47 protein-coding genes (2 of these 47 cut by a window edge) are annotated in these 57,671 nt (G+C 34.4%); 34 read left to right on the top strand and 13 right to left on the bottom strand.

The window, feature by feature from the left end; genetic code table 11:
* Together XJ32_RS04895 and XJ32_RS04890 are read right to left on the bottom strand one after the other, a co-directional pair.
* Positions 1 to 1,261: the 5' portion of an FAD-dependent oxidoreductase gene (locus tag XJ32_RS04895; RefSeq protein WP_077388535.1), read on the bottom strand. Its footprint begins 86 nt before the window's first position; 1,261 of the gene's 1,347 nt are visible here — the first part of the coding sequence; the start codon lies at positions 1,259 to 1,261; its stop codon lies beyond the left edge, outside the window.
* A gap of 3 nt (positions 1,262 to 1,264) precedes the next feature.
* Positions 1,265 to 2,056, bottom strand: a complete 792-nt coding sequence (locus tag XJ32_RS04890) for a metal ABC transporter ATP-binding protein (RefSeq protein ID WP_077388534.1) — start codon at positions 2,054 to 2,056, stop codon at positions 1,265 to 1,267.
* 288 nt (positions 2,057 to 2,344) lie between these two features.
* Here XJ32_RS04890 and eno point away from each other — a divergent pair, with 288 nt between their 5' ends.
* The 6 genes from eno (at position 2,345) to XJ32_RS04860 (ending at position 8,290) form a co-directional block, all read left to right on the top strand.
* Positions 2,345 to 3,619, top strand: a complete 1,275-nt coding sequence (eno, locus tag XJ32_RS04885; RefSeq protein WP_004086212.1) for a phosphopyruvate hydratase — start codon at positions 2,345 to 2,347, stop codon at positions 3,617 to 3,619.
* 157 nt (positions 3,620 to 3,776) lie between these two features.
* Positions 3,777 to 3,914: a 50S ribosomal protein L34 gene (rpmH, locus tag XJ32_RS04880; protein WP_004086213.1), complete on the top strand. Its 138-nt coding sequence runs from the start codon at positions 3,777 to 3,779 to the stop codon at positions 3,912 to 3,914.
* A gap of 667 nt (positions 3,915 to 4,581) precedes the next feature.
* A complete protein-coding gene (locus XJ32_RS04875) occupies positions 4,582 to 5,382 on the top strand; it encodes a hypothetical protein (protein ID WP_077388533.1) in 801 nt (266 codons plus the stop codon).
* Positions 5,366 to 6,286, top strand: coding sequence for a hypothetical protein (locus tag XJ32_RS04870; RefSeq protein ID WP_005216718.1), 921 nt, complete (start codon positions 5,366 to 5,368; stop codon positions 6,284 to 6,286). The genes XJ32_RS04875 and XJ32_RS04870 overlap by 17 nt, the downstream gene beginning before the upstream one ends.
* Positions 6,276 to 7,253, top strand: coding sequence for an outer membrane beta-barrel protein (locus XJ32_RS04865; protein ID WP_077388532.1), 978 nt, complete (start codon positions 6,276 to 6,278; stop codon positions 7,251 to 7,253). Before XJ32_RS04870 ends, XJ32_RS04865 begins: the two co-directional genes overlap by 11 nt.
* Positions 7,241 to 8,290, top strand: coding sequence for an outer membrane beta-barrel protein (locus XJ32_RS04860; RefSeq protein WP_077388531.1), 1,050 nt, complete (start codon positions 7,241 to 7,243; stop codon positions 8,288 to 8,290). Before XJ32_RS04865 ends, XJ32_RS04860 begins: the two co-directional genes overlap by 13 nt.
* Before the next feature lie 73 nt (positions 8,291 to 8,363).
* Here the strand turns inward: XJ32_RS04860 and XJ32_RS04855 are convergent, their stop codons facing one another.
* The 4 genes from XJ32_RS04855 to XJ32_RS04840 form a co-directional block, all read right to left on the bottom strand.
* Positions 8,364 to 9,407, bottom strand: a complete 1,044-nt coding sequence (locus XJ32_RS04855) for a YihY/virulence factor BrkB family protein (protein ID WP_254422493.1) — start codon at positions 9,405 to 9,407, stop codon at positions 8,364 to 8,366.
* A gap of 10 nt (positions 9,408 to 9,417) precedes the next feature.
* The gene (locus tag XJ32_RS04850; RefSeq protein WP_254422492.1) at positions 9,418 to 9,711 is read right to left on the bottom strand and encodes a toxin-antitoxin system YwqK family antitoxin; all 294 of its coding nucleotides are present in this window, start codon (positions 9,709 to 9,711) and stop codon (positions 9,418 to 9,420) included.
* A gap of 284 nt (positions 9,712 to 9,995) precedes the next feature.
* Positions 9,996 to 10,439, bottom strand: a complete 444-nt coding sequence (locus XJ32_RS04845) for a hypothetical protein (protein ID WP_004086225.1) — start codon at positions 10,437 to 10,439, stop codon at positions 9,996 to 9,998.
* Positions 10,440 to 10,762: 323 nt separating this feature from the next.
* Entirely contained in the window at positions 10,763 to 12,511 is a 1,749-nt protein-coding gene (locus XJ32_RS04840; protein ID WP_077388529.1) for an ABC transporter ATP-binding protein, read from the bottom strand.
* A 198-nt stretch (positions 12,512 to 12,709) separates the two neighbouring features.
* Between XJ32_RS04840 and XJ32_RS04835 the strand changes: the two genes are divergently transcribed.
* The 7 genes from XJ32_RS04835 to XJ32_RS12215 all read left to right on the top strand — a co-directional run bounded on the left by XJ32_RS04835 (position 12,710) and on the right by XJ32_RS12215 (position 18,829).
* A complete protein-coding gene (locus XJ32_RS04835; protein WP_020995441.1) occupies positions 12,710 to 12,907 on the top strand; it encodes a carbamoyltransferase N-terminal domain-containing protein in 198 nt (65 codons plus the stop codon).
* 97 nt (positions 12,908 to 13,004) lie between these two features.
* Positions 13,005 to 15,434, top strand: coding sequence for a carbamoyltransferase family protein (locus XJ32_RS04830; protein ID WP_254422491.1), 2,430 nt, complete (start codon positions 13,005 to 13,007; stop codon positions 15,432 to 15,434).
* 16 nt (positions 15,435 to 15,450) lie between these two features.
* A complete protein-coding gene (locus XJ32_RS04825; RefSeq protein ID WP_077388527.1) occupies positions 15,451 to 16,596 on the top strand; it encodes an SGNH/GDSL hydrolase family protein in 1,146 nt (381 codons plus the stop codon).
* Positions 16,590 to 16,793: a hypothetical protein gene (locus XJ32_RS04820; protein ID WP_077388526.1), complete on the top strand. Its 204-nt coding sequence runs from the start codon at positions 16,590 to 16,592 to the stop codon at positions 16,791 to 16,793. Before XJ32_RS04825 ends, XJ32_RS04820 begins: the two co-directional genes overlap by 7 nt.
* A gap of 14 nt (positions 16,794 to 16,807) precedes the next feature.
* Positions 16,808 to 17,185 carry a hypothetical protein gene (locus tag XJ32_RS04815; RefSeq protein ID WP_077388525.1) on the top strand — a complete coding sequence of 126 codons (378 nt, stop codon included), beginning with the start codon at positions 16,808 to 16,810 and terminating at the stop codon, positions 17,183 to 17,185.
* A 17-nt stretch (positions 17,186 to 17,202) separates the two neighbouring features.
* Positions 17,203 to 18,621, top strand: coding sequence for an SGNH/GDSL hydrolase family protein (locus XJ32_RS04810; RefSeq protein WP_077388524.1), 1,419 nt, complete (start codon positions 17,203 to 17,205; stop codon positions 18,619 to 18,621).
* A gap of 58 nt (positions 18,622 to 18,679) precedes the next feature.
* A complete protein-coding gene (locus XJ32_RS12215) occupies positions 18,680 to 18,829 on the top strand; it encodes a DUF5989 family protein (RefSeq protein ID WP_004086238.1) in 150 nt (49 codons plus the stop codon).
* Between the two features lie 135 nt (positions 18,830 to 18,964).
* Here XJ32_RS12215 and XJ32_RS04805 read toward each other — a convergent pair whose 3' ends face one another.
* Positions 18,965 to 20,251 (bottom strand): adenosylmethionine--8-amino-7-oxononanoate transaminase, encoded by a 1,287-nt coding sequence (locus tag XJ32_RS04805; protein ID WP_077388523.1) that lies wholly within the window; start codon positions 20,249 to 20,251, stop codon positions 18,965 to 18,967.
* A gap of 86 nt (positions 20,252 to 20,337) precedes the next feature.
* Between XJ32_RS04805 and XJ32_RS04800 the strand changes: the two genes are divergently transcribed.
* From XJ32_RS04800 to XJ32_RS04735, 16 genes are all read left to right on the top strand, one after another.
* The gene (locus XJ32_RS04800) at positions 20,338 to 21,495 is read left to right on the top strand and encodes an aminotransferase class I/II-fold pyridoxal phosphate-dependent enzyme (protein WP_077388522.1); all 1,158 of its coding nucleotides are present in this window, start codon (positions 20,338 to 20,340) and stop codon (positions 21,493 to 21,495) included.
* Positions 21,496 to 21,749: 254 nt separating this feature from the next.
* Entirely contained in the window at positions 21,750 to 24,722 is a 2,973-nt protein-coding gene (locus tag XJ32_RS04795) for a hypothetical protein (RefSeq protein ID WP_077388521.1), read from the top strand.
* 1,395 nt (positions 24,723 to 26,117) lie between these two features.
* The gene (dnaA, locus tag XJ32_RS04790) at positions 26,118 to 27,440 is read left to right on the top strand and encodes a chromosomal replication initiator protein DnaA (RefSeq protein WP_077388520.1); all 1,323 of its coding nucleotides are present in this window, start codon (positions 26,118 to 26,120) and stop codon (positions 27,438 to 27,440) included.
* A 208-nt stretch (positions 27,441 to 27,648) separates the two neighbouring features.
* On the top strand, positions 27,649 to 28,767 hold the full coding sequence (gene dnaN, locus XJ32_RS04785; RefSeq protein ID WP_004086338.1) for a DNA polymerase III subunit beta: 1,119 nt from the start codon (positions 27,649 to 27,651) through the stop codon (positions 28,765 to 28,767).
* Between the two features lie 32 nt (positions 28,768 to 28,799).
* A complete protein-coding gene (gyrB, locus tag XJ32_RS04780) occupies positions 28,800 to 31,127 on the top strand; it encodes a DNA topoisomerase (ATP-hydrolyzing) subunit B (RefSeq protein WP_077388519.1) in 2,328 nt (775 codons plus the stop codon).
* A gap of 162 nt (positions 31,128 to 31,289) precedes the next feature.
* Positions 31,290 to 31,823: a type II secretion system protein gene (locus XJ32_RS04775; protein ID WP_077390138.1), complete on the top strand. Its 534-nt coding sequence runs from the start codon at positions 31,290 to 31,292 to the stop codon at positions 31,821 to 31,823.
* A 4-nt stretch (positions 31,824 to 31,827) separates the two neighbouring features.
* Positions 31,828 to 32,223 carry a hypothetical protein gene (locus XJ32_RS04770; RefSeq protein ID WP_077388518.1) on the top strand — a complete coding sequence of 132 codons (396 nt, stop codon included), beginning with the start codon at positions 31,828 to 31,830 and terminating at the stop codon, positions 32,221 to 32,223.
* Between the two features lie 13 nt (positions 32,224 to 32,236).
* Entirely contained in the window at positions 32,237 to 33,160 is a 924-nt protein-coding gene (locus tag XJ32_RS04765; RefSeq protein WP_077388517.1) for a type IV pilus twitching motility protein PilT, read from the top strand.
* Between the two features lie 45 nt (positions 33,161 to 33,205).
* The gene (locus XJ32_RS12765) at positions 33,206 to 33,934 is read left to right on the top strand and encodes a glycosyltransferase family 10 domain-containing protein (protein WP_254422490.1); all 729 of its coding nucleotides are present in this window, start codon (positions 33,206 to 33,208) and stop codon (positions 33,932 to 33,934) included.
* 13 nt (positions 33,935 to 33,947) lie between these two features.
* Positions 33,948 to 34,382: a hypothetical protein gene (locus XJ32_RS12760; RefSeq protein ID WP_254422489.1), complete on the top strand. Its 435-nt coding sequence runs from the start codon at positions 33,948 to 33,950 to the stop codon at positions 34,380 to 34,382.
* A gap of 244 nt (positions 34,383 to 34,626) precedes the next feature.
* Positions 34,627 to 35,679, top strand: a complete 1,053-nt coding sequence (locus tag XJ32_RS04755) for a DUF8341 domain-containing protein (protein ID WP_254422488.1) — start codon at positions 34,627 to 34,629, stop codon at positions 35,677 to 35,679.
* Positions 35,680 to 35,687: 8 nt separating this feature from the next.
* The gene (locus XJ32_RS04750; protein WP_004086246.1) at positions 35,688 to 36,224 is read left to right on the top strand and encodes a hypothetical protein; all 537 of its coding nucleotides are present in this window, start codon (positions 35,688 to 35,690) and stop codon (positions 36,222 to 36,224) included.
* 9 nt (positions 36,225 to 36,233) lie between these two features.
* On the top strand, positions 36,234 to 36,782 hold the full coding sequence (locus XJ32_RS04745; protein WP_005216698.1) for a hypothetical protein: 549 nt from the start codon (positions 36,234 to 36,236) through the stop codon (positions 36,780 to 36,782).
* Between the two features lie 18 nt (positions 36,783 to 36,800).
* Positions 36,801 to 39,581 (top strand): valine--tRNA ligase, encoded by a 2,781-nt coding sequence (locus XJ32_RS04740; protein WP_077388515.1) that lies wholly within the window; start codon positions 36,801 to 36,803, stop codon positions 39,579 to 39,581.
* Positions 39,556 to 39,678 carry a hypothetical protein gene (locus XJ32_RS13185; RefSeq protein WP_267892958.1) on the top strand — a complete coding sequence of 41 codons (123 nt, stop codon included), beginning with the start codon at positions 39,556 to 39,558 and terminating at the stop codon, positions 39,676 to 39,678. The genes XJ32_RS04740 and XJ32_RS13185 overlap by 26 nt, the downstream gene beginning before the upstream one ends.
* A gap of 190 nt (positions 39,679 to 39,868) precedes the next feature.
* On the top strand, positions 39,869 to 40,846 hold the full coding sequence (locus XJ32_RS04735; RefSeq protein WP_077388514.1) for a toxin-antitoxin system YwqK family antitoxin: 978 nt from the start codon (positions 39,869 to 39,871) through the stop codon (positions 40,844 to 40,846).
* A 291-nt stretch (positions 40,847 to 41,137) separates the two neighbouring features.
* Here XJ32_RS04735 and ribA read toward each other — a convergent pair whose 3' ends face one another.
* A complete protein-coding gene (ribA, locus tag XJ32_RS04730) occupies positions 41,138 to 41,719 on the bottom strand; it encodes a GTP cyclohydrolase II (protein WP_077388513.1) in 582 nt (193 codons plus the stop codon).
* A 463-nt stretch (positions 41,720 to 42,182) separates the two neighbouring features.
* Here ribA and XJ32_RS04725 point away from each other — a divergent pair, with 463 nt between their 5' ends.
* The 5 genes from XJ32_RS04725 (at position 42,183) to XJ32_RS04710 (ending at position 51,333) form a co-directional block, all read left to right on the top strand.
* Positions 42,183 to 44,213, top strand: a complete 2,031-nt coding sequence (locus XJ32_RS04725; RefSeq protein WP_254422487.1) for an FUSC family protein — start codon at positions 42,183 to 42,185, stop codon at positions 44,211 to 44,213.
* A gap of 405 nt (positions 44,214 to 44,618) precedes the next feature.
* On the top strand, positions 44,619 to 45,932 hold the full coding sequence (locus tag XJ32_RS04720; RefSeq protein WP_077388511.1) for a radical SAM/SPASM domain-containing protein: 1,314 nt from the start codon (positions 44,619 to 44,621) through the stop codon (positions 45,930 to 45,932).
* 212 nt (positions 45,933 to 46,144) lie between these two features.
* On the top strand, positions 46,145 to 47,695 hold the full coding sequence (locus XJ32_RS04715) for a flagellin A (RefSeq protein WP_077388510.1): 1,551 nt from the start codon (positions 46,145 to 46,147) through the stop codon (positions 47,693 to 47,695).
* Positions 47,696 to 48,290: 595 nt separating this feature from the next.
* Entirely contained in the window at positions 48,291 to 48,413 is a 123-nt protein-coding gene (locus XJ32_RS13180; protein ID WP_302475949.1) for a hypothetical protein, read from the top strand.
* 49 nt (positions 48,414 to 48,462) lie between these two features.
* Positions 48,463 to 51,333 (top strand): hypothetical protein, encoded by a 2,871-nt coding sequence (locus XJ32_RS04710; RefSeq protein WP_077388509.1) that lies wholly within the window; start codon positions 48,463 to 48,465, stop codon positions 51,331 to 51,333.
* Between the two features lie 1,677 nt (positions 51,334 to 53,010).
* Here XJ32_RS04710 and dnaK read toward each other — a convergent pair.
* From dnaK to gltS, 5 genes are all read right to left on the bottom strand, one after another.
* On the bottom strand, positions 53,011 to 54,915 hold the full coding sequence (gene dnaK / locus XJ32_RS04705) for a molecular chaperone DnaK (RefSeq protein ID WP_077388508.1): 1,905 nt from the start codon (positions 54,913 to 54,915) through the stop codon (positions 53,011 to 53,013).
* Positions 54,916 to 55,011: 96 nt separating this feature from the next.
* Complete coding sequence (locus tag XJ32_RS12425) at positions 55,012 to 55,332, bottom strand: hypothetical protein (protein WP_174566015.1); 321 nt, start codon at positions 55,330 to 55,332, stop codon at positions 55,012 to 55,014.
* 22 nt (positions 55,333 to 55,354) lie between these two features.
* Positions 55,355 to 55,909: a nucleotide exchange factor GrpE gene (gene grpE, locus XJ32_RS04695; protein ID WP_004084537.1), complete on the bottom strand. Its 555-nt coding sequence runs from the start codon at positions 55,907 to 55,909 to the stop codon at positions 55,355 to 55,357.
* Between the two features lie 66 nt (positions 55,910 to 55,975).
* Entirely contained in the window at positions 55,976 to 56,797 is an 822-nt protein-coding gene (locus XJ32_RS04690) for a heat-inducible transcription repressor (RefSeq protein ID WP_077388507.1), read from the bottom strand.
* Positions 56,798 to 57,200: 403 nt separating this feature from the next.
* Positions 57,201 to 57,671: the 3' portion of a sodium/glutamate symporter gene (gene gltS, locus XJ32_RS04685; RefSeq protein WP_051355090.1), read on the bottom strand. It continues 702 nt past the right edge of the window; only the last 471 of its 1,173 coding nucleotides appear in the window; the start codon falls outside the window, past its right edge; its stop codon occupies positions 57,201 to 57,203.

Below are 57,671 nucleotides of genomic sequence, written 5' to 3'. Positions count from 1 at the left end.
CTATCATTGCATTTTGCAAACATGAGGTCGCACCCGGTGAAGGTGTCATATTGAAAGTCATGCCTTTTCCTGTGCGTATCTTCTTTTCACCTAACTCAAGTTTTTTAGCTGTCCTATCAACGACTTGTGGTCGCACTTCACCATAGCCTTTCGCAAATGTAATGTCTTCTAGTTTCAGTGAAGGGATAATCTTTTGTGCGTCTTTTATGAAAAGCCTTTTGCCAAAGAAAGGCAGATGGAAGAAAATATTACGCAAGATATAATTCCTAATTTCAGAATCACTCAATAAATCATAAGTAACTTTAATCACATCTAGGTGTAGATCAAGCTTTAATAAATCTGGGCTAAGGACATCAAAGAAATGTTTGCTATTCTCAAGTCGCAGTGTAGCAAGTGCGGTTGGTCCAAGTCTTGTTTTACCCTCCACGAATACATCAGGGTCACCATGCAATGCTGCAAATGGAAGCTTAGGATTTTGCACACCATACACTTTTCCCTTTAAAAGATTTGGTGCGAAATAAAACTCACCGCCAACAGGCAAACAACCAAGATCTAAACCATAACCAGCCCTTTGAGCAAGAGGCAATGAATATGAACCAGCATCAACAAGCACAAATTTCGCATAAATCTCTCTGCCATCTGCACCAACAACAGCATAACCTGTATTCTTTGCTTCAATCCTATTGACACGAAAGCCTAAAAATACTTCATTTTGTGGATTTTTGTCTTTTGCTTTTTGTATGAAATACTCACTCAAAGCCTCATAATTTACTGCACACCAATCAGAATCAAAACCAGAACCAACTACATTTTCAGGTCTATCCCCACCACTTTTCCCTTCTATAACTTTTGGCTCCATAACCTTAATATCTTCTTTTGTATAAAATTTTAACCCGGGAAAAATATGTTGAAAATCTTCATGTCTTTTCGTCATAACTTCACATTCATGATCACCCACACCTATTGCCATTTTTTGCATATTATAAATGACTTTGTTTTGCAGGTTTTCTTTCAAACAAAAATTGCGAACTTTTTGTGCGGATAACTTTACTTTTCTGGCTTTTTCAGCACTATAATTTGTTTCTATAGAACCATCATGTATTGTTTGTGAATTTGCCTTATGGCTTGAGCTTATTTGTGCTAGTTTTGTTTCTTTTTCTATGATTGCGATTTTCTTTATATCGCTATATTCTGTTAATGTGTAAAAAGTGCAACAACCACTCACTCCACCGCCAATAATGACGACATCAAACTCATTCATTACCTATCTCCCTTCGCTACAATTCTTTGCAAAATCTTGAAAAATATCTATTTCACAAATATGACCATCTTTATTCAGCGTAATGTGTGGTGTTTCATGGCTATGAATTGCCCTATTAATATGCAAAATTCTTGTCGCATACTCTAAAGTTATGGGTATATCGTGACTGATCGTAATTATAGTATGAAATTCGTTAATTGTTTTTAATATTTTATATATCTCAAGTTGCGTTTGTGTGTCTATATTTGATGTTGGTTCATCTAAAATTAACAGCTTTGGATTGCCGATTAATGCACGGGCTATAAACACTCTTTGTCTTTGTCCGCCGCTTAGATCACTGACTTTTTTATATGCAAGATTCTCAATACCTAGTTTGCTTAGAATCTCAAAAGTCCGCATTCTTTGTTTCTTATTTACTCTATATCCAAATATTCTTGTTTCTAATATACCCATTTCTACTATTTCTATTACCATTATGGGAAAATTTATATTGATTTGTGTGTTTTGTGGCACATAACCTATATCTTTTTTATTTGCAAAAAGATCTCTATTTGGATAGTGAATCTCGCCTGTAAAATCTGGTAAAAGTCCAAGTAAAATTTTTATAAAAGTTGTTTTTCCGCCACCATTTGGACCTATGATTCCTAGAAATTCTTTGTGTAAAATCTCGAAATTTACAGATTCAAAAATTTTTTCCCCATTGTAACTAAAAGAAACATTTTTACCTATAATAATAGGTGGTTTATCTATTGTATGCGAATCGTTCTCATCTTTTTGCATATATGTTTGTTTCATATTCTCCCCTTAGTCAAGATTCTACATTGCATATAATTTTTATATTTATAATTTAAGTAAAAATTCTATCATTTTATATTGCAAAAAGAAAAGATATTAAGTCGAATCATACCACATAAATACTTCTACGAAACATGTTTGTTGCTATAACAATAAGGCTAAAATAAAAATCTAGCATTGTAGTTTTAACACATATAAAAAATGCAGAATCTCAAATGAAAACATAAAAACCACATTCAATATGTTAAAATAAGCGACATTAAAGTTTCATAGGTTTAAAGGATATAAATGGCAATTATTAAAGAACTTGATGCGTTTGAAGTGCTAGATAGTCGTGGTAATCCCACAATTTGCGTTAAGGCGGTTTTGAGTGATGGCAGTGTAGGTAGTGCGATTGTCCCAAGTGGAGCTAGCACAGGAAAAAAGGAAGCATTAGAACTTAGAGATAAGGATAATATGCGTTTCTTAGGCAAAGGCGTGCTACAAGCATGTGCGAATGTAACAGAAAAGATAGCACGAGATATTGTAGGCATGGAAGCATATAGGCAAACAAGCATTGATTATATGCTAAAAAATATCGATAATACACAAAACTACTCAAAGCTTGGGGCAAATGCTACACTTGGCGTTTCTATGGCGATAGCAAGGGCTAGTGCAAATTCACAAAAGATTCCGCTTTTTAGATACCTTGGCGGTATTAATGCGACTACACTGCCCGCCCCTATGTTAAACATTATTAATGGTGGAAGTCATGCTGATAACAATGTGGATTTTCAAGAATATATGATTATGCCGCTTGGATTTGATTGCTTTAAACGGGCGCTGCGTGCAAGTGTGGAAGTGTATCATACGCTAAAACAGATTCTAAACGATAAGGGTTTAAGCACGGGTGTGGGTGATGAGGGCGGCTTTGCACCGAATCTAAAAAATAATGAAGAGCCTATTAACTATATCATTCAAGCTATTGAAAAGGCTGGATATAAAGCAGGGGAAGATATAAGCATAGCCCTTGATATTGCAAGCAGTGAGTTTTATGAGAATGGAATCTATAATTTAAAAGGTGAGAATAAAAAGCTAGATTCTAAAGGCTTGGTTGCTTACTATGAAGAGCTAGTAAAAAAATATCCCATTGTATCCATAGAAGATGGATTAAGTGAAGATGACTGGAATGGTTGGGAGTATTTGACAGAGCGACTTGGTAAAAAAATCCAGCTTGTAGGCGATGATTTATTTGTAACAAACACGGCGATATTACAAGATGGTATTAATAAAAACATTGCAAATGCAATCCTTATAAAACCAAATCAAATCGGCACAATCACACAAACAATGGAAGCCATAAGACTAGCTCAAAAAAGTGGATACAAAACCATTATCAGCCATAGAAGTGGCGAGAGTGAAGACTCTTTTATAGCGGATTTAAGCATTGCCGTTAATGCGGGAGAAATAAAGACAGGTGCTCCTGCAAGAGGTGAGAGAAATGCGAAATACAATCGCCTTTTAGAATTACGACATGGACATAAATTTTTAAGTTATGATGCAAAAAGTTTGTTTGCAAAGTGATTTTGCAATGAGATTACTTTTTGAAAAAGTGTTTTGTATGGGCAATAAGCCTAATAAATAGGCTGGATTCTAAAAGCTTTAAATCTTGCAAAAATAACAAAAGTATGCTATTATTGCAGGCTTTGTTTATTAAAATTCTATAAAAAGGTAGCAGATAATGAAACGAACATATCAACCACATAATACACCGAGAAAAAGAACTCATGGTTTTCGCACAAGAATGAAAACAAAGAATGGGCGAAGAGTGATTAATGCAAGACGAGCTAAAGGCAGAAAACGACTAAGTGTCGCGTAATCTTGCTTTTAGCCGTGTGATGATCGCTCTATAATAATGTGTAATTTATTGTATATTTGACATTTTGTGTGTATTGCAATAAATGTGATATTTGAGAATATATCATATTGATTCCTAAGTGTTGCTGTATCTCTTTGGGTGTTTATATCCCAATATCTTGCTCCGTAGCATATCCCTAAAATGTGTATTTTAACAATATAGCTTCGCGTGATTTATATTATTTAAGATTCCATGTATTGCGATATAGCCCATTAGTTGATTGTTGGACTAGGACTTCATGCAATTGACATAAAACAAGTGATATAGATTTTAAGATTTTTATTCATATTGTGCTGGGTTGGGGGTCTTATTCAATCTTTTCAATACATTGTAGCATTATGGAAAGTTTGAGTATGGAATCTTGTTTAAGTGGATTATAAATAATATTTGCTTAGGCATTTTTTCTTGCTATTACACATTTTTTTGCTAAAATTAGCATTTTAGTTTGTTGTGGGTGCTGTGGGGGCTTTATGCAAATTTATACTTCTTTATCATTTTTGTTTTTTTATATTCTATACGCTTTTAAAAACGATATTTCTAAAAAATCTTTGAAATATCACTCATTTTTATTGCACAAATTCATTTTTCCTACAACATATCATAATCACATAAAAAATAAGGCTATATTGTGAGAGAAAATATTACAAAGCATACTTATATTATTAATCTTTGCTATTTTACAAAATATATTTGGAGATATATTTGTCTGTGCTTTCTCATGTCTTTTTGTCTGTATGCGGTAGAAAATAATACAGATAAAGAGATAGAATCTCAAACAAATAAAGCCAATCCATACAATATAGATTATCCTAATCTAGATTCTAAATACTATCCATACATTCGCTCTCGCAATAAGTTTTATGATAAAGATATAGCAAAGATTATAGAAAATGTGGATAGGGCTGAAGCTAAAAATGCCTTTTTTGTCGGTGCAGCTTATGGCTTTAATATTAATGTAGCATTGCCCTTTTTTGTTGATGCGGGTATAATAGGCACACAAAATACAAAGTCAGCTGCCCCTAACTTTAGTCTATTTGGATTCCGCGTTGGGTATCAAAAATATACAGGCAAAATGTTGCCTATCAATCATTTTGGGTATCAAATCTATATTGATTTTTGCGTGAGTCTTGGAAAAAGCGGATTATTTTTTACCGGGATTAATGCGGATATGCTGTGGGATTTTTTGGAATTGCATGGTTTTATTGGGAGTATGAATCTTGGTGTTGGGCTTGGCTCAAGCAAGATTACAGGACTTGCCATAAGCCCTTATGGTGATAAATATGAGGCAGCATATAGACTAAATCTTGGTATAAGTGTGCGTTATCCACAACTTCACCATAAAGCTGGAATCTACTTTGGAAGCACTCAAGGGACAGAGAGAGGCTTTTTGGGCTATACAATGATGATTGGATATGATTATGTTTTTTAGAATCTTTTTATCTCTTTTTCTATTATCTAGCCTTATATACGCAGATGATATAAAGGAAAGTGAAGTAGCACAAGATAAGCATGCAGAAGATTCTATGCGGCTAGATGAAGATCATACAGATATGTTTGATGAAGTCGAAGACAAACACAATGAAAGAATAAAGCAATCTATCGACAGAATGCAGCATGTAAAAGATTCTATAAGAGAGGTGTATGAAAGAGAGAAAATATATACTCTAGAGCCACAAAACTATTCCATTGAAGATTTACAAATTGGTATTAGCGATGCACAAAATAAAGCAGAAAGAGAACAAGCTAGAAAGAAATTAGAATCTAGTGAATATAAAACTCAACTATTTTTTGGTGTGCAACTTGGCACTACAATAGCTGCGGTAGCAGACAATATAAATGTTTTGCCGACCTTAAATCTAAAGGTTGGATTCCAAAACTTTCTTGGCATATCAAGTAAGCAGGTTGGGCTTAAAATCTACCTTGATACACTTGTAGCAAGCAATATTTTATCATCGCTAAAAAACGATCCTTACGCAGATTTTATAGCTAGCACATTTAGTGCGACAAATGTTAATGCAGAAGTTATGTATGAGATTCCCATTTCTAAAGATATGAAGTTTGGGGTTGGAACTGGTTTTGGTGTGGGCTATATGGCTTATAGTGACAAGTATTGGGATAAACTGAATGGCTTTGCTTCAAATGTTGCCCTTCTTACCTACATTTCATTTTATGAGAAACATAAGCTTGAGTTAAGCTTTAAAACCTTTATTTATCATTATGGGAGCTATGTTACCAGAAAGCTTGAGGGCGTAGCACAGAATCCTGTTGATATATTCTCAAGCGATTTTGCAAAGCCTATGAATCTAAGTTTAGGATGGGTATATGTATTTTAAAAAATATATACATGCTATAAAAAAAGCTATTCATTTGCTTATGTTTTTGACATTTGCTGCTTGCATGTATGCAAAAGAAACAGATACAACAAAAAGGGAGCAAAAAAAAGAAGATAGCTTTATCCCTAATGTGCTTTTACAAGATACGACAAATATACTTGATTCTTCACTGCCCCTGCCCTATTTTTCATTACCTTACACTAAAACGCATAATTATCTAAAAAGAGAGAGTAGCAAGAAAGATTCTCTATTTGATGATGCGATGAAGCCTATAAAACCAAAGATTACAACCTATGACTATTCACAACTAAAAAATATGGATACGACACAAGATGAGTATTTTATCGATTTTAAGATTCATGAGCTTGAGAAAGAAGCCTATATGCTAAGATCTCAAATCATCGAGAAAGAAAAGAAAAAGCGAAATTGGCTTATAGATTCTAAAGCGAGTGGATATTATGCGGGCATTGGTGTAATGCTAGGCTTTATACATAATAAAAACGCTTTGGGTATAGATGCAAGCAGGGCTAGTGCTGGTGGGATTCTAAAGCTTGGCTATTTGCGTTATCTCTATAATCATTTGGGCTTAAAAGCAGAGCTATTTAATATTTATGGAAATCACACGCACAATAATGAACTTTTGCTTTATAATTACTATGGATTTAGACTTGCCGTATTGCATGATATTCCTGTATTTTTTAAAGAGCATTATTTTGGCTTTTTTGCGGGATTTGGTGTTGGGGGATATATCTTTTCAAAAAAACATCAAAGCATAGAAACTTATAACCATTTGACAAACGCACATAATATGAGTTTGAATCTAAACATAGGTGTGAGCTGGACTTATGCAAAACACCATAGAGTAGAGATTGAGCATATTTTTATAGCCCCACTTACAACACTCTCAAATGGCACAACAGAGACTTTTGAACCTAGCTATATAGTGAGTTACTCATGGGTATTCTAAAAACTTTATCTTGCATTCTAGTATTTATGTGCTTTATTCCATATCTTTATGGGATAGATTCTAGCGAAACAAATGTAAAAAAACGCATTCATGTCAATGACGATAAACGAAGTAATTATAAAGTTAATAATTTTACTACCATAAATCTTAACTCAACAAAAAAAGTCAAAAAAGAAGAACCAAAAAAAGAGATACAAAAACCTACTAAAAGCTATGAAGAAAAGTTGCGTTATTTACAATCCTTGCGTTATGAAGTAATGAGTTTAAAAGAGCAAATTGGCGATGATTTTCAAGTCAGTGTGCCTTATGGGCATTATGTAGATGACAAAACAAGCGCACAACGATTTAACGCCCTAACACAAAGCTATAATGACGCCTTGAAAAAAAGCGGTTTATTTGCTGGTGTAAGCATGGGGGTTTTAGATATTTATACAAGCGGCTATATTGATAACAATCTTGTGATAACTCGTATTACACCGCTTGTATATGGTGGTAGTGGTGGCTATCAAAAGTTTTTCAATCATTATGTAGGCACAAGGCTTTATGGCGGACTTTTTACTTCATTTTTCAATGATATTTATACCTATGATATAAAAAATGGCACAACTGCACCTGTGAAAAATCCCTATGGTGGTGATGGGAATTTACAAAGTTTTTATATGTTAGCCTTTATGAGTGCTGATGTGCTGTTTGAGTTTCCATTTGACAAAACATTTAAAAACTATATTGGTGGATTCATGGGGCTAAATATCGGTGTTATGTATTATCGCCCTTATGCTTCACACCCACAAAAAGGCGATTATTACCCTGCAAAATATATATGGAATTATAACTTGCAAGTAGATTATTCCTTTAATCTTGGCATGAGTCTCACTTTTAATAATATACATAGAGTAGAAGTAGGGCTTGGCATACCTTTCTCATATCTCTCACTACCGGGCTTTGCAGAAAGTGCTGATGTGCTTGAGAGAATACCTTCAAACTTTTGGCGTAGTGCGGTCTTTTTAGCAAACTACCGCATGTTGATAAAGTTTTAGATTCTATATCTAAACTTGTTTAAAGTATAGGTAATAAATGTATCTTATTTTTAATCTTTTGCTACTTTGGAATCTAGCTTTCACTACATGGATATTTTGTATCGAGCCATTTACAAAACTGCATAGAAAAAAGCACAACAAGCCATGATACATAAATCCATAAAAATGCAAACATAATAATTGAGACTGAGCCATAGATATTGCTATAAAACTTATTATAACTCATGTAGTAAAAAAATATGATTTTTAAACCATACCACACAATTGCACCAAGCAAACTCGCTAGTATCAACACAAAAAATCGCAATGGCTTATTCGCTGCTACACGAAAAAGCATAGCAAATGCAATCCAAGTAGCAAGCATAGGTATAAAAGAATAATATTTTGTAATCACAGCATCAGAGTATATATCCACAATCACTGCGTTAAAGTAAATCGAAGTAGCAAGAAACATGGGTATAAGCGTAACTAAAAGCCAGTATATGATAAAAGAGTCAAAATAACCGCGTTTTTTTGCCTCAAAAATGCGTGCAGCAACATCATCAAAATTCCTAAAGAATATAAAAGAGCTAATAAGCGAGATGAGAAAGCCTACAAAGCCCATCTCTTTGCCATTTGATAAAAAATTATCTAGGATTTTTGCAAACTCATGGGCATTATCAGGCAAAATATTATCAAGGATAGATTGTTTTAGAATCTGTAATTGATCTTGAAAGCTTGGAAAAAGTGAAAAAAGAGAAAAAAACATTAAAAAAGCAGGAATAATAGAAAAAATGCTATAAAAACTTAAAGAAGCCGCATAATGAAAGATTCTATCATTATCGGTTACAGCATGCCAACAATATGAGATTTTTTCACTGATAAAATAGCGATGCTTGGTTATGTTTGCATAAAAATGTTGTAGTTTTTGCAAATAGCCATCTTGTTGTGTTTTATTGTTTTGTGTTTCATGTGTGAGATTATTTTTTTGCGTTTGTTCTGTTAAAGTTTCGCTATTTGGATTGTATGCTTGAGAGATTAACTCGTTTTGTGATGTGCTTTCTTCTGCTATCGTATTAGCAGAAGTATCTAAAGATTCTGTGTATTTTGTTGTGGTATGAATCTTTGTATCTTGCACACATAAACCTTTAATTAAGATATTTTTGGGCTGTTAGCTTGCCATAATAATACTGCAATGCTTGTATCTTTTTTCCTTCAGTTATCACATATAGCCAGTTATGCAATACTCCCTTTTTAAAAGTCGTCTTTAAAGCTGTATTATCCCTTGCATACTGCGTAAAATCTCCATGCAACACCCCGTCTTTGTAGAAACCTGTGAAATGTGGGCTACCATTTGGATAAAAATGACTGAATCTTCCATGCAATTTGTCATCTTTATAATGAACTTCCCATGCAAGTATGCCACTTGGATAATAACCCACAAATTTGCCATGCCTTAATATTCCTTTGCATGAACCTTGCATAACAATACCATCAATAATAGTTTTACATGAAGTCATTTTAGTATGTGCATAAAACAATGAAAATGCAAACACTAAAACAACATACTTGAAAACATTCATTCCCAACAAGAAAATACCCTAAAAAATGTGAAAAAAAAGAAATAAGAGTGAGACTATAATAAGAGTTTATTGCCACAAAAGGCAGACTAAGCGAAAATCCAGCATGAAGCCAAATTTTCACAATAGTCCAAATATGGCTAAAGTTATTTTACTTTAAGCACCGCATTGATTTTTTTCAATTTATCTTCTTCAAGTAGATAGCGTAAATTGCGTTCATCTTGTTTGCTTTTTCTAAACTCTTCTTCTTTTTTAGTGATTCTATGAAGAATTTCAGTAGCTTTAGAAACATTTCTATTTGCTTGTGCTTCTTCTAAGTCTAAACGCAAGTTTTTAACATCAAATTCCACCGCATCTCTGTATTGTTTGAACTTCTCTGTTTGTGCTTTAACTGCCTTGAGAGTATCAAACTCAATTTGTGCAATTTCTCTTTTTTGTTTTAAGTTTGCAGTCGCATAAAGCTCTTTTACAACGCCTTTAGGTGCAACAGAAGCACCGATAACATGCTCATGGTGAGCCATATTAGGACATGCGAAAAGCAACCCGCTTGTTGCTATAGAAACAAACATCAACTTCTTAAGAACCATCATAACTTCTCCTTTGGCATAGAAAAAATAAAAATTATGAATGGCATTATAACGAAATATAATGAGTTTTAAACATAATTTTTGTAAAAAATAGATATTTTGGTTTATTGTTAGTTATCAAATCTATTGAAATACCTTGCTACATGATATTCAATATCTTTGCAAAATCAACATATAATGCTTATAACGGCAATAATACCAGCATTCATTTATAGTAAGACTAGATTCTACATGTCAAGCCAAGAATAATCAAAACTATATGCTTAAAGCAACTTGACTAAACGCATATAGTTTTACAATAACTCTCTCATTCACGCAATAAACGCCTACGCAAGATCCTCATCTTTTACTCGTCCCTTCTTTCTCTCTTCTTGATATTCTTGCTGTGTCCAAATGTTTAGAATCTTGCCCTCACTCATTTGCACGACTCTTTGAGCTAACTCAATGGTGCTTGGTCTGTGTGCTACAACGATTAAAATTTTATCTTTTTGCAATGTAGCAAGTGCATCTTTAATAGATTCTTCTGTTTCTTCGTCAAGGGCGCTTGTGGCTTCATCAAGTATTAAAATATCTGGATTCTTATAAATTGCCCTTGCGATAGCTATTCTCTGTCTCTGACCACCGCTTAAATTTGTCCCAAACTCATCAAGGATAGTTTCTATACCATCATCAAGTTGTGATACAAACTCATACGCCTGTGCTTTTTTTAGCGCATCAATCACTTTTTCTTCATCGATTTCCATGCCATAGGCAACATTACTAGCAATACTTCCATGGAATATAAAAATTCTTTGTGTTACAATAGATATATTTTTACGCAAACTCTCTTGTGAAAGATCTTTTAAATCATAATTATTAATGAGAATCTTGCCCTCATTTGGCTCATAAAGTCGCAGTAAAAGACTCATTAAAGAGCTTTTTCCGCTACCACTTTTGCCAACAATAGCCGTTGTTGTATTTCTCTTAAACTCTAAAGAGAGATTATTGATCGCAGTAAAATCATCATATTTCAGCGTAATGTTTTGTGCCTCAATGGATTCTATAGGGGCTTTTAGAATCTCTTTGCCATCAATAATTTTTGACTCCCTATCAATAATGTCTGATAATCTCTCATTTGCCACAAGAGCTGGTTGCACCCCTGCAAAGCTTCCGTTTAATCCCTTTAATGGCTTATAGAGTAAAAACATAGCCGCCATAAGTGAGAAAAACTGCCCAGCACTCATATTATCCCGCAATACTTCTAGCCCACCTATGATAATGACAATCGCCATGCCTATTGAGCCAAAAAGCTCCATAAGCGGTGAAGTGAGTAGTCCTACTCTTGTTGATTTCCGTCCTAAACGAAACATCTCATTACTATAATCTTTATATTGTTTAAACTCTAGTTTTTCCCCATTACTTGCCTTAATAATCTCTATATTATTAATAATCTCAAATACCCTTGAATTCATATTAACACTTGTTTGAAAGCTTTGATTCGCAAGAGATCTTAGCTTTTTTGCAATGAAACGAATGGGGATAATAGATAAAGGCATAATCATTAATGCAAGCAAGGCTAAAAACGAGCCATTATATACAATAACCGCACTATATGCAATAATCGTTAATATCGTGCTTAAAAAATTCATAAGATAACCCGTAGCAAAATACGACACCACAGAAATATCACTAATACGCGCTAGAATCTCACCGCTACGCATACGATTAAAGAAATCAAGCTCAAACCCCAAAACTCGCTTCATTACCTTTTGTCTTACTAGATTTTCAACATTAGCGTTAATATAGGAGAGATAATAGCCCTGCATATAAATCCCAAGCCCTTTAATAAAAAATATTGTAATAAGAACCAAAGGCATGATATAAAGCATTGCTTCATTTTTATCTTTAAACACATCATCAATTAAAGGTTGTATCACATACGCACTGCCACCAGATCCAAGCGCAGCAAGCACCATGCCAACAAGCACCATAAAATACTGCCATTTGTGCCGCTTTACATAGGGTCCAAATCGTTTATAAACAAGTTTAAAATCTTTGCGTAAATTAAGGGATTGTGTTTGCTTATCATCAGTCATTTTTTTACTTCCTTAATAATTCTGTTTAACAAAAAAAATAAAGCAAGATTCTAACATATTTGAATAAACTATGACAAAAGGTAAAAGCGTGTAATGTTATACAGAAACAAATAATAAGCCTTAATAATTTTATGCTAGAATACGCCGATTAGAATCTCAAATCTACCACATATTAGATATTAGCAAAAAAGGATAGCAATGATAATTTTAGGTATTTCAGCCTTTTACCACGATAGTGCCATAGCCCTATTAGAAGATGATAGAATCCTTTTTGCCTTGCAAGAAGAGCGATTATCTCGCATTAAAGCTGATAGCACATTTCCTAAACTATCCATTGAAGCGGCATTAAACTATATAAATAACAACTGCCACGATTATATGGGGGGGGGGGGGTGAATACCCTAAAAACACTCCACAAGATTTAACCAACTTAGAATCTACTTTTGAAAATAACGCTCAAGCCCAAGACGATTCTAAGAATTGCGGTGGGGCTTTGCGTGTTTTGGGGCAATTTGGGGATAGGAGTTACCTAAAGGGTAATGACTCCAGCGATTTTTCGCAACTCCCGCAAATACCCCGCAAAGCCCAATCCACCAACCCAAAGCCAACACCCCTAACACTAGATTCTATCGACTCCTTTGTCTTTTACGACAAACCCTTCCTAACCTTTGAACGCCTGCTTGAGACCTACTTTGCCACCGCGCCAAAGGGCTTTCTAAGCTTTGTAAAGGCGATTCCTGTATGGCTTTCAACAAAGCTTTTCTTAAAAGAAACCATCGCACGAGAGCTAGAATCTTTGTATAAAAAATTCTATCCGCAAAAAAGTAAGCAAGAGATTAAAGCATTTAAACAAAAAGTGCTAAATAATCTCTACTTTAGTGAGCATCATTTAAGCCATTGTAGTTCCGCATTTTTCCCAAGTCCTTTTAGAGATGCTGGGATTCTAACCCTTGATGGCATAGGTGAATGGGCGACTACGACTATTGCTAAGGGGGTGGATAATCATATTGAGATTTTACAAGAGCTGCATTTCCCACATTCTCTAGGGCTTTTGTATTCTGCTTTTACTTATTATCTAGGCTTTAAGGTTAATTCTGGTGAATATAAAGTGATGGGCTTAGCCCCTTATGGAGAGCCAAAATTTGTAGATATTATCAAAACGCATTTAATTGATATGAAGCATGATGGGAGCTTTTCACTCAATATGAAGTATTTCTCTTACACCTATGGGCTAAGAATGACAAATGCCAAGTTTGACAGCCTTTTTCACGCACAAAGAAGCCCAGAATCTAAGCTAGAACAAATCCATATGGATATAGCTGCAAGCCTGCAAGTTGTAACTGAAGAGATAATGATAGCCCTAGCTCGCACCACAGCTAGACTTAGTGGCAGTAGGAATCTTGTTTTAAGTGGTGGTGTCGCGCTAAACTGCGTGGGTAATGGCAAGATTTATCAAAAGCTTATCAAAGAAGAAAGGCTACTCGATCATATTTGGATACAGCCGGCAAGTGGAGATGCGGGAAGTGCGGTGGGGTGTGGGCTAGGGTATTACTATATGGAACGCAAACAGCCTAGAAATGTGGATTCAGCTTTGGGTAATCATTTGCAAAATCCTTCCGCCCCGCTTCCCTGTGATGCACACCCTAGTGCGTCTCATTCGCAAGGCGAAACGATTTCACAAAGCAATACCGCAAATCTTAGAATCCGCGAAGAATACAAGCAAACTGAGTGTGAAAATGCCACCGCCCAGAATCTAAACACGCAAGACAAGGATTCTAGAATTGACAAAAACGCAGAAATTTCAACAAGCAGCAATTTTACAAACGACACTAGGCGGCAGGATTTTTGTGATAAAAATGGGGCTTTGCAAGGCGAAGCAAGGGAGTTACCTAAAGCGGTAATGACCGAAACTGAGCCGAAGCAATCGCCATTTTTAGCCAAAAAGCCAACGCCAAAGATAAGCCCAAGCAATTCTAAGATTTTGGAACTAGAATCGGGGTTTTCAAACGCCACAAATATAAAAGGGTCGCAGGCGGAAGGATTTGCCGATGATTTTGTGGGTTGCGCGCGGCGAGCGGTGGGCGAAGGGATTTACCTAAGCGGTAATGAGCAAGCCCACCGCGCAGACTCCCGCAAAAGCGCGGCAAAGCCAACGCCTTTGCTAAAAGATTCTATGCAAGGAAGCTATTTAGGATTGTCTTACTCCAACGACGAAGTCCAAGCCACGCTAGATTTCCTAAACGCAGTCTATGAAAAGCATCATTTTGACACGATTAAAACACTTACTGCAAAAGCCCTAACACAAGGCAAAGTTGTGGGCTGGCATCAAGGGCGGTGTGAGTTTGGACCTAGGGCGTTGGGGGCTAGATCCATTCTAGGCGATCCACGCAATACCACAATGCAAAAGACAATGAATCTAAAGATTAAATACAGAGAATCTTTCCGCCCATTTGCCCCAAGTGTGCTGGACTTTGCCATAAATGAGTGGTTTGAGTGCGACTACATTAGCCCATATATGCTGCTTGTAGCCCCTGTGAAAAGGGAGAAATGCTACCCACTCACACAAGAGCAAAAAGAGCTTTTTGGCATAGATAAGCTTAATATCGTTCGAAGCGAGATTCCAAGTGTTACGCATATTGACTATTCTGCCAGAATCCAAAGCGTGCATAAGGATACAAATCCGCGTTATTACGCTTTAATAGAAGAGTTTTATAAACTTAGTGGTGTGCCTGTGCTAGTGAATACTAGCTTTAATGTGCGGGGCGAGCCTATGGTGTGTAGCCCTTATGATTCTTATGCGTGTTTTATGGGGACGGAGATGGATATGCTAGTGGTTGAAGATTTTATTCTTTATAAAGAAAATCAGCCACAAGAGCATATCGCAAAGTTTAGGGATATTAAAGATAAGTATGAGCTTGATTAAACAATAAGGGATGTATATGAGAAAAGAAATATTGTATAAAATCACACAAGGCAAAATTGGCGTTTTATTGTTTTCTGTATTGTGGATTTTAATAAGTTTGCTTTTATTAAAGATTGATCGCATATCTAAAATGCGTTTTGATTTTAGCATTATGTCATTTGTATGGATTAGCGCCCTCTTATTATTGTTATGTGTATATTATGCAAGGCAGACAAAGATACAAGGCTTGAAGTTGGCATTATCTTATTTTAGTATTTTGCCTATTTGTGTAATCATTGGTGAGGTATATGGATTCTATAAATTGCAGAATAAAGACAATAAAGATAAAGATTGTGTTTTAGAATCTAATGGCATTTATGCAACTGCTTACTATGAGCCTAATACAACAACAGGATATAGGGCAAAACCAAATATAGTAGCTACTGCACAAATGCTAAATAAAAAAGATAACTCTATAATCTATGATATTTCCTATGATATCAATGAGTTTGGTTGGCGTAAAACAAAAAGTTCAAATAATAACAGCAAACAATGCTTTCTCTTTTTTGGCGATAGCTTTACCATAGGCGAGGGGTTAAATGATAATGAAAGTTTGCCATTTTATTTTGGACAACAAGTCGATATGAAAATTTATAACTTTGGATTCCATGGATATGGACCTCATCAAGCCTTAGCTTTGCTTTTAAGCGGTGAGGTTAAAAGGACAATTAAAGATTGTGATGAAGTAATAGCACTTTATGAGAGTTTGCCACGGCATATTTCTAGGGCTAATGGATTCTCACCATGGGAAGTTGGCACAAAAGCCCCGAGATTTAAAATCAATGGCGAAAAACTAGAATGGCTAAATACTACAACTAATAAGAAATCAAAATTTGCAAGATCAATAGAACATCGCCTAGAACAAAGCTATCTATATAAATTCTTACAATCACGCGATACATACAAATACGATGAGAAATACAATAATCTCTATTTTGCCATAATGTTAGAAATGCAAAAAGAGCTAAAAACACAACTTAACGCACCGCTTTATGTTTTACTATGGGATTCTAATAATTTAAGTGATGAACTAGAAGTTAAAGAATCTAATGCTATTACACAATGGTTAGATACAGCGTTTAACAATAGCAACATGGCTACAATGGGGGGGGGTATATGCTAGTAAGTGATATTTTGCAAGATTATAAAATAGCCAGAGAGAATTATTCCATTAATAAGTGTGAGCAACACCCAAACGCTATTGCAAATAAGGAATTGGCAAAATTTTTAGCACTAAATCTAAAAGATAGCATAATACAAACAAATAGAATAAAAGCGGTAAAAACAACAGATTCCAAAACAGAAAAAATCCAAAAGTAAAAAAAAGGGAAATGATGACAAACAATAGTGACTTACGCGTATTTTTAGGCATTTGGGCGGGGATTTTTGCGGTATTTCTACTCTCTGGAATCTTATTGCACGACATTTATAGAATCTGGGCGATCATTGGGCTAGGTGTCGCTTTAGCCTTGCAAGTCTATCCCAAAGTTAGCACACCACTTTATATCGCACAAGTGAAGCTTGGGAGTGTGATTGGCTGGTGCATTTCTCGTGCAACTTTGGTGGTGCTGTATTTTTGCGTATTTGTGCCTTTGGGGCTAGTCTTTCGCATAATAGGACGCAATGTTTTAGGAGCAAGACTTGACAAAGAAAAGGATAGTTATCTTATCTCTCGTCAAAAGCAACCTGTAAGTATGAAAAATCAATTTTAAAAATCAAAGGAGATTCTGTGTTAAAAAATAAATGGATAAAGTCTATTGTATGGGTTATCGGGCTTATTATACTGGTGATGATTCTACTAAAGCTAGATCGTTTATGTTTGCGTTATTTTGGTTTTAGTATGCCTTATGCGTGGATTGGCGGTGCTTTTGCGATTATTTTACTTATTTGTGCGAAAAGAGCTACATCTCAAGGCTTAAAACTCGCTTTTATTTATATAGCGATTGTGCCTATATGTGTTGTGATAAGTGAAGGGGTTTTTTATTATAAGATACAAAATAAAAAAGATATACTCATACAGCCGCATAAGATTCTAGGCTATGCCCTTGCCCCAGCAGTTTCTGAAAAAGGTAAATTGATTGTAGATGACAAAGTGATTTATGATATTGTCTATACGCATAATGAAAATGCTTTGCGACTCACACCGAATAATAATACCAACTCACGCACTTGCTTGAATATCTATGGTGGCTCATTTGTCTATGGTTCTGGTGTTGGAGATTCTGAAACTATAACCGCATATTTACAAAACAATCTACCACAATATAATGTCAAAAATTTTGGTATAGGTGCAGCTGGAGCACATCAAATGTTAGCAAGATTAGAGTTTGATTTAGATTCTAAAGAATTAGGGCAATGTGATGAAAATATCTTTATTTATGAGGCTATACCGCACCATATTTACAGAGCAAAAGGCGTATTTAAAGGACCAAAATATGAAAATATTAATGGTGAAATTATTTATCAAGGCACATTTAGCGATGAAGAACAGGCGGTATTTTGGCGAAAAGATGATGACACAGAAAAAAATAAAATAATAGAAAACAAACCGCGACAATCTTTTATACAGCGTATGGCAAGCACACTCAAAAAGACAAAGGACCAACTTGCAGAATCTTATACAAGAGAATATTTCTTTCCGCTTATTAAACCCGGTTCCAAGTCAAAAGATTTACTACAAAACGAAGTTTATGAAAAAGGGTTTGCCTCCAATTTGGATAGAGTGAAGCTAAATATCTCACAAGACCACATATATTTTGACATTATACGAAAAATCAACAAGATATTAAAAGAAAAATATAACGCAAAACTTTATGTGATTTATTGGGATTATGATATGCACGCACAATTTTTAGACAAATACGATAAAGTCATACAAACTACACTTAAAAACGATGGTATCCCATTTTACACGATAAGTGAAATTATCGGTGATGATTATAAAGAGGATTTAGAACGCGTAAAAAATGGCGATTTTGAACATTTTAAATACAGAATCTCGCGTTGGGATACGCACCCAAATGCCCTAGCAAATGAAAAAATCGCAGAGTTTATTGCCACACAAATTAAAAACGGCACAATAAAACCAAGTAGATTACACAATCCCAATACTACACATGACGATCCAAACAAAAAGGGGCAAGAATGACAAACAACATATTTTTACACCGCAAGGTTACCCAACTAACACATAATAAGGAGCAAATATGAATATCATTAAAGAATTATGGGCTTTTTTAAAGGAACGAAAAAAGTTTTGGCTTTTCCCTGTGATTATTATCATGCTATTTTTAGGCGTATTAATTGTATTGGCAAAAGGCTCTGCTGTCGCACCTTTTATCTATACTATATTTTAAGTATTATAGTATCTTAATTTGTGTGATTTTAAGTCTTAATTACAGGGGTTTTATGTATAGACACTAAATGTTTGTATCTTAAAATCTACAAATCACCCCAAAGATTACTGCCATCATTTAAGAGATTCTAAGCCTTTACAACAGCTCAACAATCTCTCTCAAGCATTTCACAACATAACTTATAGAATCTTGCGTGATAACATAAGGGGGCATAAAGTAGATTGTATTCCCAAGTGGGCGAAGTAGTAAGCCCCTTTTTAAGCCCTCTTCAAAGATAAATATATTTGGTCGCTCTTTATCTGTAATAACATCAAAGGCTATAACCATACCGCATATTCGCATATTGACTACTTTAGAAGAATCTTTTAGAATCTCAAATTCCTTTTTCATAAATAGACTTAATTGCTTATTTTTCTCAATGATATTTTCCTGCTGAAAGATATCAAGCACCGCATTTGCCGCCGCACATGCAAGTGTGTTACCTGTATAGCTATGTGAGTGTAAAAACGCCTTATATGTGCTATATGGCGCATAAAAAACATCATATATAGAATCTGAAGTAATCACAACTGAAAGTGGCATATATCCACCGCTAATCCCCTTTGATAAGCATAGATAATCTGGCACAACACCACATTGCTCTAGTGCAAACATGCTTCCTGTGCGACCAAAGCCAACGGCTATTTCATCAAAAATGATTTGGATTCCATGCTTCCTGCATAAAGCTATCGAATCTTTAATATAATCTTTATTATACATATGCATATTACCTGCACACTGAATTAAAGGCTCTAGGATAAACGCACAGATTCTATCGCCATACTCTTTTAGAATCTTTTCTAGCGATTCTAGTGCATGAGAGTAATCGCCAAATTGCGTTTCTGGGACTTCTGTGCGTAAAGATTCTAATAAAAGCGGGGCATAAGTCTCTTTATACAAAGCTACATCACCAACGCTTAAAGTCCCTATTGTCTCGCCATGGTATGAGTTTGTGAGTGAGAGAAAAAGATTGCGATTAATATTAAGATTACGAAAATAATGAAAACTCATTTTCAATGCTACTTCAATAGCAGATGATCCATTATCCGCATAAAAGCATTTATTAAGTGGTTGTGGTAACATATCACAAAGCCGCTTAGATAGATTGATAATAGGCTCGTGGCTAAATCCAGCTAGAATTACATGCTCTAAATTATCAAGCTGCTCTTTTATCGCTGCATTAATATAGTCATTACAATGTCCAAAGAGATTCACCCACCAGCTACTCACACAATCAATATAGCTTTTATCATTAAAGTCATACAGATAGATTCCCTTTGCCCTTTTTATAGGGATAATGGGTAATTTCTCATGGTCTTTCATCTGCGTGCATGGATGCCAAATATGTGCTAAATCAAGCATGGCTAAATTATCATTTTGCATGAAATACCTTTATATAAAATCATCTCTTTATAGTAAAATAGTAACTAAAAATCGCATTTTTTGCAATGCCAATAAAAAGGAAAAGAATGCAGGCTACAAAAATACTACAAGCCCTAAAAGATGATAACAATCTACGCACACTGCAAGATATACAGCACGATGGCATATATATCATAAAAGATAATAAGAGAATGCTAAATCTCTCTAGCAATGATTATTTAGGTATTGCTACTGATAGGGAGTTGAGAGAGGAATTTTTTGATACGATAGATAAAGAAAGCTTACTTTTAGGTAGCACTTCATCGCGTAGTCTAAGTGGAAATTATAGAATCTTTACACAATTAGAAGATTACATCGCCTCACAATTCCGTAATAAGTCATGCCTACTCTTTAATAGCGGCTATCATCTTAATATCTCTTGTATGCAAGCCCTAAGCGAGTTTAGTAATGTATTGTTTGTCGTGGATAAATTCGTGCATGCAAGCATTATCGATGGCTTAAGGCTTGGTGGAAAACGCTTTATGCGATACGCTCATAATGATATGCAATCTCTTGCAAGTATCTTAGAAAAAACACATGATCAATATGAAAGCATTATTATTGTGAGTGAGGGGCTTTTTAGCATGGATGGCGACTTAGCACAGCTAGATTCTCTCTGTGCGTTTAAACAGCAATATAGTAATGTCATGCTCTATCTTGATGAAGCCCATAGCGTTGGGGTATTTGGTGAAAATGGACTGGGTTTAGCTAGTCTAGGCTATGAAAATTCTATTGATTTTTTAGTCTATACTTTTGGTAAGGCGATTGGGTCTTTTGGGGCGTGTATGATTTGCTCACCTCATCTCAAAGACTTTTTTATTAATAAAGCAAGGGGCTTTATCTACTCAACCGCCATCGCACCTATAAATGTAGCATGGAATCTTTTTGTATTTCAAAAGCTTAAATCCATGCAAAATAGAAGAAAACATCTATTAAATCTAAGTGAGCTATTACGCAAAGAGTGTGCGAAATATAATATAAGCTTAATGGGTGAAGCACAGATTCTATCACTCATAGCCCATACAAATGAAAACGCCCTTTTACTTGCCGATAAACTTAGTCATAAAGGCTTTTTTGCCCCAGCGATTAAAACCCCAAGTGTCCCACCAAACACAGCACGACTTAGAATCTCTCTCACAAGCAACATGCAAGAAGAAATGATGATAGAGCTTGTCTCTACATTAAATGCTAATAGAATTATCTAACACATAGGTTATAAATTATTATCATTTTAAGATTTAATCCCTTGTCATATTACTTTTTTTGTCATACTAAGCGAAAACAAAACATCTTTAATTGCCATATTAAGCGAAGCGAAATATCCCCTACAAACTCTAAGATTAATAAACAAAAAAAGCAAAAATCCATAAAACAGCCACATTTACAAAAAAAAAACAAAAATTCAACTTTTTTATGCTAGAATTTGCATTTCATTTACTTTATATTTTAAGGAGATAGTATGTCAATACTACAACACGACATAATGGCACAGGCACAAGGCAATACAAAGACAAAAGCAAAGGCAAGCACACTAGCTAAGGCAAATACACTAGCTAAAGTGAGTATAGTAGCAGCCCTTACACTATGGGGGGGGGGGGTAACTAACCCTCTTTTTGCTAAAGAAGTAAATAGCGATATTGGCTCTGATGCCCTTAAAAATAATCATAATGAAGCAGAATTAACATTTGGACAAAACGCCAAATTCACAGCGGAACAGACACTAGGCAGCAACACAACAACCATTATAAACAATGCAGATAAAATCGGTGGGGTTTCTGGGGATAAAAAACTCACCATTAACGCAGACAATAAAAATCCAACAATCACAATCACAAATAAAGTGGGCGGAAGCAACTCATGGAATGCAGAGATTGACGCCCAAGCGTATGAGGGTGAGCTTGTCATCGAGAATGGCACAGCTGAAGCAGCAGCAAAATGGAGTAAAAAAGTAACAGGGGCAAGTGCAAAGGGAGATAATAAAAAACTCACAATAAACAACGCCCATGCAGAATCTGAATGGAGTGGTGCGATAGAAGCTAAGCAGTCAATCACTACAATCGATAATAAAGGTAAAATCACGGGTGCAATCACTGGTGCTGAAGGGGCTGTTACAGTCAATAATAGCGGCACAATAGAAACAGGGGCTATAACAGGTGCTGCTGGTGGCTTGACTATCAAAAATGAAGAAAATGGCACTATCAAATCAGCTACAACAACCACAGGACAATTTAACCTTACAAATAATGGCAAGATTGAAGGAACTATCACAGCAAGTGGCGTAACAGAAATTATGAATAATGGCACAATATCTGGTGCTATCACTATGAATGGCACAAATAAATCTACACTTACCAACTTTGGCACAATCAGTGCTGAAGTAAAATTAAGCGGCGGTAAAGACACAGCAAATGCTTCAAAACTCGTAAATAATCATGGCGGTGAAATCACAAAAATCACTTTCAATGACGATCATGGTGTGATAGAAAATCAAGGTATAATAGGCGATCAAAAGACTGCAACCAATGTAGCCATAGGGCAAACAGCATCTAAAGCAGGACATACGATAAGAAACCTTACAGGCGGACAAATCGTCTCTAAAATCGAGATGAAAACAGCAGCCGCAGATGGTAAAATCAATAGCATAGACAATCAGGGCGTAATCTCTGGTGCTATTGAGTTTGGTGAAGGACAAGATAAAGACGCAAAAGGTGGCGGTATCACAAATAGCGGGACAATTAGCGGCACAACGCTACTACAAGGTAAAAACATAAACCTTACAAACTCTGGTAGTATCACTGGTGAGATTACACTAAAAGGTGGCACAGCAACTGCAAATGAGCATTTAACAATCACAAATAGCGGTAGCATAGATAAAATCACACTGAATGAGACAAATAGCGTAGCACATATAAGCAATAGCGGTAGCATTGGTTCGCTAAACTTTGCACAAGCTGGCACAGCAGTGCTTGGCAAAAACTTTGCTGTAACGCTTGAAGATAAAGCAAGCTATGATACAAATGGTGCGATAAAGATTGATGGCAACACAAATGCTACAATCAAGCTTGAGGGTGTAAGCAATGCAAGAGCAGCAGGGGATAAAGCCTTTATCGTAAATATAGGACAAGGCTTTCAAGTAGGTGAAGCCTATGATTTGAAAAACTTTATTAAAGCAAATGCTATTCAAAACGCACAAGGCGGAAACATCAAAGATACTCTAGCCCAAAGCCTTGAGGGTAGAATAGATACTACACAAAATATCTATGATATTAACTTCAGTAATGGTGCTATGACTATCAGCGTTGAAGCAAACAAATCAATAGGCGCATTAGGTGCTATCCAATCTATTGCTAATATGAACTCTCAAATGACACGCGCACAAAGCATTATTGATGGTGTGTTTGATGCAGTAGCTACAGGTGAGATAGGAAATCTTTCTTATCCAAGAGAGGGTGCTATATCTGCACAATACACAGGTGCAAGTAAAAAATCTAAGCTAGAAGAATTAGCAGAAGCAGTAGAATCTGAAAAAGATCCTAAAGCAAAAGAAGAAAAACTAGCATTATTACTCGCTGAAAAAGAGAGAGCAAATAAATCATGGATAGGTTTTGCTACTCCATACTTCTCTACATCAAGCATTGCTGCTACAGGCTTTGCTGCTACAAATGGAAGTGCTATGGGCTTTGTAGGTGGTGCTGCAAAAGCTCTTGATAATGGTGTATTATTTGGAGCACACATTGGTGTAGAAAGTCAAAATGCAGGTAAAGTTGGTGCTGAAATGCAATCACTAGGCAGCAGCTTTATGGCAGGTGTGCATACTAAAATGCCTTTAGGACAAGTAAATAAAGCAAGTCTAAGTCTAGTGCCATTTGTAAAACTTCAAGCTAATGCTATGTTAGCTGCAAATAGCTATCGCTTAACACCTTTAATGGATACTACAAGAGAAGCTACAGGACTTGTAAGTGGCTTTAGTGCAAGTGCATTGTTTGGTTTAGATATGCCTACAAACTTTGGCTTTATTACACCAGAAATAGGTCTAATGCAACAAGCAGTGATTATGCCAGAACTTACATTTAATAGCTTTAATACAGCAGCTAATAATCAAACAATAAAAGGCACAACAGCAACACCTATGTATCTATTAGCACAAATTAGATATACAAAAGCTATTAAACTAGAGAAAATATCATTATTCCCAACTATTAAAGCAGGTATCCGCTATGCAATGGCAGGTAATAGCTTTGTAAGCTCTATAAATGTGCAAAATGGACTTTTCTATGCTACAAATAACATTGATAGCTTTGTAGGTGTGCTAGAAGCAGGACTAGGAGCTAAACTAGGACAAAATACAGCTATTAACCTATCTTATGGTGGTGAGTTTGGTGCGCAAGTAAAAACTCATAACATTAATGTAAGAGTTGGTTGGCAATTTTAATCTCTTATAGTTTAATATAAGGGTTTGATTGGCAATTTTAATCTCTTATAGCATTGATATAAGAGATTATTTTATGTCATGTGCTAGACTTGCAAAGAAGCTCGTGGCAATCTCTCTCACTTTATGTGGGCTAGGGGCTTTATAGGGTGTAATTTTAGAATCTATATCTTAACTGATTTTAGATAGGCATAATAGATTCTAAAACTTTAACCTTATGTGTTCTTTGATACTTTTACAGGTTTTAAATCTTTTGTCATTTTGACTTTATTTGTTATTTTGGCTTTCTTTGCCATTTTAACTTGCCTTGTCATTTTGAGCGTAGCGAAAAATCTAGCATAGACTAAGCTAAGTAATCTTTGTTTTAAGATTCTAATCTAAGGTTTATAAGATTCTAAGGTTTAGATATTTAGATATTTCATGCTTACGCATTTGCACGAGCGAAGCTCTTGCCCACACTTGCAAATATGACAAGGTTGGGTTTATACACATAGATATGGCAAGGGTTTGGATTGCTTCACTTTGTTTGCAATGACAAAAAGCATATTAATAACATGTTAAACTTTAAATCTTGTCATTGCAAGTTTTACAGAAAAGCTCATGGCAATCTATATTTTCATTATGTTAAGCTTTGTTATTATTGCATAACAATAAAGCTTAACATAATTACAAGTCTTTTTTTAAAGACTGAAAGAGAGGTTTAAGGATATTTTATATTTGGGTGGGTGCAGGGCTTAAGGGTGCAAATAGAATCTCATGCGCTAGATTCTATACAAGGTGTTTTGACATAGTCTTAACATGACAAAGTTTAAGAGATAATCTCATAGCTTTTGGCACTATGAGTTGTAGTTACTATGCTGTGTTTTGCATAGCCAATAGATACTATTTTTTAACTTGTTTTTTCATTTTTAACCTTACCATGTTGAGATACATGTAAAAAAACTCACTCATGATTCTAAATCTTTAGAATCAACAACCTAAAACTTGAAAATTAAACTTTGGAATGTAGGCCATTTGGCTTACTATTAAGCTTATTTTAGCTTTTCTATAGCTTGTCATGTTAAGGTAGGCAAAACACTTTTTTACTTTTTTAGTTTTTACCTTTTTTATGACATTATGAGACTTCTTTGTATTATACAGCATTGTATAATTTCATATATGTATATTATTTTTTGGTTTATTAAAGAACATTTATTAGATTCTCTGTTTATATAGACTAGCTTTACTTCATCGCAATATATTCTGCATTAAATACCAATAAACTCTAATTCACATTATATTCATGTCTTTTTCACTTAATATTCACTTAATATTCATGTATAATATATAATTATAAGCTTAATTCACTATTTTTATACTATACTACGAAAACAAAAAGTGAATATACTAAGGATAAATATGGATAACACAAACCTACTTCAAAGACTCCAACATGAAATACCAGAAAATGAATATCAACAATACATAAGTAAAATCTCTTTTGATTCTATGAACTCAACGCCAAATCATCTCATCTTTATAGCCCCAAATATATTCATAGCAAACTGGGCGAAGAATAAATACACAAAGCTTATGCTAAAGATTCTAGAAGTTAAGACAATCGATGAAATCAAAATAGAATTTATAACAAAAAATCAACACAATAAAACACCCACAGAAAATAATACAACTAGAAAATACATAACTACAAATAATCAAACTTTCATAAATAAAAATTCTTCATTTAATAGCTTTATAGTAGGCGAATGTAATAAATTTGCCTTTGAAACCGCAAAAGAAATAGCAAAAAATCAAGGTAAATGGAATCCACTCTTAATCTATGGCAACACAGGATTAGGAAAAACGCATTTATTATATGCTATCTGCAATGCTGTATATGAAAGAACACCAAACGCAAAAATTGTATATATAACCGCAGAAAGTATGTTTAATGAATACAGACATAGAATCCAAAACAACACAATGCAACATTTTAGAGAGAGATTTCGCTCATGTGATTATTTACTCATTGATGATGTGCAGTTTTTATCAAATACAGATAAATTCCAAGAAGAATTTTTCAATACCTTTAATGTCATAGTCCAAGAAGGCGGACAAATCGTAATGACAAGCGACAAAGCCCCAAAACTCATAGATAAACTTGAAAAAAGGCTAAAATCCCGCTTTGCAGGGGGTATGATGACAAAGATAGAATCTCCAGAGCTTGATATGAAAATAAATATTATTAAGCAAAAATGTGCGTTAAATAACATTACGCTTGAACCAAATATAATAAATTTTATCGCCACACAACTCCATGATAATATACGCGAAATAGAAGGAACAATCATTGATATATACGCCAATATGTCAATTATGAATATACCAATAACACTTGAAATAGTAAAAAATATACTAAAAGACAGAGAAATAGAGGAAAAAGCCACAAACTTTGATGATGTAGTCAATCTTATAGCAAGAGAATATAACATTAAACCAAGTGAAATAAAAACAAAAACAAGGGGTAAAAAAATCATAGCAAGATCAAGAAAAATAGTAGCCTATATCGCAAGAGAAGCAATCAATACGACTTTTCCCCATATTGCAACAGAGCTAAACCTAAAAGACCATAGTGCAGTAAGCAAACAAATAAAATCAATCAAACAAGAAATGGAAAAAGACAATGCACTAAAAATAGAAGTGCAAAATCTCTTATCAAAACTCAAACAAAATACACAATAACTACGAAAATAAAGCCATATTCCAATATATTTTTGTTATACTTCTTACTTTGTTTGTGTCCTAAAAATGAATTAAATGTGAATAAAAATAGCAAAATACAAATGCCAAAAAGTGCCTAATTAACGCTTTAAAACAAAAATAAAAAACTTTATTCACATTATTCAAGCACACTACTATAACCACTATACTTTATTAAAAGGGAAAACGCATGAATATGATAAGCATTGATAAAAGCATACTCGACCAAGCCATAACCAATATGCAATCAGCAGTCAATAAGAAAAATGTGATCGATATCACCGCAAATATATCCTTAGAAACAATTGATAATAATCTTATCCTTAAAGCAACAGATCATGAGATATACATACGCACAATACTCAAAACAAACTCATTACAAGGTGAGATAAAATGTGCAGTAAATGGTGAAGCAATAGGTAACTTCATAAAAGGACTAAATGATTCTGAAGTTATCATAGAGCAAGACAATGAGAATCTTTATATAAAACAAAATAATGCTTCAGTATTTAAAATCCCAATCTTTGAAATAAATGAACTCCCTTTTAGTCAAAACTACAAAAATGAACAACAAGGCTTTCAATCAATAGATATAAATAACAATTTCTTATTACAATCTCTAAAAAAGATTATGCACTGCTGTAACGATAAAGAAACATTTAATATCGCTATGCAAGGTATCCTTTTTGAAGTTAAAGATAAAGAAATAAATATCGCAGCAACAGATTCTAAACGACTAGGCTATATACAAAAACAAACAGAATGCGATAAAGATTTTATAAGCATTATCCCTAAAAAAACATTACAAGAGATTCTAAAACTATTTTCAACAGATTGTGAGCTATACATTAAGCCAATACAAGATAGCAATAAAATAGAAACATTATGCTTTGTAAGTGAGAATATAGAATTTTATGCAAAGCTTATCAATGCAAACTTCCCAGATTTTAAAAGCATTATTGCAAATAAACCGCAACTACCAACATTAAAAATCAATAAAGAAAAGATTCTAAAAACTCTTAATCAAATGAATGCTATATGCCAAAGAGCCAAAGTTACATTTGAATCTAATAAAATCATTTTTGAAACTCTAGAGGGTATAAATGGTGCAAGCGCCTCAATTACAATCAATGATATAGAAAATCACAAAGCAGAGCCAATGACAATAGGACTTGTGAATAGACATTTATTAGAATGTATCAGTAATATTAAACAAGATGAGTTTGAAATCATTATTGATGATCCTTATAAACCAATCTTTGTAATAACAAAGGATTTTGAAGAAGTTATCATGCCACAAATCATATAAAAAATTCTATAAATAAAGAGAAAGGAAAAATAATGGAAAATACAACAAAAGAATACTTAGCAGATAATATCAAAGTCTTAAAAGGGCTAGAAGCGGTTAGAAAACGACCGGGTATGTATATCGGCGATACAAATACAAATGGTTTGCATCACATGATATATGAAGTCGTGGATAACTCTATCGATGAAGCAATGGCAGGATTCTGTAAAAATATTAAAATTACTCTCACAGACAAAGGCAGTGCTATCATTGAAGATGATGGCAGGGGAATCCCTGTTGATATGCACCCAACAGAGAATATGCCAGCAGCAACGGTTGTTTTAACCGTATTACATGCAGGTGGTAAGTTTGATAAAGATACTTATAAAGTATCAGGTGGCTTGCATGGAGTTGGTGTAAGTGTTGTAAATGCTCTCTCTTGCAAGCTTATTATGACAATTTATAAGAATAATAAAATCTATAAGCAAGAGTTTGAAAAAGGGATACCAACTACAGAATTAGAAATAATTGGTGAGACAAAAAAACATGGCACTACTATTGAATTTTTCCCAGATCCAGAGATTATGGAGATAACAGAGTTTGATTCTAATATACTTACTCGTAGATTTAAAGAGATGGCATATCTCACACATGGCATAAAGATAAGATTCAAAGATGAAAGAGATGGTAGCGATACTACATTTCATTTTGAGGGGGGTTTAAGCCAATTTATAGAAGATATTAATAAAAAGACTTTAATCACACAGATTCTAAGCTTTGAGGCAACAGAAAATGAATATGACTCAGAGATAGAAATTGCCCTAGCCTATAATGAAGGCTATGATGAAAAGGTGCTAAGCTTTGTAAATAATATTAGAACACCAGATGGTGGCACACATGAAGCAGGTTTTAGAGCAGGGCTTAGTCGTGCGATATTAAACTACATTGAAGCAAACGCGAATACACGCGAAAAAGATGTAAAAGTATTAGGCGATGATGTAAGAGAAGGTTTAGTCGCTATCGTTGCAACCAAAATCATGGATCCACAATTTGAGGGACAAACAAAGGGTAAATTAGGCAGTTCATTTGTAAAAGGCATAGTCCAAAAGCTTACTTATGAAAAAATGGCAAAGTTTTTTGAAGAAAATCCTACTCAAGCAAAGCTTATCATGCAAAAAGTGCTTATCGCAGCAAGGGGCAGAGAAGCAGCAAAGAGAGCAAGAGATTTAACTAGAAAAGATAATAAAGTATCAGTTTCTACATTACCGGGTAAATTTGCTGATTGTCAAAGCAAAGATCCAAGCGAATGTGAAATCTATCTTGTAGAAGGTGATAGTGCGGGTGGCTCTGCAAAGCAGGGAAGAGATAGAAGATTCCAAGCGATACTGCCTTTACGCGGTAAGATTCTAAATGTTGAGAAATCAAGGCTTGATACAATCCTAAAAAGTGAAGAAATCAAAAATATGATTACTGCCTTTGGTTGTGGCATTGGCGATGAGTTTAATGAAGAAAAATTACGCTATCATAAAATAATCATTATGACAGATGCCGATGTCGATGGTAGCCATATACAAACCTTACTTATGACCTTCTTTTATCGCTATTTTAAGCCTTTAGTGCAAGGTGGATATATCTATATCGCCCAGCCACCACTCTATAAATATAAACGCAATAAAAAGGAAGTCTATCTCAAAGATGATAAAGCTTTGAGTGATTTTTTGATAGAAAATGGCATAGAGCATTTCAACTTTAAAGGCATAGGGCATAATGAATTATTACAGATTCTAAAGATTATCGCACATTACAGACAGCTTGTAAATGATTTAGAGAGACGATATAGTGTGCAGTATGTCTTAAGATATTTAGTCGAAAACGAGCTTGACACGCATGATTTAGAATCTTTATCTAAAAATATAGAATCTTATCTTTTAAGTAAGCAGTATAATGTCTTAAAAAAGCATATTGATGAAGTAAGTATCACGCTAAACGCACAAACAAATCTAGGCATAACAGAGATAAAAATCACGCGAAACCTATTCCATGATATAAGCTTTAAAGAATGTAAAAGGATTTATCAAAAAATCACTGAAAGAGAGCTTGAGTTTTTAGAGGGTAAAGACATTATAACAGGCTTAGAAGAGATTGAAGAAGCCACAAGGAAAAAGGGCGATATAAGCCGATATAAAGGTTTAGGTGAGATGAATAAGGAAGAGTTATGGGAAACTACCATGTCCCCGCAAAATCGCACTCTAGTCCAAGTAAAGATAGAAGATGATGAAATGGCAGATGAAATGTTTAATATCTTTATGGGCGATGAAGTAGAGCCAAGACGACAATATATCCAAAAACACGCCCGAGATGTTAAGAATCTTGATGTGTAGTTATGTCAAGTATCACATTTGCTTAATATGAATTTTATGTGTGTTTGCAAAAGTAATAATGCAAAACTTGTTACCTCTATTATTGGCAAAGTATCTAAAAAATCCACCCCTAAATCAAATCTGCTACAATACTACATAAAATTAACACAATATGGATTTCACTTGCAACGCATAAAATATAGCATGAATACAAAATATGGCTTTAGCATACTAGAAGTGCTACTTGCGATATTTGTTCTTGGAATCTTAGGGGTAAGCCTTATGAAAAGCATAAGTGCCTTAAAAGCACAAAACTACAAAATACAGCATTTTCTTGTAACAAATGCAAGTCTTTTTGAAACACAGCTTTTTATCAATAGACATTTAAGCAGTATAAAGCCAGAAAGCATTATAATAGCACCAAATAACATATCATGGGAGCAATATGACAAGCTTTTTATTGATACAGATAAAGGCGAATATATGGATTTTTCTTTAAATGCCACAAAGGCTAATTTAACCTTACAAAATGATAATCTGTATTTTAACAACGCCATTTTATTGCATAATGTCAAAAGTATGCAGTTTGTTAGAGAAAAGATAAACTCACATGATATTCTCTCATATAGAATCTGCTCTACCAATATATGTATAGCAGATTCTATAATCCTTGAAAAAGTAAGACAAAAAATGCCCACAATAAAAACAAAGATATAAATCCATGTCTTTTAATACAAAGAAAAGTTTTATAAGCCTTTATGCTCTGCTTATCACACTTGCTATAAGCCTTAGTGCCTTGCATACTCTGCGGACACTTACTATAAAGCAGGATATAACACTTATGCTATATTTTCAAAAGCAATCGCTTCTATACGCAAAGACCTTGCATGATATAGCCTTGCAATGTTATAAACAATATGCAAGTAAGGATTGCAAAAAAGATTCTATCCAGTTTGACCCGCATTTTTATGGGGAATACATTTTTCACAACGCAACTATAAAAGAGGGTAAATCTCAAGCTGATAAAAAAGTGCAAGTGCTAGATATTGTGATATACTCACAAACGCTATTAAGCACACACCCATTGAGATATGCGAAACGCTATATTTTAGAGTAAAGGAAGGAAGTGTATGAATATTTTGGAACAGGTGATAAATGATGCAATAAAACATAATGCAAGTGATATTCACCTAACACATAATGGAATCTATTTTCGTGTGAAAAAGCAGGTATTGCTTTATAACATAGCCTCTAGTATCATGCCTTTCATAACTTCATTAGAAAACCTTTGCAAAGACTTAGAAAACGAGCAAAGTGTTAGTGTGTACATTGGGGAAGTGCGATGCCGTATCAGTAAATTTACAACTATAAATGGTGCGAGTTATGCTATCCGTATATATAATAATCAAATGCCAACACTAGATTCTATACAAGCACCCCTAGCCCTAGCAAAGATTTGTGAAAACACAAGCGGCTTAATCCTTGTATGCGGCACAACTGGGGCTGGTAAAAGCACGACCCTTGCAGCTATGATAAATCATATCAACACAACCACAAAAAAACATATCCTAACATTAGAAGACCCAATAGAATATATCCATAAAAGCAATAAATCTCTAGTCAATCAAAGAGAGATAGGTTTGCATTCTAAAAGCTTTGAATCTAGCCTTATTGCAAGTCTAAGAGAAGATCCTGATGTGATTCTAATAGGCGAGATTCTAAGCCCAGAAGTCTTAACTCTTGCTATCACACATGCTTTAAGCGGACATTTAGTGCTTGCAAGCTTTCATGCGAATAACTGCATGGACGCTATAATGCGAATGATAGGTATGAAGCAAAGTGATTGTAATATACGCGCAAATCTTGCGACATGTTTGCAGGGCATTATCACGCAGAAACTTTATGATAATGGAGAGAGACTAACAGCTGATTTTGAGATTCTCATCGCAAATCCTGCAGTTAGTGCGCTCATTAAAGATGATAAAATATGGCAGCTAGATTCTCAAATCTCTATGGGTAAATCAGTTGGTATGCAACATTTTAGTAAAATATGATAGAATCCAAAGTTTCGTTGATACATTAAGATTTTAAGGAAATATATGCAAAAACAGCAAGTAAAAATGCGTGTTCTTGACTGGTGGAATAAGGATTGCGAAGAAAATTTTTACAATAATTTTTTCATTCAGATATTACAAAAGAAATATGATGTAGTATATAGCGATAAGCCTGATTTCATTCTTTATGGACCTTGTGGTTATGAACATTTAAAATATGATTGTGTGCGTATTTTTTATACAGCAGAGAATATTCGTCCAGATTATAACATAGCAGATTATAGTATAGACTATGATTATATTAAGTTTGGAGATAGACATCTGAGATTGCCCTATATGTTTTGGGTTTTTTGTGATGAAATGCGACAAAAAGAGATGGATAATAGGATAAGCCTGCTGGATAAAAAGGAAAAATTTTGTGGTTTTATGGTAAGCAATAATGCCTTAACAGATAAGAGAGATATGTTTTTTGAAGCATTAAGTAAATATAAAAGAGTAGATTCTGGTGGTAGATGGAAAAACAATATAGGCGGAAATGTCGATGATAAAATTGAGTGGTTAAAGTCCTATAAATTTAATCTTTGCTTTGAGAACTCAAGCTATCCGGGCTATCTCACAGAAAAGCTATTTGATGCGTTTTTAGCTGGTTGTGTGCCAATCTATTGGGGAGATACAAGCCTTAGAGTCCATAAAAATACAGAAAACAATAATGAAAATATATCTTTAGATTCTAAAAATAATGAAGCTATAAATAATCGGGGGGGGGGGGGGTAATGATACCTTTGATATGAGAATCCCTAATATTTCTCACTCACTCATTGATTATGAAATAAACCCAAAAGCCTTTATTAACGCACACAATTTTCCAACTTTTAAGGATTTAGTAGACGAAATAAAAAGGATTGATAATGATTCTTATGCTTTTGAATCTATATTAAGAGAACCTATATTTCTTAATAATTTTAATCCGCATGAATTTTATACTGAACAAATATCAGCATTTTTAGATCATATCATTACGCAAGGTGCAAATGATGCAAAGAGATGTGGTGATGGGTATTGGCTAAGAACACATTTAGAATTTAGACGCATAAGTGCAAAGTATTGGAATCTTCCTTCGGATTTCCTACATTATTGTTTTAAATATAGAAAAATTATTCAAGGAGTCCGTGATATTTCTGAATATCCTAGAAACTTTATGCGTTTTTTACGTCGAAAATAGAGGTGTCTTAAGTTGTTTGTTTTTAAAATATAGTTGTATCTCACACGGATAGATTTCGTATTTATATTGTCATATATGTAAACATAAATACGAAATTAGGTTCTGCAAAGTCATTTTACTACCTTTATCTACCCTCAATCCTTTAACGAATGGAGCGACTTTTGCTTTATAATGATGTAGTATCCCAAAATTATATAGTTAAATATGCTATAATACTAGCAAATTTGAATAGATGAGGTTTATTGTGAGCATTCTTGGTATGCTTTTTCGACCACTTTTTGCGACTGTGCTTATTGGTGTGAATTATAACACGACTGCGTGTAGCATTAAGGTTGTGAAAAAACGCGGTGGTCATATCGTAGAAGAGATTGATAAAGAATTTAAGATTCTAGATGGGAATCTCTCTGCTGAAGTGATTAAGTTTATTAAGAAGCTAAAGTCTCGTTACGCATATAGCTATGTTGCTATACTTTCTAAGAATACAGAACAAGTCCTAGTCCCCGGTGTGAAGAAAAATCAATTTGCCGCATTTAATGTAAATGAGAAAGAATATAAGTTTATAAAGCTGCCTAGTGCCTTTGCCTTTATACTAAAAGATGATATTACGCAATATCAAAATATGTTTAAAAAAGCTATGGGATTAGACTTTTTATTCTCACCTTTTGTGTTGCTGTTTTTTAAAGCAAAAACTTTTGTGGGCGATAGACCAAAACTTTTTGTGTTACAGGAAAAAGAGGATTTATCAGTATTAGTTTTAACGAGAAAGGCTATTTTATATGGCTCATTTTTACCTATGAGTGCGGGAGAGAGTGTAACAAATATAAGAGATTCTCTGCCTTCTTCTCTCTCTGAAGATACGCTAGTATCTACTACAAGCACACAATCTGGTTCTACCGCACAAGGCTTAGATGATTTAAATACAGAGCTTGGTGGATTAGAAGATGAATTAGAAGATTATGAAAACTTTGACTTTGATAGTCTTACAAGTGAGGCAAGTGAAAATGTAAGCGGCTCAAGTGATGATGACGATAGTGGTGGCTCTAGTATGGATAACCTGCAGGATTTAGGACGATCTACGACTATTATTAATCTTTTACAAGCCGCAATCAAGGATTTTTATAATAATTCATTATATGAAAGTGATTTTATTGAAGAGATTGTATTTTTTGATTGTTATGGAATCTCATCTCAAGCCGTGGATAATATAAAGTCAAATCTTATGATAGATTTTTCACTTATTGGGCTTGATTTATTGAGAGAATTAACAAATGTTATGCAGATTGAGTTAGATAGTTAGGAAATATTATGACTTATAGTTTTACAAAAGCAACAACAAAGCATGTATTAAAACCAGCTACAAAAATTTGGGGATTCTACTTTATACTTGCTTTTGGCATTTTAATCGTCTTTAAAGTCCAGCTTTTATTACAAGTAGAGAATCTAAAAGAAACACAGAATCTAGCAAAGGCAGAGCAAGAAAGAATAGTGCAATCAACAAAGAATCTAGAGCAAGAAAGCGAGAGATTATACTATGAGCTTGAAGTCGCACAAAAGATTAATGTAAGAGATGAAAAGCTGCGTATGCAGATACAAAATATTATAGCTATGATTCCACAAGGGGTGCAAATAAGCACGATAAGATTTGAGAATAATCAGCTTTTTATGCGTGGGACTACCATCAGTAGAGAGCTTTTTGAGACTTCATTGCAGTCGCAATTACGCACAATTTATGCAAGAAGTAATGCAAGTTTTTATGAACTCCCAAGCGGTTGGCTAAACTTTGAATCTATCAGTCAAACCTTAAGCGATGATGGCTTGATTGAGAGAATTGATAATATATAAGGCGTGAATATGGCAATATTAAAAGATGTAGAACCAGATATTATTTTCCGTCATATTGTATGGAGTGTGCTATTTATTGCCGCGGTTGCTTACTATATCAATGTAGATATTATGCCAAATGTTGATAGCTATAAAGAACAAGTGCGATTTACTCGTGTAACACAAGATGTGCTTGCTAGCACAAAGGCGGTGAGAGATAATGCACAAGCAAAGATTAATGCCTTTTCAGGTGCTAATCATGAGAAAATAAAAGTCTTTAATGGCGTGATTAATGAATCTGTAATACGCAAGAACTTACCTAAGGGCTTTTTACGCATAAATGTAAAAAAGATGGGCGAAGAGCTTATACCGCAAGACCAGCTTAAAAAGCAGTTTTATGCTATCACAGGCGAAGTAGGGATTAATAATCTAGCCTTAATCCTTGATATTGTGCCAAAACTACATGCAAAAAATATCAGTGCGATACTTGAGCTTCCATTTGTAGTGCAAAAGACAAAGAAAGGGAATCTATCCTTTGAATTACGCATTGCTATCACTCAAAGCACATATAAACGCTAAATATTATAAAGGAATTATATGGCAGAACAAAATATTAACGACAAAAGGGCATTTACTAGCGATTGGGAGCAATTAATCTATAATGAATGCGAGAAAAAAGGCTATTTTGAGCCAAATTGCCATGAAATCTATAATCCACATTATAAAGATTCTAAACCATTTTGCATTATGATGCCCCCGCCAAATGTTACAGGTGTGCTGCATATAGGACATGCCCTAACTTTTACATTACAAGATATTATTACGCGTTATAAAAGAATGGATGGCTTTAGAGTGCTATGGCAGCCCGGGCTTGATCACGCAGGAATCGCAACGCAAAATGTCGTAGAAAAAAAGCTATTAGAGCAAGGCATAAAAAAAGAAGATATAGGCAGAGAAGCCTTCATACAAAAAGTATGGGAATGGAAAGAAGAAAGCGGTGGTAAAATCTTAGAGCAAATGCGGACTATGGGCTTTTCTCCGGCTTTTAAACGCACAAGATTCACAATGGATAAAGGGCTTATAAACGCAGTAAAAGAGACTTTTTGTAATTGGTATGAAAAGGGCTTTATCTATCGTGGCGAAAGAATGATTAATTGGTGCACACATGATGGGGCATTAAGCGATATAGAAGTAGAATATGAAGAGAATAAAGGTAAGCTATATTATTTGCGGTATTACTTGAGTGAATATGTAGATTCTAAGGGACACATTATAGAAAGTGCTTTAAAAGATTCTAGTATAAAAAATCCTTACATTATCGTTGCGACAACAAGACCAGAAACATTTTTTGGCGATACTGCCCTTATGGTGCATCCACAAGATTCTAGATACACGCATTTAATCGGCAAAACACTCACACTGCCTTTAATTGGCAGAAAGATACAAATCATCGCAGATTCCATTGTAGATATGGAATTTGGTAGTGGAGCGGTAAAAGTAACACCAGCCCATGATATGAATGACTATGAAGTCTCACTAAGACATAATCTAGAGCATATAATAGTCTTTGATAAGAATGGAATCTTAAATGAATATTGTGGCGAGTTTAGCGGTATGGAGAGACTTCAAGCAAGAGATTCTATTATCGCGGCATTAGAAAAGGCAGGATTTGTAGAAAAGATTGAAGACTATACAAATAAAGTAGGCAAATGCTATCGTTGCGGTAATATCATCGAGCCTTATATCTCAAAGCAGTGGTTTGTAAGCAAAGACGCAGCAAAAGGGGCAATAGAGAGAGTAAATCAAAACGAGACAAGATTCTATCCTAGTCAATGGAAGAATAACTATGATGCGTGGATGCGAGATTTACGCGATTGGTGTATCAGTCGTCAGCTATGGTGGGGACATAGAATCCCAGTCTTTTATTGTGAATGCGGGAATGAATTTGCAAGTAAAGATGATAATCCAATATGCCCTAAATGCAGCAGTAAAAACATAACACAAGATAATGATGTGCTAGATACATGGTTTAGCTCTGGACTTTGGACTCATAGCACACTAGGCTTTGGGAATGGCGACTTTGGCAAGGGGGAGTTATGGCAAGAGAGTGATTTAAAAGATTTTCATCCTAATTCCTTGCTTATCACTGGCTTTGACATTCTCTTTTTCTGGGTAGCTAGAATGCTTTTAAGTGCGGATATTAACTGCAAAGAGATCGCATTTAAAGACATATATCTACACGCCCTTGTGCTTGATGAAAAGGGACAAAAGATGAGTAAATCAAAGGGCAATGTAATAGACCCCTTGAATCTTTGTGCGACTTTTAGCCCTGATGTCGTGCGGTTTAGCCTTGCGTTTTTATGCGTGCAAGGCAGAGATATACGCCTTTCACAAAAGCAGCTTGAAATCACGCGTAATTTTACAAATAAGATTATAAATGCCATGAGTTTTCTAGAGCTATATGCAGGGCAGCTAAGAAGTGAATATAGATTCAATGAAAAAGAGAATCTAAGCGAGTATAAAACCCCGCTTGGAATCTATATGAAATCACGGCTAAATCTAGCTATAAAAGAAGTGCGTAACGCCCTTGATACCTATCGATTTGATTTATATGCGAGTATTTTATATCGCTTTTTGTGGAATGAATTTTGTGATATTGGTATAGAATGTGCGAAAGCAGATAAAGAAAGCGTATTTGAGTTAGCAAGCATTCTTATAGAATCTATGAAGCTTTTACACCCTTTAATGCCATTTTTAAGCGAGTATGTATTTCAGCGACTTCTAAGCCGAGATATAGAATCTGGACTAAAAGAAAACCGCTCCATTATGATAGAATCTTTCCCAAAAGATATAGCGAGAAATACCGCATTAGAAAAAGGCTTTGAAATCATTCTAGATTCCATTACCACCATTCGCAGAATGCGTGCAAACTTAGGAATAAGCGGCGATGTCTTGCCAAAAGTTTTTATAGAATTGCAAAAAGATGATAAAGAAGTATTGCAATCACTTTGCCTAGATTCTAAAGAATCTTCTATAAATTTTGAAGTGCTTTTTATATCATTTGTAGCAAAACTTGCTAAAGTAAAAGAGGTTATATTTGTAGATTCTAAACCAGCCCAATGTATCGCTGATATTGGCGAGATTACAAAGGTATATATAGAGGCAAGTAATTTTGATATAGCAGGGATACTAGATAGACTAGACAAACAAGCCCAAAAGATACAAAAAGAGATCACAAAGCTAGAAAATATGCTAAATAATAAGAACTTCATCGCAAACGCCCCAGAAGCCGTTGTAACCCAAAATAAAGAGAATCTAAATGATTTAAAAGAGAGACTTGCTAAAGTGCTTGATGAGAAGAAAGCTTTACAGATTTAAGTCTATACATTTATGTTTTATCCCTTGCGTTATATCTTATCTCATTATAGATTCTATAATAGAATCTTTTATAGAATCTAGCGAGTGTATTGAGTAATAGTTTTAATATATGAAAATCTAGCTAGATTCTATAAACACAACACCCAAATAACTTTTAATAGATTCTAAACCTAAGCTGTGATTCTAAAAGTTTCATCAAAGTATAGAATCTATCTAAAATATACTTGATTTTGTTTTTTTTTTGTAAAATCGCAACATTTTGTTTTTAGATTTTATAAGGGGTTAATATGATTAATTTTAAGAAAATAGCAATAGGCTTTGGATTAGTAAGCGTGATTGCATTACAAGGACTACAAGCAAGTAAGCTAAAAGAGTGTCAAAGCGAAGCTGATAAAAAGACAGGCTGTGTTGAGATAGAAGAATGGCAAGAAAGGGGTTATGGATTGAGTTATGGATCAATTGAAACGCTATATAAAAATGGTAAAAAAGAAAGCATAAAAGACTATAGAAACGGGAAACTTGAATCCGAAACATTATATAAATATACTAAGGAAGGATACACAGAATACTATTATTATGGATATGGAACGCTTCTGGGTGTAACACCATATAAAAATGGTAAGGAAGATGGCATAAAAAAATGGTATCATGAAAATGGGAAGCTTGAAAGTGAAACACCATATAAAAATGGTAAGAAAGATGGCATAGAAAAAGAGTATTATGAAAATGGGAAGATTAAGAGTGAAATGCCATATAAAAATGGTAAGCAAGTTGGTGTTGCAAAAGTGTATTATGAAAATGGAAATCTTATGGGTAAAATAACATTTAAAAATAGCAATGAAAAAGGTTACGAAGCTATTATGAAAGGCTATTATGAAAGTGGAAAGCTTAAAACTGAAATGACAGTGAAAAATGATTGCCTAGATGGTATCGCAAAAGAGTATTATGAAAGCGGAAAGCTTAAGATGGAAGGTTCATATAAAGATTGCGGGCGAGATGGTGTTATGAAATTATATTATGAAAGTGGGAATGTTAAAAACGAACTTACCGCGAGCGAAGACGGACAATATGATGACAAATTCTATACTGAAGATGGGAATCTTTTAGGTGTGGTTCGCTATAATGGCAAAGCTATAGAGTCTGTAAAATGTGCTAAGAAAAAACTAAGCGATAAAGAAGCAAAAGAGATTAGGGAAAAGTTTATACAGCTTAAGTTAAGACAGCAAGACGACGAACATGAATTTATTAAAAAACACTGCAAATAATAAAACATTAGAATCATTATATTCTAAACTATAAAAGAATATAAAATAACCCCTTTTTATAATATCCTTTCAAAGATAAGTAAAAACAAAGGGGTTAAGATTCTAAACCACCCCTTAAAATAATACAACAATACATTTATCTCTATCTAAATCCACTAAAACACAATCTATAGAATCTACACTTCACCACAAACACAAATCACAATAAAGCAATTAAAGCAAAATTAAAAACATAATCTAATACAGCCAAACCCCTTTAACAATAGAATCTTTTAAAAGATTAAAAAGCCCTTACAGCAAATGCCCCAGCTTTGCCTTTTTGATTTGTAGATAGTCTTTATTATGCTCGTTTGGCTCGATGATGATACTTGCTCTTTCGCATTCGACATATTTATTCATAGATTCTATTTTACGCGGATTATTTGTGAGAAGTCGTATCTTTTTGATATTAAAATGCTTAAAAATCTCATTTACAATCTCATATTCCCTCGCATCTTTTGCAAAGCCTAGTGCCTCATTTGCCTCCACCGTATCCATGCCTTTATCTTGCAGATTATACGCATTAATCTTATTAAAAAGCCCAATACCCCTGCCCTCTTGACGCAGATAAATAAGCATTCCACCCTCTTTGTGAATCTGCTCCATGGCAAAGGCAAGTTCTGGACCGCAATCACACTTCCTAGATCCAAACACATCACCTGTCAAACACTCTGAATGCACTCGCACTAGCGGCGTATTCTCAAACTTTTCTGTAAAAACGACAAGATGTTCTCTTTTTTCACCATTGGGCATGTATTCGCGAAATGCTTTTGTTTTGAAATCCCCAAAGCGAGTAGGCAGATTAGCCTGTTGTGAAATCTCAATTTGTAACATATTTATCTCCAAATATTTTCATTGCAAAAACCGAAATTATAATATAAATCTATGATTATGGCAATATAGAGTTTTGTAGCCTTTTGTAAATTTGCCCTATGTGTTATGATTATAAAACAACATGGTGTAATGGTTGCTACACCGCTTGATAATTTATAACCTAATTACAATTCATAATCTTTTATTTTCATCTAAAAACGATTATGCAAAACTACTATACAAGATTTAAAGCATATAAAACTGAATAATTATTTTTATTAAATGGTAGTGAGTAAAGAATGCGATCCAAAGATTTTACAGCATTCTACAAAAAAACTAAAATTTTCACCAATACATTTTTCACTTTTAAATCACTTTGTATGCCATAATGATAAATTAGTATAATAAGATTCTCTATTAAAATAAAACATTATTCAAAAAGGAAAAAGGGTTGAATTTCTATCATAATTACATAAAAAAATACATGCAAATATATGATCCCGGCTATCTTAGCTTTATGTATGCCCTAAAAGCTATGGTAGCTATTAGTATCAGTGCTTTTACACATTATATGCTTTTTGGACAGCAGGTCTTAATCTGGGCTACTATGACACCTATCCAAGTATTTTTGCTCAATGCAACACTTAGTCAGCAAGCTGATAGAAAGACACATTTACTAGGCTTTGCAGTGTGTTCTACTATTGCTGTTGGCTTTTTTACCATACTTGCAGAAAAGGCATTAAATGGAGAGCACAGCTTGCAAGATATTTTATGGCTTGCCCTGCCTGTGCTATTTTTAAGCTTTGGTGTCGGCATGTCTAGGGCGCATTCTATTGATTTGTATCGTATGTTTATCCCTGTTGTGGTTAATTCTTTAGTGGCAGCGGTATATGTGGATTCCCATGTGATTTTGCCTATTTATCAAAGCATGTTTGTTGTGTTTAGTGGGGCTATGATTGGCATTGTTATAGGATTTTTATTATTAAATAATCCGGGAAATTATGGTAAATATACGCAAGTGTATTATCCTGCTGTGCTTAATCATTTGCAAAATATGGTGAAAAATCTCAATTCACAGAGTGAATTTAACCGCTATAAAGACCTAACTTTTTCGCTCATTCACAATATTAAGCAAACCTTGCATACAAAATCAAGTCTTTATAATGATAACTACATGATTAAAAACATTAAAAGAGCGATATTTTATATTTATAGAATCGAAGATATTTATCTTATAATAAATCTTTTGCCAAACTATAAAATCGCAAAAAAATATCCATTGCTGATACATGAAATCATTGAAAATCTTAATAGTCTAAGTAAAATTTTTAGCGGTAAAGTCCCAAATATAGAAAGACAACAAGTAGATAAAGTCCTTAGTATAGAAAATGCAAATGAGGTTGAGAAAGCACTGCAAAATATCTTAAGGATTCTCTACTATAAAATGGAATCTTTTTGTCGTGTGGGGAAGAATCCAGACCCAGCCTTTAATCCACCTGCAAAAAAGAGCTTCAAAAATATCCCTAAAGCCTTTGATTATAATAATATTACTTTTAGATTCAGTGTGAAATACTCTATTGCTATTGGTATGTCGCTTATCTTTGCTACGCTTTTGCATATTAATCGCGGGATTTGGATTAGCATGGGGGTTGTAAGTGTGGTGCGTCCTTCAATTGGCGGTATGCAAAAGGTGAGTTTTGAGTATTTTTTTAGTGCTGTTGTTGGCATTGGGGTTGGGGTAGCAATCTCTGTGTTTTCAAATGCGTATGTGTTTTATTTGCTTTTTGGTTTGCTTGTATTTTTAGTAGTGTATTTACGCGTATTTCCATTTTGGCTATGGTCTGGTTTTATGATGTGCCTTTTTGTTATGATGTATTCTATTATGTATGAAGACTTTTTGTTATATGTGCTTGATAGATTGGTTGATATTGGCATTGGGGTTGTGTTTGCTGTGATTGTGTTTCGCGTGGTATTTCCGCGTTTCGCACATAATCTTTTAAAGCCCCTGCTTATAAAGCAAGTGGAATTACTCAAAGATATATGCACACTTGTAATGGAATCTAATAAAGATATAAAGCCACTTGATAGCAATATGATACAAACAAAATATGCAGAGTTTTTACATAATGTCGAGGAGCTAAAAAATCATTTAAGAGATTCTAAGAGTGAAAGGGCGGAGGCGAGTAATCAAATCGTTGTGTATGGCTTTGATTTAATCAATGTTTTAGAATCTTTAATCATTAAGGTAAATGAAATCGCACAGATTTATTCAACAAGTGATTATGATAAGGATATGAAAGAGATTTATGCAAATGATATTCGTGTATTGCAGGAGAGATTCTTAATGATTGAGAATCTTTTAGCAAATAAAGAGACAGATTTTAGCTTTGATGAAAACAATGTCTTTTTAGGTAAGCAACACACGCATTTTGCTTGGACTACACACGAAATATTTCAAAGTCAAAATAAGCTTTTTAATCTTTTGAATGAAAAGCATATCAGTGCGCCGGAGTAGATTGTTAGGGAATTGCTAGACATTTAATTGTAAGCAAGGAATTCTAAGTCGGTTTGATAATATTCTCAACTCGCATACTATGAATGATATTAACATGCAAATTTATAGTTAATTTGCTTTAATTATAGCTACTCGTTTTAACATAAAAATATTACTGATTTTAAATATCTATGATTGTTGTGTATTGACAAATTACATAAAAAACCTTGACAAATTGTTTTTTTTTGTATTATTCAACAAATCGTTTATAAAGGATTGCAAATGCAGCAAAAGAAAATTGTTATTAAGCTAAAGACGACTAAAACAGGAAATGATATTAGTGTTATCAGACAGAGAAGCCAATGTAGAACTACTCATAAGCGACAGGATTGTTAGCGTGTTCTGCTGAATTTTAGGATAATTAATATGAGAGCAATTGATGCAGAAACTATTGAACTTGTGGAGACAGAAAGAATTAATTTTCCTAATTTTATACATAAGAAGGTTTTAAATAAAAATCTACTGATTGCCCCAGAGTATCCCACTTGGATAGTTTTAGATGATGATGAATACGACATGTTTCGTATCTTGTGTGAACATACAATAGAAGAATCTCTTGCTATTTACAGAAAAAATATACACGCACAAGATCCTTATTCTATAAGAATGAGTGTGCTTGAGAAAATTTTTAATAACAATTTTTATAGGGAAGGATTTGCACAAACTCAAAATGAAGAGATAATGGATAATATACAAAAATCCATACATATTAATGTGATAAATGATTGCAATATGCGTTGTAAGCATTGTTTTATAAATGCGGGAAGAGTGAAAAAGCAACAGATAGATATCGAAAATATCTTAGCAAAAGTGAGAGACATTACAATAATAAATGGCTATACATCAGTAACAATATCTGGTGGCGAGCCATTACTGCATAAAAATATTTTTTCACTTCTTGAGGGATTGCGTGGTCATAAGGTGTCATTATTTACTAATGGGATTTTAATTAATGAATCCATTATCGATAAACTTCAACCTTTGGTTTCAAATATACAAATTAGCATGGAAGGCATATCGGCGGAAAAATATGAGCAAAATAGAGGATATGGCAATTACAAAAAAGTCTTACAGGCAATTAATCTTATTAAAGCTAAAAATATACCTCTTTATTTAGCAGTTACCATTCTCCCAGACACATTGTTGGATATTGAAGAAAATCTTGTTGATTTTGTAAAAATGCTTGATTATAAGAATATGCAGATAAGACTGAATAATGAAATAGAAATGTCTGGTGCTGCACTTCATGAGCTTGACTTAAGAAATTACGATATGCAACATTCCAATATTGTTGTCTTTAATTTGATGAAAAAACTAGGGAAGCTAGGTTTTGCAGTAGAATCTTCAAAAGTTAAAAACATACGATTTAAAAATTGCGGGATAGGAACGAGTATTGTAATAGATTCTGATGGCAAGATATATCCTTGTAGTTATTTCTCTTCTTATCATATCCCATATACTGCAAGTGCCAAACACATTATTAAGGAATTTAATACAATCAACAACAACACTTCGATAGAACATATAGAAAAATGCAAAGATTGCGAACTAAAATATATATGCTCAGGCGGATGCAAAATAAACAATTTAGTGAAAAATAAAAACATGATTTTTACTTCTTGCAATGATGATTTTAAACAAAAACAGCTAGAAAAACTTGTGAATAGTGAGTTGTTATAATATATTCACAATGTTTGCAAGTCGATATGCTGCTAGAGTCTCATGTTATACAAGTTATTTTTTAATCTTTTGAATACATGAGACAAACCTTCACAATAAAATAAATCATAATCTGTAAAAAATACTTTAAAGTTTTAAAAATATGTCGATATGAGAGTAACAAGCAAGGATGCTTGGGATATTTTTACAATATTAATCACAAGGAGTGAAAAATGGCTTTTCAAGTCAATACTAATATTAATGCGTTGAATGCGCATGTGCAGAATGTTGTTACCCAAAGAGGTTTGAAAGATTCTTTGGAAAAGTTAAGTTCAGGTTTGAGAATCAACAAGGCAGCAGATGATGCTTCTGGTATGATCATTGCAGATAGCTTGAGAGGTCAAGCGAGTGCATTGGGTCAGGCTATTGCAAACACAAATGATGCTATGGGGATTATCCAAATTGCTGATAAAGCGATGGACGAGCAGCTTAAAATTCTTGACACTGTGAAGGTGAAAGCTACACAAGCAGCACAAGATGGACAAACTACTGAATCAAGAAGAGCTATTCAGTCAGATATCGTGCGCCTTATTCAAGGTCTTGATATGATTGGAAATACTACTTCTTTCAATGGTCAGAAGTTGCTATCTGGTTCTTTCACAAATAAGGAATTCCAAGTTGGTGCTTATTCAAATGAATCTATTAAAGCTTCAATTGGTGCAACAACAAGTGATAAAATCGGGCAAGTAAGGATTATGACAGGTGGGCTAATTACAGCATCTGGCACTGTGAATACAGTTTTCAAAAATGTTGATGGTGTGAATGATGTGAAGTTGCAGGCTGTTAAAATCTCTACAAGCGTTGGCACAGGTATTGGTGTGTTAGCTGAAGTTATCAATAAAAGTTCAGATAAAACAGGCATCCGTGCGGTAGCAAATGTTATCTCAACTTCTGATGAAGCGGTAAAATCAGGGACAATGTCAAATGTTATTATTAATGGCATTACGCTTGGTGATATCAATGACATTAAAGCTGGTGACTCTGATGGTCGTTTGGTGCAAGCATTCAATGCTTCTACAAACCAAACAGGCGTTGAGGCTTTTACTGATGAAAGAGGTCGTTTAACATTGCGAAGTGTTGATGGTCGTGGTATCAAGATTTCTATTGGTAAAAACGAAAAAGGTCAAAATGGTAAAGTGCCAGAAGTAGCGGTAAAATCTATGAATGGTGGTCAAAAGCTTGAAGGTAAAGGTTCTGAAAACTATGGACGATTATCTCTTAGCAGACTAGATTCTAGAGATATTATCGTAATGTCTGGGACTGATGCTAAAAACACTTACAAGGCTTTAGGTTTTGACAACAAAGATGTTGCTAAAACCGTTGTGAATTTGCGTGATACTATGGGTGCGTTTAACAAAGATGTTAAAAGTGCTGCTGGTGCGAATTTCAATAAAGTTGTTGCAAGTGGTGGTGCGGAGCTTGGTGCTGGTGTAACAACTTTGCGTGGTGCGATGGTTGTTATGGATATTGCTGAATCTGCGACTAAGATTCTAGATAGAATCCGTGCGGATTTAGGTTCTGTTCAAGGGCAAATGATTTCAACTGTGAATAACATTTCTGTAACACAAGTAAATGTTAAAGCAGCTGAAAGCAATATTAGAGAAGTGGATTTCGCTCAAGAGTCTGCAAACTTTAATAAACTCAATATCCTAGCACAATCTGGTAGCTACGCTTTAAGTCAGGCAAACGCTGTGCAACAAAACATTTTAAGACTTTTAAGCTAGTCTTACACTTGTTTGTCTGCTCATAGTAAGCAGTAATTCCAAGTTTTACGCCTCCTTGCTCTCCCCTTATCTTAATGGATTTGGGGGGTGGCTTGGTAACTTTCTTTATTTAATAGAATCTACTTTTTATTACTTCATTATTTTCATTCAAGTTTTTTTTATATTTACAGGCAAAGGCATATATTTTTAGTATTACATAAAGGGTTTATAAAAACTAATTACCCTTTTTTATCATTACGCCCCTTGTGGTAGTAAGTCATGGTAATCTATAACCTTGTCATATTACTTTTATTATCATATTATTTTTTTTGTCATGTTGCCCTTTTTTTTGTCATGTTGAGCGAAGCGAAACATCTAACATAGAATCTAAACAAATCTCTTACTATGTTACCCTTTAACATTGTCGTACTAAGCGAAAACAAAACATCTTTAATTGCCATATTAAGCGAAGCGAAACATCCCCTACAAACTCTAAAATCAATATAAAAAAGCAAAAATCCATAAAACCGCCACATTTACAAAAAAAAAAAAACAAAAATTCAACTTTTTTATGCTAGAATTTGCGTTTCATTTACTTTAATTTAAGGAGATAAATATGTCAATACTACAACACGACATAATGGCACAGGCAAAAGGCAATACAAAAGCAAAAACAAGCACACTAGCTAAGGTAAGCATAGTAGCAGCCCTTACACTATGGGGGGGGGGGGGTAACTAACCCTTTATTTGCCCTTGATTTAACAGATAATAGCGACAAAAATGCTGAAGTGGCAAAAGATGATTACACTGAACTGAATATTAAAGGAGCAGATGGACAATTAAATTTTGATGCAAATCTAGGTAAAAATGTTGAAACAATAAACAATAAAGCAAACTCAAAGGGAGCAGCAACAGGAAAAACCCTTACAATCCAGAGTGACCACTTGAAAGACCAAATAACTATTAATAACTTGGGTAATACTGATGAATCCAAGTGGCAAACCAAAGTTGTGCAAGGCAATAAAGCAGACTTAGTTCTCACTATCAACAATGGTTCAGAAAAAGCAGCAGCAAAATGGAGTGGTGAGATTACAGGTGGAGCTGGCACACTCAAAATCAACAACGCCCATGCAAATTCTGAATGGACTGGTGTAGTTACAGGTGGAGCTGGTAAAGTAGAAATCACAAATAGCGGGACATATAAAACGGGTAAAGTAACAGGCGGAGATGGTGCGGTAAGTATCACAAATACTGGGACATTTCAATCAGAAGTTGATACTCAAAAAGGTGATGTAACACTTACAAACAATAAAACTTGGGAGACAGGAGCTATCACACATAAAGGTGCTGGTAATCTTACTATTAATAACAATAAAGATGCTACACTAAAAAGTGTTATAAGCGGCAATAGTGCTGGCACAGGCGAAATTAACATTATTAACAATGGCACAATGGACACTACTGCTACAATCACAGCCGATAACAAGACAAAGCGACTTAACATTCAAAATGGTGTCTCATCTACAGGAGCAGCCAACCCACAAGCAGACATTAAAGGCACAATAACAGCCAAAGAAAATGGCGCTCTCATCATAAATCACGCTATTATCAGCGGTGCTATCACAGCTGGAAATGGTGAGGGTGATAAAGGCACAACTATCACTAACTTTAGCGGTAGTATCACAGGCGGTATTAAAGCAGGCACAGGGGATTTAACCATTGAAAACTATGCAGAAATTTCTGATAATAGTAAAAAGATTGAAACTGTAAGTGGCACTAAAAAGCTAACTATCAATAACCATGCAGGTGATATTAAAGCTGAAATAGACGCAGCAACACAAGTTGCAACGAGTGTAAATATCACAAACGACGCTGGTGCTACTATCAGTGGAGCAGTAAAACTCAAATCAGCAGATCAAAAATCTGCTACACTTACCAATCATGGTAGCATTACAAATGCAATAGACGCAGGCGGACAAAATGTAACTATCAATAATACAGGTAGCATTACACACGCAAATGGTGTAAAATTCACAGGCGCAGATTCAAAAGTTAATACGCTTAACAATAGCGGACATATCTCAAAGGTAGAAACTGCTACTGCTAATAGCATACTTACACTTACAAACACAGGGAGTGGTATCATTGATGTGATAAATGCAGGATCTAGCACAACTATCAATGTGGCAAGTGGCTATGCAGTAGATATCAGCTCTGATAGGACAAAAGCAGATGGCGGTGCATGGGTGTATGAAACTGATGGGGCTATCAATGTAACAGGTGATGGTAAAGTAAATTTTGGGACAGGTAGCGCGGGTGCAGCCTTTAGAGCGGCAGGTAATAATGGTCCAGCATTTATCATCGCTGATATGGATATTGGCAAACAATATGATTTAAGTAAATTCATCGCAGGAAACAAAACTAGCACAAATATGAATACCGCTGATCAAATCGCACAAAATATCGGCTTTACAAATAGCCTTTATGGTGCAAGCTTTGATAAAAACGGCATAATGACTATCAGCGTTGAAGCAAACAAATCAATAGGCGCATTAGGAGCTATCCAATCTATTGCTAATATGAACTCTCAAATGACACGCGCACAAAGCATTATTGATGGTGTGTTTGATGCAGTAGCTACAGGTGAGATAGGAAATCTTTCTTATCCAAGAGAGGGTGCTATATCTGCACAATACACAGGTGCAAGTAAAAAATCTAAGCTAGAAGAATTAGCAGAAGCAGTAGAATCTGAAAAAGATCCTAAAGCAAAAGAAGAAAAACTAGCATTATTACTCGCTGAAAAAGAGAGAGCAAATAAATCATGGATAGGTTTTGCTACTCCATACTTCTCTACATCAAGCATTGCTGCTACAGGCTTTGCTGCTACAAATGGAAGTGCTATGGGCTTTGTAGGTGGTGCTGCAAAAGCTCTTGATAATGGTGTATTATTTGGAGCACACATTGGTGTAGAAAGTCAAAATGCAGGTAAAGTTGGTGCTGAAATGCAATCACTAGGCAGCAGCTTTATGGCAGGTGTGCATACTAAAATGCCTTTAGGACAAGTAAATAAAGCAAGTCTAAGTCTAGTGCCATTTGTAAAACTTCAAGCTAATGCTATGTTAGCTGCAAATAGCTATCGCTTAACACCTTTAATGGATACTACAAGAGAAGCTACAGGACTTGTAAGTGGCTTTAGTGCAAGTGCATTGTTTGGTTTAGATATGCCTACAAACTTTGGCTTTATTACACCAGAAATAGGTCTAATGCAACAAGCAGTGATTATGCCAGAACTTACATTTAATAGCTTTAATACAGCAGCTAATAATCAAACAATAAAAGGCACAACAGCAACACCTATGTATCTATTAGCACAAATTAGATATACAAAAGCTATTAAACTAGAGAAAATATCATTATTCCCAACTATTAAAGCAGGTATCCGCTATGCAATGGCAGGTAATAGCTTTGTAAGCTCTATAAATGTGCAAAATGGACTTTTCTATGCTACAAATAACATTGATAGCTTTGTAGGTGTGCTAGAAGCAGGACTAGGAGCTAAACTAGGACAAAATACAGCTATTAACCTATCTTATGGTGGTGAGTTTGGTGCGCAAGTAAAAACTCATAACATTAATGTAAGAGTTGGTTGGCAATTTTAATCTCTTATAGTTTAATATAAGGGTTTGATTGGCAATTTTAATCTCTTATAGCATTGATATAAGAGATTATTTTATGTCATGTGCTAGACTTGCAAAGAAGCTCGTGGCAATCTCTCTCACTTTATGTGGGCTAGGGGCTTTATAGGGTGTAATTTTAGAATCTATATCTTAACTGATTTTAGATAGGCATAATAGATTCTAAAACTTTAACCTTATGTGTTCTTTGATACTTTTACAGGTTTTAAATCTTTTGTCATTTTGACTTTATTTGTTATTTTGGCTTTCTTTGCCATTTTAACTTGCCTTGTCATTTTGAGCGTAGCGAAAAATCTAGCATAGACTAAGCTAAGTAATCTTTGTTTTAAGATTCTAATCTAAGGTTTATAAGATTCTAAGGTTTAGATATTTAGATATTTCATGCTTACGCATTTGCACGAGCGAAGCTCTTGCCCACACTTGCAAATATGACAAAGCAGATTAGATTGCTTTAGCATGTTTGCAATGATGAAAAGAAGTTATATTGCATTACTGCAATGATGATTTATTGTCATGTTTTGCAAAGAAGTTCATTACAGAAAAGCTCATGGCAATCTATATTTTCATTATGTTAAGCTTTGTTATTATTGCATAACAATAAAGCTTAACATAATTACAAGTCTTTTTTTAAAGACTGAAAGAGAGGTTTAAGGATATTTTATATTTGGGTGGGTGCAGGGCTTAAGGGTGCAAATAGAATCTCATGCGCTAGATTCTATACAAGGTGTTTTGACATAGTCTTAACATGACAAAGTTTAAGAGATAATCTCATAGCTTTTGGCACTATGAGTTGTAGTTACTATGCTGTGTTTTGCATAGCCAATAGATACTATTTTTTTAACTTGTTTTTTCATTTTTAACCTTACCATGTTGAGATACATGTAAAAAAACTCACTCATGATTCTAAATCTTTAGAATCAACAACCTAAAACTTGAAAATTAAACTTTGGAATGTAGGCCATTTGGCTTACTATTAAGCTTATTTTAGCTTTTCTATAGCTTGTCATGTTAAGGTAGGCAAAACACTTTTTTACTTTTTTAGTTTTTACCTTTTTTATGACATTATGAGACTTCTTTGTATTATACAGCATTGTATAATTTCATATATGTATATTATTTTTTGGTTTATTGCTTATTGTTTTTATTGAGATGAGTGCAGGATTACAGATATTTTTTTTAGAATCACTCTTTACTTTAAGATTTTAAATTGTAGATTTTTTTGTTACGCTCAGTATGACAAACCGCTACTAATCTGAGTGGGATACAGGGAGTAAGGTGCAAATTTTCATGGTTTGAACTTTAAATCCGTTATTATTTTTTGTAGGCGCGCAAGAACTTCATGCATTGCGAACCTTTAAAAAGGGTGAAATCTTGCCTAAGACATCTAATCTAATATAGACCAATGCGTAATTAACATAATCTTGATATGTAGCACAAATAACGCAGATTTACACATCAGAAGATTAAAATAAAAGGGTTAAAAAGAAGAGGTATAATTTTTATTTTGCAAGTAATTTTAAATAGTCTTATAAAAAAGAATTTCATCAAAAGGTGTATTAAAGGTTGGTTAGTAGCATAACCCTTATATGATAAGGGTGCTAACTAGCTTTATGATTCTTATATTTTATGCCCTATTATGTTTTACTTTTCATCGACAACTTCAGCATCAATGACATCATCGTCTTTTTTCTTTGTGTCTTGTGTGTTGGCATTTGGGTTTGCTCCAGCGTTTGTGCCTTGAGCCGCTGCAAGTTTTGCAAAGACTTCGTTTAACTCTTTGATTTTAGATTCTATATCTGCCTTACTTGCTGCTTCATTTTTTAGAATCTCTTTGAGTGAGTCTTTCACGCTTTCAGCTTGAGCTAATACGCTTTCATCAACCTTGCCTTTATTCTCATCTTTACGCATTTCTTCAAGGCTTTTTTCCACTTGATAGACGAGATTGTCGCCTTGATTTCTCGCTTCTATCGTTTCTTTGCGTTTAGAATCTTCTTCTTTATGCAATTCCGCATCTTTTACCATTTTTTCGATTTCTTCATCAGATAGACCGCTTGAGCCTGTGATTTTAATCTCTTGTGATTTACCTGTGTTTTTATCTTTTGCTGAAACGGTTAAGATACCATTTGCGTCAATATCAAGTGTTACTTCAATTTGTGGCACACCTCTTGGGGCTGGGGCAATGCCTTGTAAATCAAAGTTTCCAAGCTTTTTATTATCCCTTGCAAGTTCTCTCTCACCTTGAAAAATCTGTATAGAAACAGCTGGTTGATTATCTTCGGCAGTAGAGAAAGTTTGCGATTTTTTCGCAGGGATTGTTGTGCCTTTCTCAATGATTTTTGACATTACACCACCTAGAGTTTCGATACCAAGACTTAAAGGCGTTACATCAAGTAAAAGCACATCTTTTACATCACCTTTCAATACACCACCTTGAATAGCCGCACCGACTGCTACAACCTCATCTGGATTCACAGATTTATTCAACTCTTTACCGATAAATCTTTTTACCTCTTCTTGCACTTTTGGGATTCTTGTAGAGCCACCTACCATGACGACTTCGCTAATCTCGCTTTTATCAAGTCCTGCATCTTTGATAACAGAATCTATCTTTTTAATCGTATCATCAATAAGACTGCTAATAAGTGTCTCAAATTTCGCTCTTGTAAGCTTTTTAACTAAATGCTTTGGACCACTTGCATCAGCAGTAATAAAGGGGAGATTTATCTCTGTTTCAGTCGCACTGCTTAGCTCTTTTTTCGCATTTTCTGCGGAATCTTTAAGCCTTTGTAATGCCATAACATCGCTTTTTAAATCAATGCCTTCATCATTTTTAAACTCTTCGCTTACCCAATCAATGATTTTATTATCAAAATCATCACCACCTAAAAACGCATCACCACCTGTTGCTAAGACTTCTACGACATTATCGCCAGTTTCAAGCACGGTAACATCAAATGTCCCACCGCCTAGGTCATATACCATGATTTTTTCAGAATCTTTTTTGTCTAAACCATAGGCAAGGGCTGCTGAAGTTGGCTCATTAATGATCCTTAACACATTTAGCCCTGCGATTGTCCCTGCTTCTTTTGTCGCTTTTCTTTGTGCGTCATTGAAATATGCTGGCACGGTGATTACTGCTTCTGTAACGCTCTCGCCCAAGTAGCTTTCTGCATCTTCTTTGATTTTCATTAGAATCTTTGCTGAAATCTCTTGTGGCGTATAGATTTTATCTGCGATCTCTACCGCACAAGCCCCATTTCTATCAATGATCTTATAAGGCAGTCTTTTTTCTGCTTCTTTTGCCTTATCTTCATCAAACATAAGTCCCATAATCCTTTTAATAGAATAAATGGTTTTTTGCGGGTTTGTGATGGCTTGTCTCTTTGCTGGTTCGCCGACTAGAATCTCGCCTTTATCTGTAAATGCAACGATTGAAGGGGTTGTATTTTTCCCTTCTTTGTTTGCAATAATTTTGCCTTCATTCCCTTCAAAAACTGCCATCGCCGAATTTGTTGTGCCTAAATCAATTCCTATAACTTTACTCATATTTTATCCTTTCAACAATTAAATTAAAATTATCAAACTTAGATTCTAAAAATCTAAGCGTTTTTAAACCTTATTAGGATTCTAAAATATAGAATCTTAATATCCTTCATCTTCATAAATTTGCTGTGTTACTATGCCATACTTTGCTGTGAATTTTATGGTTGCCTTTGTATTTTCTTCTGGCATATTGGGACATTCTCTGCTTTCTATTGCTTGACATGTAACAATACCATTTGCTTTATCAACAGATAATGTTTTCGCATTCGTATAGCTATACACGCAATCACCTGATTGAGACATCTCTTGCATAGAATCAGCAGCTGCTTTACATGTCGGTGTTTTAACATTATTTGCTAAAACAACACCAAGAGAGATAAAAGCACCAAACAGACATTTTCCTATCAAATTTTTACTCATATTCTATCCTTTCAACTTAAAATTAATTTTTTACAATGCTTACCATTGCTGGTCGCAATGTGCGTTCTTTATACTTATAACCTTTTTGCAATACTTGTTTTATTGCGCCATCTTCTTTTTCATCATCTTTTACTTGCATGATAGCTTCGTGCAAATTTGGATCAAAGCCATCTTCTGTATTGATAGCTTCTACTCCATGCTTACCTAAGACTTTGCTAAAATTGCCAAGCACAAGATTTAATCCCTCTGCAATCTTATCGCCGCTAGGCAATGCGTTTGCAGATTCTAAAGCTTTTTCAAGCGTGTCAATTATAGGCAACAAATCCTTTAAAATATTCTGGTTTGCATACTCAAGGGCTTGTGCCTTTTCCTTTTCAAGTCGCTTTTTTACATTCTCAAAATCTGCGTGTGTGCGTAAATATTGATCTTGTAAATCTTTTATCTTTTGTTCTAATAAACTCTCATCTTGCTCAAACTTTGCGATTTCTTCGGAATCTTGTGTAGATTCTAAAGTGTCTGCTTCATCATCTGCTTGAGTAGATTCTAAGTCATTAGATACTTCTTCATTTTTATCCATGTATGCTCCTTTCTCTTTTTAAAGATTCTAAGCTACTTTCATTATGAAAAATAACTTAAAGAATCTTTATGCAAAATTACTACATCCTAATTCTGCATAAAAACTCTTATAATCACATAGCAAATCGCCGATACACATCATTCTAGCTTGATATGTGCTTTGTGTCTTTGCATTTATATACAACACATCGTGAATGATTGCTAAATGCCCGTTTGATACTATGCCCTCAAAGTAGATTCCGTTACTACATGATAAAAGTGTCCTGCCTTGTATCGCATTAAGATATTGTGCAGCATTGCTTTGTGCGATAGTGCTTATATACTCACTCCCACACTGAAAGCAATGCTCTTCAGAATCTACCTGCAATAACGCCATAAGTTTCCGCTTCAACTCACCCGCACCAACTTCATTTGCAACCTTTAAAATATCATGTATATCTGCTAACATAAAAGATTCTAAAAAACGACTTAGTGCTTCAGAATATTGTATCAATGTCTCGCCACGACTAAATTGTAAGATAAGATAGCCATGCGTGTTGATTACAGATTCTAAGCGATTATCATCTTTTGGAATCACAATGCAATAGACCCCATAATGTGAGCTTAGGCTTTGCAACTTTGCTGCAGTTATCACTACATCACTTTGACATACATATTGCAATACATCTTTCCAATACGCATATAAAGTAGCATTTGTCGGGATTCTACCGCTACTAATATGTGGCTGGAATAATGCACCTTCTTTTTCCAAGACCTTAAAATAATTGCGAATAGTGGCTGATGAGATAGAGAGATTTTGTCTTGATTTTAAAAACTCTGAACCAATTGGCTCTTTGCTTTTAATATACTCTTCTATAATCCCTATGAGTAACTCTCTCTTTATACTCATGCAAAACCTTTATTTGCAAAAATTTGAGTGGTATTATAGCATAAAAAGTAAATATAATTAGCACTTGATATAAAAAATTGCTAAATTTTTAAAAACTTTAGTCAATTAATATAAACTTTATTTATTCATAATACTTAGAAATTTTATATAAGTATGCTAAATAATAGAATCTTGTATAGATCTAAATATGGTTTTTATGAAGTTTTTGTGTTTCTGAAATGGGTAATATTTTAAGTGTTACGGAGTTTTGTGAAAACTATGTTTTGGCTATGATCTTGATTTGGTAAAAGACCTTGTATGTAAAAATAGAAATTTGGATTTTAATTATTTATACTGCAAAGTCCTCCAAACTTACTTAGGTAGGGTTGGAGAGCAAAGCCTAGTTTCATAAAGCAATAGAATCTTAAATCAAAAATGAAAGTGAGCCTTTAATCACAATCGCATTAATAATATCAATAAAGAATGCGCCGCATAGTGGCACGATAATAAATGCCATGTGGCTTGGTCCATAATGTGAGGTAACTGCCTGCATATTTACCATAGCAGTCGGTGTAGCACCTAATCCAAAACCACAATGTCCAGCCGCAAGGACTGCAGCGTCATAGTCCTTACCACAGAATCTAAATGTAACAAATACTGCATAAAGTATCATTAGCACCGCTTGTGATACAAGGATTACAATCAATGGTAATGCAAGGGCTAGTAACTGCCAGAGATTTAGTGTCATCATCGCAAATGCAAGGAACAAAGAGAGTGAGACATTGCCTAACACAGACACTTCTCTATCAAATACTTGATGAATGTTTAGTATTTGCAATGTATTACGCAATATTACTCCTGTGAAAAGGCAATATACAAATGTTGGGAGATTAAG

The organism is Helicobacter bilis, assembly GCF_001999985.1.
Lineage (GTDB): Bacteria > Campylobacterota > Campylobacteria > Campylobacterales > Helicobacteraceae > Helicobacter_A > Helicobacter_A rappini.
The sequence above is the reverse complement of the archived record's forward strand: the minus strand, read 5'-3'. Positions and strand labels throughout refer to the sequence as shown.

Excerpts from the sequence above, each read along its gene's own strand:
- XJ32_RS12425 (WP_174566015.1), bottom strand. The coding sequence starts at position 55,332 with ATGAGTAAAAATTTGATAGGAAAATGTCTGTTTGGTGCTTTTATCTCT.
- XJ32_RS04800 (WP_077388522.1), top strand. The coding sequence starts at position 20,338 with ATGCAGGCTACAAAAATACTACAAGCCCTAAAAGATGATAACAATCTA.
- XJ32_RS04860 (WP_077388531.1), top strand. The coding sequence starts at position 7,241 with ATGGGTATTCTAAAAACTTTATCTTGCATTCTAGTATTTATGTGCTTT.
- XJ32_RS04890 (WP_077388534.1), bottom strand. The coding sequence starts at position 2,056 with ATGAAACAAACATATATGCAAAAAGATGAGAACGATTCGCATACAATA.
- XJ32_RS04865 (WP_077388532.1), top strand. The coding sequence starts at position 6,276 with ATGTATTTTAAAAAATATATACATGCTATAAAAAAAGCTATTCATTTG.
- XJ32_RS04725 (WP_254422487.1), top strand. The coding sequence starts at position 42,183 with ATGCAAATATATGATCCCGGCTATCTTAGCTTTATGTATGCCCTAAAA.
- XJ32_RS12215 (WP_004086238.1), top strand. The coding sequence starts at position 18,680 with ATGAATATCATTAAAGAATTATGGGCTTTTTTAAAGGAACGAAAAAAG.
- grpE (WP_004084537.1), bottom strand. The coding sequence starts at position 55,909 with ATGGATAAAAATGAAGAAGTATCTAATGACTTAGAATCTACTCAAGCA.
- eno (WP_004086212.1), top strand. The coding sequence starts at position 2,345 with ATGGCAATTATTAAAGAACTTGATGCGTTTGAAGTGCTAGATAGTCGT.
- XJ32_RS13180 (WP_302475949.1), top strand. The coding sequence starts at position 48,291 with ATGTCAATACTACAACACGACATAATGGCACAGGCAAAAGGCAATACA.
- XJ32_RS04745 (WP_005216698.1), top strand. The coding sequence starts at position 36,234 with ATGGCAATATTAAAAGATGTAGAACCAGATATTATTTTCCGTCATATT.
- XJ32_RS12765 (WP_254422490.1), top strand. The coding sequence starts at position 33,206 with ATGCAAAAACAGCAAGTAAAAATGCGTGTTCTTGACTGGTGGAATAAG.
- XJ32_RS04715 (WP_077388510.1), top strand. The coding sequence starts at position 46,145 with ATGGCTTTTCAAGTCAATACTAATATTAATGCGTTGAATGCGCATGTG.
- XJ32_RS04770 (WP_077388518.1), top strand. The coding sequence starts at position 31,828 with ATGTCTTTTAATACAAAGAAAAGTTTTATAAGCCTTTATGCTCTGCTT.
- XJ32_RS04870 (WP_005216718.1), top strand. The coding sequence starts at position 5,366 with ATGATTATGTTTTTTAGAATCTTTTTATCTCTTTTTCTATTATCTAGC.
- XJ32_RS04815 (WP_077388525.1), top strand. The coding sequence starts at position 16,808 with ATGACAAACAATAGTGACTTACGCGTATTTTTAGGCATTTGGGCGGGG.
- XJ32_RS04765 (WP_077388517.1), top strand. The coding sequence starts at position 32,237 with ATGAATATTTTGGAACAGGTGATAAATGATGCAATAAAACATAATGCA.
- XJ32_RS04720 (WP_077388511.1), top strand. The coding sequence starts at position 44,619 with ATGAGAGCAATTGATGCAGAAACTATTGAACTTGTGGAGACAGAAAGA.
- XJ32_RS04820 (WP_077388526.1), top strand. The coding sequence starts at position 16,590 with ATGCTAGTAAGTGATATTTTGCAAGATTATAAAATAGCCAGAGAGAAT.
- gyrB (WP_077388519.1), top strand. The coding sequence starts at position 28,800 with ATGGAAAATACAACAAAAGAATACTTAGCAGATAATATCAAAGTCTTA.
- ribA (WP_077388513.1), bottom strand. The coding sequence starts at position 41,719 with ATGTTACAAATTGAGATTTCACAACAGGCTAATCTGCCTACTCGCTTT.
- XJ32_RS04805 (WP_077388523.1), bottom strand. The coding sequence starts at position 20,251 with ATGCAAAATGATAATTTAGCCATGCTTGATTTAGCACATATTTGGCAT.
- XJ32_RS04795 (WP_077388521.1), top strand. The coding sequence starts at position 21,750 with ATGTCAATACTACAACACGACATAATGGCACAGGCACAAGGCAATACA.
- XJ32_RS13185 (WP_267892958.1), top strand. The coding sequence starts at position 39,556 with ATGAGAAGAAAGCTTTACAGATTTAAGTCTATACATTTATGTTTTATC.
- XJ32_RS04735 (WP_077388514.1), top strand. The coding sequence starts at position 39,869 with ATGATTAATTTTAAGAAAATAGCAATAGGCTTTGGATTAGTAAGCGTG.
- XJ32_RS04840 (WP_077388529.1), bottom strand. The coding sequence starts at position 12,511 with ATGACTGATGATAAGCAAACACAATCCCTTAATTTACGCAAAGATTTT.
- XJ32_RS04740 (WP_077388515.1), top strand. The coding sequence starts at position 36,801 with ATGGCAGAACAAAATATTAACGACAAAAGGGCATTTACTAGCGATTGG.
- dnaN (WP_004086338.1), top strand. The coding sequence starts at position 27,649 with ATGAATATGATAAGCATTGATAAAAGCATACTCGACCAAGCCATAACC.
- XJ32_RS04690 (WP_077388507.1), bottom strand. The coding sequence starts at position 56,797 with ATGAGTATAAAGAGAGAGTTACTCATAGGGATTATAGAAGAGTATATT.
- dnaA (WP_077388520.1), top strand. The coding sequence starts at position 26,118 with ATGGATAACACAAACCTACTTCAAAGACTCCAACATGAAATACCAGAA.
- rpmH (WP_004086213.1), top strand. The coding sequence starts at position 3,777 with ATGAAACGAACATATCAACCACATAATACACCGAGAAAAAGAACTCAT.
- XJ32_RS04825 (WP_077388527.1), top strand. The coding sequence starts at position 15,451 with ATGAGAAAAGAAATATTGTATAAAATCACACAAGGCAAAATTGGCGTT.
- XJ32_RS04750 (WP_004086246.1), top strand. The coding sequence starts at position 35,688 with ATGACTTATAGTTTTACAAAAGCAACAACAAAGCATGTATTAAAACCA.
- dnaK (WP_077388508.1), bottom strand. The coding sequence starts at position 54,915 with ATGAGTAAAGTTATAGGAATTGATTTAGGCACAACAAATTCGGCGATG.
- XJ32_RS12760 (WP_254422489.1), top strand. The coding sequence starts at position 33,948 with ATGAGAATCCCTAATATTTCTCACTCACTCATTGATTATGAAATAAAC.
- XJ32_RS04835 (WP_020995441.1), top strand. The coding sequence starts at position 12,710 with ATGATAATTTTAGGTATTTCAGCCTTTTACCACGATAGTGCCATAGCC.
- XJ32_RS04845 (WP_004086225.1), bottom strand. The coding sequence starts at position 10,439 with ATGATGGTTCTTAAGAAGTTGATGTTTGTTTCTATAGCAACAAGCGGG.